The 57,671-nt window shown below is 71.4% G+C and carries 47 protein-coding genes (2 of these 47 only partly in view); 18 read left to right on the forward strand and 29 right to left on the reverse strand.

Features of this window, described 5'->3' with window-relative positions:
- On the forward strand, positions 1–530 hold the 3' end of the coding sequence (locus H295_RS0120225) for a S8 family serine peptidase (RefSeq protein WP_051135578.1). The gene continues 2,917 nt to the left of window position 1, outside the view; the window shows 530 of its 3,447 coding nt (coding positions 2,918–3,447); the start codon falls outside the window, past its left edge; its stop codon occupies positions 528–530.
- A gap of 189 nt (positions 531–719) precedes the next feature.
- A complete protein-coding gene (locus H295_RS0120230; RefSeq protein ID WP_020137167.1) occupies positions 720–1,535 on the forward strand; it encodes an SAM-dependent methyltransferase in 816 nt (271 codons plus the stop codon).
- Between the two features lie 28 nt (positions 1,536–1,563).
- On the opposite strand, the gene H295_RS0120235 is transcribed toward H295_RS0120230, so the two are convergent.
- Both H295_RS0120235 and H295_RS0120240 read right to left on the reverse strand, forming a co-directional pair.
- Positions 1,564–2,469: a DUF5753 domain-containing protein gene (locus tag H295_RS0120235; RefSeq protein WP_051135579.1), complete on the reverse strand. Its 906-nt coding sequence runs from the start codon at positions 2,467–2,469 to the stop codon at positions 1,564–1,566.
- A gap of 141 nt (positions 2,470–2,610) precedes the next feature.
- The gene (locus H295_RS0120240; protein ID WP_020137169.1) at positions 2,611–3,873 is read right to left on the reverse strand and encodes an MFS transporter; all 1,263 of its coding nucleotides are present in this window, start codon (positions 3,871–3,873) and stop codon (positions 2,611–2,613) included.
- 196 nt (positions 3,874–4,069) lie between these two features.
- Here H295_RS0120240 and H295_RS0120245 point away from each other — a divergent pair, with 196 nt between their 5' ends.
- A complete protein-coding gene (locus H295_RS0120245; protein ID WP_043217676.1) occupies positions 4,070–4,897 on the forward strand; it encodes a S1 family peptidase in 828 nt (275 codons plus the stop codon).
- Between the two features lie 14 nt (positions 4,898–4,911).
- Here the strand turns inward: H295_RS0120245 and H295_RS44765 are convergent, their stop codons facing one another.
- Entirely contained in the window at positions 4,912–6,351 is a 1,440-nt protein-coding gene (locus tag H295_RS44765) for a hypothetical protein (protein ID WP_051135580.1), read from the reverse strand.
- A 194-nt stretch (positions 6,352–6,545) separates the two neighbouring features.
- Between H295_RS44765 and H295_RS0120255 the strand changes: the two genes are divergently transcribed.
- Positions 6,546–9,479, forward strand: a complete 2,934-nt coding sequence (locus H295_RS0120255) for an AfsR/SARP family transcriptional regulator (protein ID WP_020137171.1) — start codon at positions 6,546–6,548, stop codon at positions 9,477–9,479.
- A gap of 19 nt (positions 9,480–9,498) precedes the next feature.
- Here H295_RS0120255 and H295_RS0120260 read toward each other — a convergent pair whose 3' ends face one another.
- From H295_RS0120260 to H295_RS0120275, 4 genes are all read right to left on the reverse strand, one after another.
- Positions 9,499–11,073 (reverse strand): glycosyl hydrolase, encoded by a 1,575-nt coding sequence (locus H295_RS0120260; protein ID WP_028809560.1) that lies wholly within the window; start codon positions 11,071–11,073, stop codon positions 9,499–9,501.
- A 115-nt stretch (positions 11,074–11,188) separates the two neighbouring features.
- Positions 11,189–12,055 (reverse strand): hypothetical protein, encoded by an 867-nt coding sequence (locus H295_RS0120265; RefSeq protein WP_158691055.1) that lies wholly within the window; start codon positions 12,053–12,055, stop codon positions 11,189–11,191.
- Between the two features lie 221 nt (positions 12,056–12,276).
- Complete coding sequence (locus tag H295_RS0120270) at positions 12,277–12,645, reverse strand: hypothetical protein (protein WP_158691056.1); 369 nt, start codon at positions 12,643–12,645, stop codon at positions 12,277–12,279.
- Between the two features lie 187 nt (positions 12,646–12,832).
- Complete coding sequence (locus H295_RS0120275; RefSeq protein WP_020137174.1) at positions 12,833–13,234, reverse strand: DUF4913 domain-containing protein; 402 nt, start codon at positions 13,232–13,234, stop codon at positions 12,833–12,835.
- Positions 13,235–13,389: 155 nt separating this feature from the next.
- Here H295_RS0120275 and H295_RS0120280 point away from each other — a divergent pair, with 155 nt between their 5' ends.
- The gene (locus tag H295_RS0120280) at positions 13,390–14,838 is read left to right on the forward strand and encodes a hypothetical protein (protein ID WP_020137175.1); all 1,449 of its coding nucleotides are present in this window, start codon (positions 13,390–13,392) and stop codon (positions 14,836–14,838) included.
- Positions 14,839–14,935: 97 nt separating this feature from the next.
- Here H295_RS0120280 and H295_RS0120285 read toward each other — a convergent pair whose 3' ends face one another.
- A complete protein-coding gene (locus H295_RS0120285; RefSeq protein ID WP_020137176.1) occupies positions 14,936–16,660 on the reverse strand; it encodes a hypothetical protein in 1,725 nt (574 codons plus the stop codon).
- A 189-nt stretch (positions 16,661–16,849) separates the two neighbouring features.
- On the opposite strand from H295_RS0120285, the gene H295_RS0120290 reads away from it, so the two are divergent.
- A complete protein-coding gene (locus H295_RS0120290) occupies positions 16,850–17,332 on the forward strand; it encodes a DUF4913 domain-containing protein (RefSeq protein WP_020137177.1) in 483 nt (160 codons plus the stop codon).
- 74 nt (positions 17,333–17,406) lie between these two features.
- On the opposite strand, the gene H295_RS0120295 is transcribed toward H295_RS0120290, so the two are convergent.
- On the reverse strand, positions 17,407–18,441 hold the full coding sequence (locus H295_RS0120295; protein WP_020137178.1) for a C40 family peptidase: 1,035 nt from the start codon (positions 18,439–18,441) through the stop codon (positions 17,407–17,409).
- A gap of 155 nt (positions 18,442–18,596) precedes the next feature.
- On the opposite strand from H295_RS0120295, the gene H295_RS0120300 reads away from it, so the two are divergent.
- Both H295_RS0120300 and H295_RS43415 read left to right on the forward strand, forming a co-directional pair.
- Positions 18,597–18,989, forward strand: coding sequence for a hypothetical protein (locus H295_RS0120300; protein WP_020137179.1), 393 nt, complete (start codon positions 18,597–18,599; stop codon positions 18,987–18,989).
- Positions 18,965–20,224 (forward strand): DUF418 domain-containing protein, encoded by a 1,260-nt coding sequence (locus H295_RS43415; protein ID WP_020137180.1) that lies wholly within the window; start codon positions 18,965–18,967, stop codon positions 20,222–20,224. Before H295_RS0120300 ends, H295_RS43415 begins: the two co-directional genes overlap by 25 nt.
- Here H295_RS43415 and H295_RS0120310 read toward each other — a convergent pair.
- The 8 genes from H295_RS0120310 to H295_RS47550 all read right to left on the reverse strand — a co-directional run bounded on the left by H295_RS0120310 (position 20,121) and on the right by H295_RS47550 (position 28,748).
- Positions 20,121–21,944 (reverse strand): TraM recognition domain-containing protein, encoded by a 1,824-nt coding sequence (locus H295_RS0120310; RefSeq protein WP_020137181.1) that lies wholly within the window; start codon positions 21,942–21,944, stop codon positions 20,121–20,123. The two genes, H295_RS43415 and H295_RS0120310, sit on opposite strands and share 104 nt — an antisense overlap.
- A complete protein-coding gene (locus H295_RS0120315) occupies positions 21,932–23,725 on the reverse strand; it encodes an ATP/GTP-binding protein (RefSeq protein ID WP_020137182.1) in 1,794 nt (597 codons plus the stop codon). The genes H295_RS0120310 and H295_RS0120315 overlap by 13 nt, the downstream gene beginning before the upstream one ends.
- Positions 23,722–25,215, reverse strand: a complete 1,494-nt coding sequence (locus H295_RS0120320; protein WP_020137183.1) for an SCO6880 family protein — start codon at positions 25,213–25,215, stop codon at positions 23,722–23,724. Before H295_RS0120320 ends, H295_RS0120315 begins: the two co-directional genes overlap by 4 nt.
- Before the next feature lie 170 nt (positions 25,216–25,385).
- Positions 25,386–26,621 (reverse strand): hypothetical protein, encoded by a 1,236-nt coding sequence (locus tag H295_RS0120325; RefSeq protein WP_020137184.1) that lies wholly within the window; start codon positions 26,619–26,621, stop codon positions 25,386–25,388.
- A gap of 1 nt (position 26,622) precedes the next feature.
- The gene (locus tag H295_RS0120330; protein WP_020137185.1) at positions 26,623–27,378 is read right to left on the reverse strand and encodes a hypothetical protein; all 756 of its coding nucleotides are present in this window, start codon (positions 27,376–27,378) and stop codon (positions 26,623–26,625) included.
- 13 nt (positions 27,379–27,391) lie between these two features.
- The gene (locus H295_RS0120335) at positions 27,392–27,706 is read right to left on the reverse strand and encodes a hypothetical protein (protein WP_020137186.1); all 315 of its coding nucleotides are present in this window, start codon (positions 27,704–27,706) and stop codon (positions 27,392–27,394) included.
- A gap of 80 nt (positions 27,707–27,786) precedes the next feature.
- Positions 27,787–28,071, reverse strand: a complete 285-nt coding sequence (locus H295_RS0120340; protein WP_020137187.1) for a hypothetical protein — start codon at positions 28,069–28,071, stop codon at positions 27,787–27,789.
- Positions 28,068–28,748, reverse strand: coding sequence for a hypothetical protein (locus tag H295_RS47550; protein ID WP_020137188.1), 681 nt, complete (start codon positions 28,746–28,748; stop codon positions 28,068–28,070). The genes H295_RS0120340 and H295_RS47550 overlap by 4 nt, the downstream gene beginning before the upstream one ends.
- Before the next feature lie 291 nt (positions 28,749–29,039).
- Here H295_RS47550 and H295_RS0120350 point away from each other — a divergent pair, with 291 nt between their 5' ends.
- From H295_RS0120350 to H295_RS0120360, 3 genes are all read left to right on the forward strand, one after another.
- Positions 29,040–29,870, forward strand: a complete 831-nt coding sequence (locus H295_RS0120350) for a lytic transglycosylase domain-containing protein (RefSeq protein WP_020137189.1) — start codon at positions 29,040–29,042, stop codon at positions 29,868–29,870.
- 28 nt (positions 29,871–29,898) lie between these two features.
- Positions 29,899–30,858, forward strand: coding sequence for a hypothetical protein (locus tag H295_RS44770; RefSeq protein WP_158691057.1), 960 nt, complete (start codon positions 29,899–29,901; stop codon positions 30,856–30,858).
- Between the two features lie 177 nt (positions 30,859–31,035).
- Positions 31,036–31,626, forward strand: a complete 591-nt coding sequence (locus tag H295_RS0120360) for a sigma-70 family RNA polymerase sigma factor (RefSeq protein ID WP_020137190.1) — start codon at positions 31,036–31,038, stop codon at positions 31,624–31,626.
- Positions 31,627–31,651: 25 nt separating this feature from the next.
- On the opposite strand, the gene H295_RS0120365 is transcribed toward H295_RS0120360, so the two are convergent.
- Entirely contained in the window at positions 31,652–34,585 is a 2,934-nt protein-coding gene (locus tag H295_RS0120365) for an AfsR/SARP family transcriptional regulator (RefSeq protein ID WP_043217655.1), read from the reverse strand.
- A 333-nt stretch (positions 34,586–34,918) separates the two neighbouring features.
- On the opposite strand from H295_RS0120365, the gene H295_RS0120375 reads away from it, so the two are divergent.
- Positions 34,919–36,103 (forward strand): polyketide synthase, encoded by a 1,185-nt coding sequence (locus H295_RS0120375; RefSeq protein WP_020137193.1) that lies wholly within the window; start codon positions 34,919–34,921, stop codon positions 36,101–36,103.
- 156 nt (positions 36,104–36,259) lie between these two features.
- On the opposite strand, the gene H295_RS0120380 is transcribed toward H295_RS0120375, so the two are convergent.
- The 7 genes from H295_RS0120380 to H295_RS0120410 form a co-directional block, all read right to left on the reverse strand.
- Complete coding sequence (locus tag H295_RS0120380) at positions 36,260–38,422, reverse strand: SpoIIE family protein phosphatase (protein ID WP_028809563.1); 2,163 nt, start codon at positions 38,420–38,422, stop codon at positions 36,260–36,262.
- A gap of 197 nt (positions 38,423–38,619) precedes the next feature.
- The gene (locus tag H295_RS0120385; protein ID WP_020137195.1) at positions 38,620–39,780 is read right to left on the reverse strand and encodes a substrate-binding domain-containing protein; all 1,161 of its coding nucleotides are present in this window, start codon (positions 39,778–39,780) and stop codon (positions 38,620–38,622) included.
- A 56-nt stretch (positions 39,781–39,836) separates the two neighbouring features.
- On the reverse strand, positions 39,837–40,943 hold the full coding sequence (locus H295_RS0120390) for an ABC transporter permease (RefSeq protein ID WP_020137196.1): 1,107 nt from the start codon (positions 40,941–40,943) through the stop codon (positions 39,837–39,839).
- Positions 40,940–42,487, reverse strand: coding sequence for a sugar ABC transporter ATP-binding protein (locus tag H295_RS0120395; protein WP_020137197.1), 1,548 nt, complete (start codon positions 42,485–42,487; stop codon positions 40,940–40,942). Before H295_RS0120395 ends, H295_RS0120390 begins: the two co-directional genes overlap by 4 nt.
- Positions 42,488–42,622: 135 nt before the next feature.
- Positions 42,623–45,535, reverse strand: coding sequence for a SpoIIE family protein phosphatase (locus tag H295_RS0120400; RefSeq protein ID WP_020137198.1), 2,913 nt, complete (start codon positions 45,533–45,535; stop codon positions 42,623–42,625).
- A gap of 157 nt (positions 45,536–45,692) precedes the next feature.
- Positions 45,693–46,661 (reverse strand): cyclase family protein, encoded by a 969-nt coding sequence (locus H295_RS0120405; RefSeq protein ID WP_028809564.1) that lies wholly within the window; start codon positions 46,659–46,661, stop codon positions 45,693–45,695.
- A 47-nt stretch (positions 46,662–46,708) separates the two neighbouring features.
- Entirely contained in the window at positions 46,709–47,137 is a 429-nt protein-coding gene (locus H295_RS0120410; protein ID WP_020137200.1) for a YjbQ family protein, read from the reverse strand.
- Between the two features lie 122 nt (positions 47,138–47,259).
- Between H295_RS0120410 and H295_RS48735 the strand changes: the two genes are divergently transcribed.
- From H295_RS48735 to H295_RS0120430, 5 genes are all read left to right on the forward strand, one after another.
- Positions 47,260–47,343, forward strand: a complete 84-nt coding sequence (locus H295_RS48735; protein ID WP_313884353.1) for a putative leader peptide — start codon at positions 47,260–47,262, stop codon at positions 47,341–47,343.
- A gap of 138 nt (positions 47,344–47,481) precedes the next feature.
- Positions 47,482–48,402 carry an ABC transporter permease gene (locus H295_RS0120415; RefSeq protein WP_020137201.1) on the forward strand — a complete coding sequence of 307 codons (921 nt, stop codon included), beginning with the start codon at positions 47,482–47,484 and terminating at the stop codon, positions 48,400–48,402.
- Positions 48,403–48,515: 113 nt separating this feature from the next.
- Complete coding sequence (locus H295_RS0120420) at positions 48,516–49,322, forward strand: ABC transporter ATP-binding protein (RefSeq protein ID WP_106960904.1); 807 nt, start codon at positions 48,516–48,518, stop codon at positions 49,320–49,322.
- Between the two features lie 42 nt (positions 49,323–49,364).
- Positions 49,365–50,390 (forward strand): ABC transporter substrate-binding protein, encoded by a 1,026-nt coding sequence (locus tag H295_RS0120425; RefSeq protein WP_020137203.1) that lies wholly within the window; start codon positions 49,365–49,367, stop codon positions 50,388–50,390.
- 100 nt (positions 50,391–50,490) lie between these two features.
- On the forward strand, positions 50,491–51,567 hold the full coding sequence (locus H295_RS0120430) for an NAD(P)-binding domain-containing protein (protein ID WP_020137204.1): 1,077 nt from the start codon (positions 50,491–50,493) through the stop codon (positions 51,565–51,567).
- Positions 51,568–51,634: 67 nt separating this feature from the next.
- On the opposite strand, the gene mltG is transcribed toward H295_RS0120430, so the two are convergent.
- Complete coding sequence (mltG, locus tag H295_RS0120435) at positions 51,635–52,486, reverse strand: endolytic transglycosylase MltG (RefSeq protein ID WP_020137205.1); 852 nt, start codon at positions 52,484–52,486, stop codon at positions 51,635–51,637.
- Between the two features lie 43 nt (positions 52,487–52,529).
- A complete protein-coding gene (locus H295_RS0120440; protein WP_020137206.1) occupies positions 52,530–54,341 on the reverse strand; it encodes an ABC transporter ATP-binding protein in 1,812 nt (603 codons plus the stop codon).
- A gap of 94 nt (positions 54,342–54,435) precedes the next feature.
- Here H295_RS0120440 and H295_RS0120445 point away from each other — a divergent pair, with 94 nt between their 5' ends.
- Complete coding sequence (locus H295_RS0120445; RefSeq protein WP_020137207.1) at positions 54,436–54,873, forward strand: MarR family winged helix-turn-helix transcriptional regulator; 438 nt, start codon at positions 54,436–54,438, stop codon at positions 54,871–54,873.
- 114 nt (positions 54,874–54,987) lie between these two features.
- On the opposite strand, the gene H295_RS0120450 is transcribed toward H295_RS0120445, so the two are convergent.
- Positions 54,988–56,361 carry a C4-dicarboxylate transporter DctA gene (locus H295_RS0120450; RefSeq protein WP_020137208.1) on the reverse strand — a complete coding sequence of 458 codons (1,374 nt, stop codon included), beginning with the start codon at positions 56,359–56,361 and terminating at the stop codon, positions 54,988–54,990.
- A gap of 168 nt (positions 56,362–56,529) precedes the next feature.
- A protein-coding gene (locus H295_RS0120455) for a peptide-N4-asparagine amidase (RefSeq protein WP_028809565.1) crosses the window boundary here: on the reverse strand, positions 56,530–57,671 show its 3' portion. The gene runs 535 nt beyond the window's last position; the window shows 1,142 of its 1,677 coding nt (coding positions 536–1,677); the start codon falls outside the window, past its right edge; the stop codon is at positions 56,530–56,532.

Consider the following 57,671-nt stretch of genomic DNA (forward strand, 5'->3'; position numbering starts at 1 on the left):
CGGTGACGTCCCGGCTGGAGGCGAACGGCAAGGAGATAGCCGACGACTACGGCATCCAGCCGACCACCGACCCGACGGAGTACACCCTTCCCGCCGGGGACACCGCGTACCGGCTGACCGTGGACAACTCCCGTGACCCGGCCGTGTATCCGGTCAGCACCCGCGTCCACGCCGAGTGGACCTTCCGCTCGGCGAGGACCCCCGAGGGCGACTTCGCCACGGTGCCGCTGTCCACGGTCCGCTTCAGCCCGAAGCTGACCCTGGCGAGCACGGCGAAGGCGGGCCGGCACTTCGCGGTGCCCTTCACCGTCGAGGGCGCGGCGGCCGGACAGCGCCCGGCCGCGCTCGCCTTCCAGGTGTCCTACGACGAGGGCAGGACGTGGCAGCCCGCCAAGTCCGTCGGCGGCACGCACCTGTCGCTGAAGCACCCGGCGAAGGCGGGTTCCGTGTCGCTGCGCGCGGAGCTGACCGACCGGGCGGGCAACACCGTGACCCAGACGATCGAAAGGGCCTACCTGATCACCGAGTGACCTGCGCACACGCCTGTGCCCGGGACGGCCGTACCGCCGTTCCGGGCACAGGCGTCTCTCAACCACCTTAAGAAGACGGTCTGTTGGGGCCAATGATTCACATGGGGTGACTCACGGGGACTAACGTGGAAGGCCCGAACGGTGTTCGGCCGTTCGGCGGTTCCCCCATCGCGCACACGAGGAGCGTCCATGGCTGATCAGGCGGAGAACGCGGCAGCGGAGGCACTGCCCAAGATCGACACCTCCGTCCCGCAGTCGGCCCGGATCTGGAACTACTGGCTGGGCGGGAAGGACAACTACGAGGTCGACCGGGTGGCCGGGGACGCCTTCCGCGAGATCTTCCCCGGGATCGAGACCGGCGCCCGCGCCGCCCGGTACTTCCTCGCCCGTGCCGTCCGCCATCTCGCCGGCGAGGAGGGCGTACGGCAGTTCCTGGACATCGGCACCGGGCTGCCCAACGTCGACAACACCCACCAGATCGCCCAACGGGTGGCCCCGGAGTCCCGGATCGTCTACGTCGACAACGACCCGCTGGTGCTGGCCCACGCCCGCGCCCTGCTCACCAGCACACCGGAAGGCGTCACCAACTACGTCGACGCCGATCTGCGCGACCCGGCCACGATCCTGCGGGAGGCCGCGCGGACCCTGGACTTCGACAAGCCCGTCGCCCTCATGCTGATGGGCATCCTCGGCCACATCGAGGACCACGACGAGGCGTGCTCCATCGTGCGGGAACTGGTGGCCGGGCTGCCCTCCGGCAGCTTCCTGGTGCAGTACGACAGCACGGACACCAGCAAGGCCTACCTCGAGGCCATCCAGCGGTACAACGAGGGCGGTTCGATCCCGTACATCCTGCGCAGCCCCGAGCAGATCGCGCGCTACTTCGACGGTCTCGAACTGCTCGAACCGGGGGTGGCGTCCTGCTCGCGCTGGCGCCCCGACACCGAAGCCCTGGGTCTGCCGGCCGAGGTCCACCAGTACGGCGGGGTCGCGCGCAAGAACTGAAACGGGCCCGGGGGTCGGAACCCAGGAGTCAGGTCTCCTGGAGGATGCGGTGCAGGATCGTGGGCGTCTCGTCCGGTGACTCGGCCTCCACCGCGAGGCTGTTCAGGGCGTCCCAGTAGGACTCGATGTCGGCGGCCCGGTCCGGGTAGAGCCCGATGGTGAGTTGTTCGAGGTAGACCAGGTCGGGCAACTCGCTGCCGGGCAGCCGCACGACGGTGATCGGGCCGCCCTCCGCGGAGTGGCCGCCACCGTCGAACGTCATGACCTGCACGGTCACCTGGGGAAGCCGGCACATCTCGACGAGGTGCCTCAACTGGGCGCGCATGGTGGCGACTCCGCCGACCGGGCGGCGCAGCGCCGCCTCGTCGAGCACGGCCCACAGCCGGGTCGCGGGCTGCCGGTGCAGGACCCGCTGCCGGGAGAGCAGTAAGGCCACGCGCCGCTCGATCTCCTCCGGGGACACGTCGGCGTGGGCCCGCCGCAGGGCGGCACGGGCGTAGTCCGGGGTCTGGAGCAGGGCGGGGACGCGCTGCACCTCGAAGCAGCGGACGAGGCTCGCCGCCTGTTCGGCCGCGAGATAGGTCTGGGCCCAGGCGGGCACGACGTCGTGGAACTCCTGCCACCAGGCGGGGGTGTTGGCCTCCTCGGCGAGCGTCAGCAGGGTGGCGCGCTCGGCCTCGTCCGTGACCTCGTAGAGGGTGAGCAGATCGGCCACGTCCCGCAGCTTGAAGCCGTGCCGGCCCGCCTCCATGCGGCTGATCTTGGACCGGGAACCGCGGATGACGTGTCCGGCGGTCTCACGGGAGATGTCCCGGCGTTCCCGCAGTGCGCGCAGCCGCGCTCCCAGCAGCAGCCGCGGCACCATGGGCCCGGCCGACGCGCCGCCCAGGAGTCCGTGATCGGTAGGTGTTCCTGCGGGCTCCGTGGCACCCATGGGCATGTCTCCCTGCGGTGGTACGCGACCGTGCTGATGTACAGGCACTGCGAGGAGCCATCGTAGGGGCTGAGGGCCGGGCGCGGACCGGGCCGGTGGCCGGAATAGGCCCTACGCGCTGTCGGCGGCTGCGGGGTCGCCCTACGCACTGTCGGCGGCTGCCGGGTCGGCGGTCCGTGCGGCCGGGCCGCCGAACCGGATGCCCTTGGCCTCCTTGCCGACGGCGCTCAGCAGGATGACCACGGCCAGGGCGGGCACGACGGTCCAGGTCATCGCCGCGGGATAGCCGTGCCGTTCGGCGAGGGCCTCCTGGATGGGCAGGTTGAGGGCGGCGATGAGATTGCCGAGCTGGTAGGTGACGCCGGGGTAGAAACCGCGGATCGCGTCCGGACTCATCTCGGTCAGGTGGGCGGGAATCACGCCCCAGGCCCCCTGGACGCACAGCTGCATCAGGAAGGAGGAGAGCATCAGCCAGCCTGTGGTCGTGGAGAGCACGAAGAAGGGCACCACGACCAGGCCGGCGGCCGCCGCGATCATGATCGTGCGGCGGCGGCCCAGCCCCTCCGAGAAGGCGCCGAGCAGCGCGCCGCCGATGATGGCGCCGATGTTGTAGACGACGGCGATCGCGATGGCGGTGTCCGGGGACAGGCCGAGGCCCTTCTTGACGAAGGTCGGGTAGACGTCCTGGGTGCCGTGGGACATCCAGTTGAAGGCCGTCATCAGGGCCACCAGGTACACGAAGCGCCTGAGCACCGCCGGGTTCCTGAACACCTGGTGGGCGGGCGTGCGGTTGAACTTGACGCTCTTCTCCCACACCTCGCTCTCCTCGACCCGGCTGCGCACCCACAGCGCGACCAGGGCGGGGACCAGGCTGAAGGCGAACAACCCGCGCCAGCCGAAGACGGGTTCGATGACGAAGAAGGCCACGGCGGCGAGCAGGTACCCCAGCGAGTAGCCGCTCTGGAGCAGCCCCGACCAGAATCCGCGCCGCTCGGCGGGGATCTTCTCCATGGCGAGGGCCGCGCCCAGTCCCCACTCGCCGCCCATGCCGATGCCGTACAGCAGGCGAAGCACCAGCAGGACGGCGTAGTTGGGCGCGAAGGCGCAGGCGAAGCCGACGATCGAGTAGAAGACGACGTCGACCATGAGGGGTACCCGGCGGCCCCGGCGGTCCGCCCACATCCCGAAGACGAAGGCGCCGACCGGCCGCATCACGAGGGTGGCGGTGGTGAGGAAGGCCATGTCGGTGAGGGAGACGTGGAAGTCGTCGGCTATCTCGCTGTAGACGAGGACCACCAGGAAGTAGTCGAACGCGTCCATCGCCCAGCCCAGGTAGGCGGCGAGGAACGCGTTGCGCTGGTCCTTGGTGAGACCTCGTGCCTGCTCTCCGACGGTCTTCAGCATGGCGGCCCTTCCCACGGTTCCGGCGGTCAGGCTAGGTCGGGGCAGCGAAGCACACAACGCAAACACCGGCAAAGCAAGAGCCACAATTGCCCCAAGAGGGCGCCCGATTCACCGTTCGCGCCGGGGAAGCACGACGGAAGGCGCCCTACCCGTGGCGAGCGGGGGCGGGGACACTGGGGCGGTGATCAGCGTGCTCATGGCCGCCGCGCTCGCGGTGTCCGACGCGGGCGCGGCGACAGCCGCGTCCGTCGCCCCCTCCGGTCCCTCGGTGACCGGCGCGGCTTCCGCCGTCGCGTCCCTCGGGATCCCCGGGACGAGCTGGGCGGTGGACGAACGCACCGGGAAACTGCGGGTGTTCGCCGTCTCCACGGTCACGGCCGCGGACCTGGCCGAGGTCCGCCGGACCACCGGCCGTTGGGCGGGTGCCGCGGGCCTCGAACGGCTGGACGGCCGGCTGCGCACCCTCCTGTCGGGCGGCGACGGCGTCCACACGACCGGGTGGCGCTGCTCGGCCGGGGTCAATGTGCAGAGCGGCTCCGCCTACTACTTCGTGACCGCGGGCCACTGCACGGACGGCGCGTCCACCTGGTACACCGGCTCCACCCCGACCACGACGGTCGGATCAACCGTCGCCACCAGCTTCCCGGGCGACGACTACGGCGTCGTCCGATACTCCAACCCGACCGTCCCGCACCCCGGCACGATCGGCTCCGTCGACGTGACCGGCATCGCGACGGCCCGCGTCGGCCAGAGCGTCTGCCGCCGCGCTTCCACCACGGGCGTCCGCTGCGGCGTGGTCACCTGCCTGAACGCCTCCGTCAACTACGGCGGCGGAGACGTCGTGTCCGGCCTGATCCAGACGAACATCTGCGCAGAGCCCGGCGACAGCGGCGGCCCCCTGTACGCAGGCGACAAGGTCATCGGCATCCTCTCCGGCGGCTCGGGCGACTGCACGACCGGTGGGACCACGTACTACCAGCCGATCCAGGAAGTACTGGATGCGTACGGGTTGTCGGTCTACTGAGCGTCCCTCGATGCTCACAACCAGAGCTTGACCGCCTGGAGCCAGCGGGTGTTCTCCAGGGCGCCTCCGAAGATGTAGCCGGGGCGGGGCTGGGTGCAGTCCGAGCTGCCCCAGTCGTAGCCGTGGACCTTGGCCGACCGGCAGAGTTGGCCGCTGCCGATGTTGATGGCGAAGCCCGTCATGTAGGGGGCGCCCGACTTCGTGCTGCCGATGTAGTTGTTCTTTCCGTCCCCGATGACGGCTGTCCACCGGGGTTTCCACTTGCCCCGGCCGTCGGTCGACTTCGCATCGTGGACGAAGGCGTTGGCGGCCGAGCCGGCCCCGCCGTACACCGCGATGTTGAGGGCCTTGATCGGATGCGTTCCGCTCGTCGTTCCGGCGAGGGTGCCGTCGCACACGGGCTTCTGCCAACCCTGCCCGGAGAGGTACGCGCGGTAGCAGATGTGCCGCCCGGACGGGTCGCTCCGGTGGAGCCGGTTCACCGCCGTGGCGGCCGTCTCCTGCTGGGGCTTCGCCGTCACGGTGGCCCGCGGTGGCCTCGCGGTCACGGTGACGGTGACCCCACCCACGCCTCCGGCTCCCCCCGCTTCTCCGCCCTTCTTCTTCGGGGCCTTAGCACTCTTGGAGGCTTTCGGCTTGGCGGACGGTGAGGCGGCTGTCGCGCTGGGCGATGTCGTCCTCACGGCCGAAGGGGTCGCCGACGGAGTGTCCTCGGCCAGAGGGGTCTTCGTCTCCGTGCTCGAACGGGCTGCCTCCTTCTGGCGCCCTCCGTCGTCCGGTGCGCTGCTGCCCAGGATCACCAGCGGAACGATGACCAGGGCGGCCACGCCGATGGCCACCGGTCCTACGACCAGGGGTTTGTGGAGCAGACCGGGCGACTTGTACTCGTCGTCCGACTGACGCGCTCCGCCCCTCGGGGCGACCTTCGGGGTGAGGCGAACGACGGACGGGGGTGGCGCGGGGGGTCGTTGCTGGTGCTGCTGGTGCTGCTGGCGCTGCTGCGTGTACGCGTCGACGTCGGAGCCTTCGTCCTCGTCCTCGTCGGCTTCGGCTTCTTTGACGTCGGCGTCGTCGGCTTCAGCTTCGGCAGGGTCGGGCACCGCTGCGGCCGTACCCACATCAGCTTGTGCGGGCTCGGGCGGCGCGTCATCCTGCTGCTCCTGCTGCTCCAGAAGGCTGCTCGACCCGTCCGGGGCGACCTCGACGAACGCCACGTAGCCCGCGGAGGGGTCGGAGATGGTCGCCGTCACGCCGGCGTTCAGGTCACGTGCGTATCCCTGGAGTCTGTCGAGGATCGCGGCGTCGACCGACTCCCCGTCCGCGACCTGTACGGGTTCTCCGTCGATGGTGGCCGAGCCGTCTCCGGAGATGACCACCGCGTGGCGCGGCCCCGGCACGGCGGGATCGCTCCCCGTGACCGGCTCGTCCGTCTCTTCCTCTTCACCCCGGCTCATGGCTCTTCCTTTCTGACGCGTCCCGGCCGAACGGCCCGACCGGGGACGGTATGGCGGTCCCCGGGTAGCGCAACGGGCGCTCGTGCGGGAATGGTTCAATCCCGCGGACCAGCAAATTGCGGCGATCCGACCAAGAGATGACATTCCGTCAGGGGGCGCCTGTGACGGGTTGGATGTTGAGTACAGTCCTGGGGATGAACGGCTACGAGACTTCCGTGCGTTTCGCCGTCCTGGGGCCGGTCCGGGCCTGGCGCGGCGAACAGGAACTGAACCTTGGTTCGCCACAGCAGCGGGCCGTCCTGGCAGCGCTGCTGTTGCGGCGGGGACGCGCTGTCGCACTCTCCGAACTCCTCGACGCGGTCTGGGGCGAGGAGCAGCCCGCGGCTGCGGTGTCGGTGCTGCGGACCTATGTGTCGCGCCTGCGCAAGGTGATCGATGCGGGGCGGGAGGTGACCGGGGCCGGGAGTGTGGTGGTGTCGGTCGGGGACGGGTACCTGATCCGTGTGCCAGAAGACGGCCTGGATCTCAGCGTGTTCGAGCAACGGGTCACGGAGGCGAGGAAGCTGCGCGCCGCCGGGGAGTTGTCCGCCGCCGCCGAACTGCTGCGCGCGGCGCTCGACGGTTGGCAGGGCGGGGCACTGGCCGGTCTTTCCGGCCCCCTTGCCGAGTCCGAGAGCTCCCGGCTGAACGAGGAGCGACTGGTCGCGCTGGAGACCTGGCTGGACATCGAGGTCGAACGCGGACGCCACAGCGACGTCGTCGCCGAACTGATCGCGCTGACCGGTCAGTATCCGCTGCGGGAGCAGCTGTGCCGCCTGCTCATGCTGGCGCTCTACCGGTCCGGGAGGCAGGCCGAGGCACTGGCGGCCTACCGCAGTACGCGGAGCACCCTGGTCACCGAGCTGGGCATCGAACCCGGTCCGCCGCTTCAGGACCTGCACGACCGCATACTGACGGCCGACGCGTCCCTGGACGCCGTTCCGCCGGGGCGTCCGGTGCCGTCGGCCCCTTCGGTGCCCGCCGCCTCACCCACCCCTCCGCCCCCCGTCTTACCCGCGGGCCGCCCGGCCCAACTGCCAGCCGATCTGCCGACGTTCGTCGGCCGGAACGCCGAACTCGACCGAGCGCGTGCTCTGTTGTCCGGCCAGGACGGACCTCCTGCCACCGTGGTGATCAGCGCGATCGGCGGTATGGCAGGCATCGGCAAGACCACCCTGGCCGTGCACTGGGCGCACGAGATGGCCGACCGCTTCCCCGACGGACAGCTCTACCTCAACCTGCGCGGTTTCGATCCGACCGGCTCCCTGGTGACGCCGGACGAGGCCATCCGTACTCTTCTCGGCGCGCTCGGCGTCCCGCCGATGCGGATTCCCGCCGGCCTCGACGCCCAGACGGCGCTCTACCGCAGCATGCTCGCCCAGCGGCGGATGCTGATCCTGCTGGACAACGCCCGTGACACGGACCAGGTCCGTCCACTGCTGCCCGGTTCCTCCCGCAGCCTGGTCATCGTCACCAGCCGCAACCAGCTCACCGGCCTGGTCGCCGGCGACGGGGCCCACCCGCTGCCGCTGGACCAGCTGAGCTCCGCCGAGGCACACGATCTCCTGGCCCGCCGGCTCGGCACCGACCGGCTGGCGGCGGAACCTCAGGCCACGGACGAGATCATCGACCGGTGCGCCCGGCTGCCGCTGGCGCTGGCCATCGTCGCCGCCCATGCCGTCGCCCACCCCGGCTTCCCGCTCAGCGCCATTGCCGGGGAACTGCGTGACAGCCACGGCAGCCTCGACGCCTTCGCCTCCGGCGACGACATCAGCACCGACGTGCGGGCCGTCTTCTCCTGGTCGTACAAAGCGGTGTCGGATCCCGCCGCGTGTCTGTTCCGCCTGCTGGGCCTGCACTCCGGACCCGACATCTCCGCACCTGCCGCCGCGGCCCTCGCCGGGCTCCCGCTGCGGGAGGTGCGTGCCCTGCTCGTCGAGCTCACCCGCGCCCACCTGCTCACCGAGCACTTCCCGGGCCGCTACACACTCCACGACCTGTTGCACGTCTACGCCACCGAACGGGTCCACGCCGAGGAGACGCCCCCGGAGCGGGAGCGGGCCCTGGGGCGGCTGCTCGCCTGGTATCTGCACACCGCGGACGCCGCCTACCCGCACATCACCCCGCACCGTCGACGGATCCCCCTCGAACCGCTGCCCGACCTGTGCACGCCCCTGGAGTTCACGACGCACGACCAGGCCCTGGACTGGTGCGAGACCGAGCGGGCCAACCTGGTCGCCGCGGTCCACCAGGCGGCGGAGTCCGGGCGGCCGGGTGTCGCGTGGCGACTGCCTGCCGTGCTGTGGGGGTTCTTCTACCTCCGCAGCCATACGCACGACTGGGTCGACACCGCGCGGACGGGCCTGGCCGCGGCCAGTGCCGCCGGCGACCGCCGGGGCCGGGCTCAGGGCTTCGCGGACCTGGCCGCCGCGCTGCGCGGCTCGGGCCGGTTCGACGAGGCCATCGCACACCTCCACCAGGCGATGGTCGCCTACCGGGACCTCGGGGACACGGACGGCAGGGCGTCGGCCGTGACCAATCTGGGCGACTGCTATCTCCAGTGCGGCCGACTCCGCGAGGCCGCGGAGTACATCCGCCGCGGCCTGGCCGTCGAGCGCGTCATCGGCAGCCCCTGGGGAGTGGGAATCTGCCTGACCAACCTGGGCGACGTCTACCAGCGGCAGGGCCGGTTCGACGAGGCCATCGGCTGTCTGGAGGAGGCGTTGACCGTGCTGCGCGCCAGCGTCAACCCGTGGGTCGAAGGCGTCGCCCTCGACATCCTCGGTACGGCCCATCGCCGCCTCCAGCGTTACGACGAGGCCGTCGACTACTACCACCAGGCCCTCAGGACGCACCGGGACGTGGGCAACAGGTGGGGAGAGGGCCACACCCTGGGCAACCTCGGTGACGCCCAACTGGCCTCCGGCGAGCCGGAGTCCGCCCGCGACAGCTGGCGGCAGGCTCTGGCGATCTTCGTGGAGTTCGACCATCAGGACGCCGCGAAGATCCGCGAGCGCCTCGGCAGTCCGGCGGACGCACCGCCGGACGCGGAGGCGACGGCCGCCGCAGCGCCGAAGCGCGCCGCCTGACATCACGGTTCAACTCCCCTCAGCTCGCGTCCTGGTACGCACGGCCGCCGGCATTGGCGGTCGTGCCGTCGTAGAGGCCGGTCGGGCTGGTCACCGTGGACAGGGTGAACCATGCGTAGCGCTCCACGAAGCCCAGGCTGTCCAGCATCCGTGTCGAGGACTTGATGAAGTCGGTCTGCTCCTGCTCGCCCGGATAGCGGGGGGTGTCCTGGGAGAAGTCGATCAGTCCGTACTCGGTCAGCCAGACCGGCTTGTGGTAGCGGTCCCACACGGCTTGCAGATAGCCGCGCAGCTGGTCGGGCGCGTCCGGGCCGAAGTCGGAGCCGTACCAGTGCAGAGGGATGAAGTCGACGCGCAGGTTGCGGTCGGCGGCTCCCTTCATGAAGCGGTCCAGCCAGCCGCCGTCCAGGTCGGCGCCGGCGGCGACCGCGGGTGCGCCGAGGCGCAGGCCGGTGGCTTCCAGCCGGGGCCACAGGTCGAGGGCCTGCTCGGGCGTCATGTTCGCCTGCTTGGGGTTGTCGGGTTCGTTGAATCCGAGCAGTTCCTTGGTGCCGCCCTGCGTCGCGGCGCTCAGTTCGGCGTCGGTGACGGAGCCGGGGCCCCAGATCATCGGGACGTAGTCGACGCCGTCCGGCTTGGTGACCGCGCCGGTGGAGGAGGCCCAGTTGAGGTACCAGGAGGCGCCCGAGGCGGCGAGCGCCTCGGAGGCCCCGTCGACGGGGTTGAGGCTGACGCCCTTGCGGGCCGGGGCGGCCGTGGGGACGGGGGCGGGCCGGGCGGTGGCGGGGTCGGCCGGGGCGGTGGCGCCGGTGCCGAAGGCGACGGTCAGACCGCTGCACCTGGTGCACTGGTACATGACCTTGTTCCCCGGCTCGGCGTCCTGCTTCGACCAGGCGTACGCCGTCGGGCACTTCTGGTTGACCATGTCGCTGTACGGGGTCTTCGCGTCCCGGTTCGGGTTGGTGCACACCAACGGTTGCCCTGCCGGGTCCTTCGTCAGGTTGTCGGCCGGGCAGGCGGACAGCAGATCCTCGGCACAGCCCGCGACCGCGCACTCGCCGCTCGCGGGAGGCGTCAGGTCGTTCGGCGTGATGGTGATGGGCGCGGCGACGGCGTCGACGTAGCTGACGTCGTACCAGGGTGCCGCGGAGTCGGCCGGGTCGAAGTTGAACTCTGCAAGCCCGGTGGGCTGTTGGCCGAGGGAACAGTGGTCGGCGTAGGGTCCGCAGTCGCCCACCGCGCAGTGGAACGTGCTCCCCTCGTCGCCACTGCATCCCTGGCGGGCGAAGAAGGTGCCGCGCCAGTGCCCGGCGCCCTCGTGCTCGGGAACCCTGATCGTGGCGGACTGGCCCGGGTCCAGCGCGGGCAGCCCGGTGATCGCGGTCGAGCCGTCCGCGTTGACCTCGCTGCCGACCCAGATACGGCTGCTGGTGCGGTTCTGCAGGGTGATGGTGTGGTCGGCCACGTCCGCGGCCGGTGTTCCGTCGATGTTCGTACCACTGCTGGACCGGTGGGTCTGGATGACTACGGCGGTGCCGGTGACTCCGACGATGACCAGGAGCAGGGCGAGGAGGAACGAGGTGCGTCTGCGCACAGGGCGGGCCTCTCCATTGGGGGTGGGGTTGTGCGGGGCGACCGATGATCGGTTCTCACCGCCGGTGGCACGACGGATGGGAGGTGGCGGACGGTTCATCCGGCCGCGGAAGTCTTCATCGCCGCGTGGTCGGAGGCGCCTTCTGAACAAGGGACGGAGTTCTGGGAGGAGTTGCCGGAGTCGCGCGCGGGGAGACGGGCGAGACGGGGGTGGGAGTACCGCGCAGGACGTCCCGTCCGGCTTCGTCGAGAACGTGCGGCCGGAACGGCCCGTCGGGGGACGTCGGAGTCATCGGGCTGACTCCCATGTCGTCCAGGGGGGCATCCATGAGGTGCGCCGACGCCTGCTGTGCGATGAGGGCGTTGCTGTCATGGGTGCTGGTGTCGCCGTGCGGGCCGGCGGTGGCGTTGCGGCGCTGCTCCGCCACTTCGAAGGCATGGCTGTCGACCGACTCGGCCTCCCACGGCTTGTCCTCCCGGTTCAACGGGAGCCGTATCGCCCCGCGTTCGGGGGCCGGGTCATCGAAGGCGTCCGCTTGGGGATTCCCTTCCAGCAGCTCCCGCACCTGCGCGTTGGCGGCGTACCGCGCGACGGTCCGGATGCGCTCCGGGTACTTCTCGTAGGCCTCCTTCCACCTCTCGTCGGACATGACCAGGCGCATGATCTCGTTCTCGAAGGCCTCGTGTTCGAGCGTCGGATTCGTCCAACCGGGTCCCCCGGTCAGCTCCGCGTGTGCCAGCTGCCCGCGGGCGCCCTCCTGGGCCAGGGTCAGCAGCGCCAACTCCTCCGGGGACAGCCTCTGTTGCGAGGCCTCGCTCGACCTCACCCGGCTCCGGTCCTGCGCCTTAGGATAGGGCTGCCCTTCCCCGCCGTACGCGTGCGCGGCCTGCTCGGGTGACAGACCGGGGCCCTCGTCGCCGGGCAACGCGGAGTAGTCCCCGCCCGACCCTGACGAGGGCCGGCCCAGGGCACGGTTCACCACGCGGCGCAGTGAGTTCCACAAGGCCCCGATGAGCCGCTCGACTTCGGCCGAGAGTCTCCGGCCGAGCGACGATTCCTGTGCCGGTCCGGGGGGATCCATCCTCACCTTGTTCGGCCGCCGGCCTGCCCCGCCGTCGAACGCCACGTCGTCTCTCCTTCACGTCGGAGGCGCCGCCCTGAGCCCGGACGGCGCCCGCACGGTCCGCTGCCGCGGCCCGTGGTTCACCGTTCGGCGGGCACCGCGTCGAGCAGGATCCGGGCCGGAGTCGTGACCGTGGAGTCGCAGGACGGCCGCACCGCCGCCGGCGACGCGGGTTCGAACCCTGCGGGCAGGAGCAGCAGCCGGGCCGGCAGCGGGACTTCGGGCGGCCTCGGTGCGTCGCCGACCGTGCGAGGCAGGTCCCGGCGGGGGTAGAGCTCCGCCGCGTCCGCGCCGGGCGGGCGCCGTCGCAGCAGCCCGCGCGGAGGTAACCGGCCGGCACCGGTGACGGGCCGGTCCTGGTGCTCGGTCACCCGGTCGAGGGCGGTGCCGGGCGCGTGGAGCGCGGGCACTTGGCCCGGAGGTGGTACCGCTGCGTTTCCTTCGGACATGTGCGTTCCTCCCCGATCCGCCGACCGGGCCCGGTCGGCTGCGCACCGACGCCGATGCACGATGCCCAACGGATCCGGCACGCCGAACGGTTCAACGGCGGTACGCTCATCCGGGCCCCGGTGGCAGGTCCCCACCGGAGCGGGGTGTCTCTCGGACCGGACCGGATCAGACCGGACCGGATACGGCTCAGCCGGGGTACTGGTCCATGCCCGGCGCCTCCTTGGCACGATGGGCGCCGGGCTTGCAGCCGGCGAACGGGCCCTGGGGATCCCGTAGCGCGGCCATGATGTGCGTGAGGTAGTCGCGGTGCCAGGTCGCGGGTCCGGTTCCGGCGGACTCCGGGCCGGTCAGCTCCTGCCAGGCCATCCACAGCCCGTACAGCTGCGCCACCGCTTCCTTGTGCTCCCACCAGCGGTTGCACCAGGGGGCGTTGGAGGTGACCTCTCTGCCGTACACGGGCAACAGCAGGTGACGCACCCACAAGACCAGGCGGTTGAGGCCGTCCTGGTACTCGGCACCGTCCATGTAGAGGATGAAGGCGGGCTGCTTCGGCTGCTCCTGCGTCGTCTCCGGCGCGAGGGTGGTCATGTCTGTGCTCCGTCCGCTCGATGGGCTCTGCGTCACCAGCACGACGGGGCGACGCGACTCCCGGTTCAGTCGAGGTGTTGAACCTCCTGACGTGCGCGGCCCGTTGTGCGGGGCAGCCGGTGGCACCGGGCCACCGGGGCAGGAAGGAACGGGACATGCCTCTTCAGGATCCGGCGAACGAGCCCGAGGCGGTCCAGATGATCTGGTTCGGCGAGGAGATGAGCCAGAGCGCGAAGACAGGCCTGCGGGAGCTGAGCCTCAGGTTCCCGAACTCGAAGAAGGAGCTCGTGGTGATGCCGCGGAGCCGGCCCGGGGAAGCCGGGCAGCAGCGGCGTGCGGAGCTGATGGCCGGATACCTCGCGGAGGCGGAGCAGCACGGCGTCGAGGTGGTGAACGTCCGTGGCCGGACCGCTCAGCTGGCCAAGGCCGTCGAGGGGAAGTACACCGCGGACACCATCAACGACATCTACACCATGGAGATGAGCAACCACGGCTACATCGCCGCGAAGGACCTGACCCAGTACCTGCTGCGCGGCACCGGCACCGGCCTCACCCTGGACCTGTCGCACCACCACATGACGGGCGAGGAGTGGGACGCGGTCCAGGCCGACCCCGACTTCTCCGAAGCCGTGGTGGCTCCCGTGGACTTCTCCACCGCGGAGCTGAAGATCGTCGACCTCTCGCACGGCCAGGACGCCAACTACCGGCATGTCCTGCACGCGGGTTACCAGGCGCTCTCGGAGCGGCACGACGAGGCCGGGATCGACTACCAGATGATGCCGCACCTCGATGTCTTCGCCATGTACACACGAGAGGGCACCCGGGGACAGCAGGTGGCGCAGGCCGCCGCGAGCCAGTACATCGGCTATCTGGCCCAGATGTCCCAGGACGAGGTGCGCAAGGGGAACGTCACCTTCCGGCCGAACGACACCAGCACGCGGTTCCGGCCCGAGACCATCAACCTCGCGGACAACAACCTGCTGGCCGCCAAGTACAACACCCAGGACCCGGGCCGCGCCGACATCATCGGCCGGATGGCGGTCAGCGCCCTCGCCGACGGCATCCACCTCGTCTACGGCGAAGCAGTGACGCCGCCCGGCCGGACCTCCGAGGACATGCCGGTCATCAACGTACGCCCCGAGGTGATGAGCGACATCAGCATGCAGGCGTTCCAGGTCGGCAACTCCCGTGTCCTGCCGCAGCTGAGCCTGGGCAAGACGAACCAGGGCGAGTGGCGTACGGACGCCACGAACGACCCGGGCGACCTGAGCCGGATCCGCGGCGAGCGGGTCACCCTCGTCCAGGCCGCCAACCTCGGGGTGCGGCAGGCGGCCGAGCTGGGCTTCGAAGGATTGAACAAGCCGTCGCGCATCACCTACGACGTGCACCGCCAGGCCCGTTCGGAAGGCGGCTCGCCGATCCGCACGCCGAGTCCGGCCTCCTCCGAAGGGGAGGGCATGAGCCAGATCGCGGCCGGCGTGGCCAATCTCCAGATGCCCCGGACTCCGTCCCCGGAAGGGCCGAACGCGACCGGCAAGGTCGCCGAGCAGCCGCGGCCCGCGGTGCACCGGGCGGCGACCACCGGGATGCCGGCCGGACGCTAGGGCCGAAACGAAGGGGGTGGGCGGCGAGACCTTGTCGGTCTCGCCGCCCACCCCCTTCGTCAGTTCCTGAACCGTGCCGGCCGGGAGGGGCGGGTGGTCAGCGGCGGGGTCCCTTCGACGCCCCCGCGAGCCACTTCAACGCGGCGGACGGCTCCCCCTGCTTCTTGCCACCCCCGCCACCCCGGCTCTTCTTCGGCTTGGAGGCCGATTCCGCCGGCGCCGGCGCCGGCTGCTCGACCTCCTTCGGCGGACTGGGAGTCCTGTTCCCCACCGATACCCCGCCCTCCGAGGACGAGTACCCCAGAGGGACGCCTCCCGAGGAGTCGGAGTAGGAGGAGGCACTCCCCAGAGGGACGCCTCCGGAGGAGTTGGAGGCGGCGTACCCCCTGTTGTCGTAGGTGCCGGCAGTGGGGTTGAACCTCTGGATGCCCTGGACCGGCGCCGTAGCACCGTAGGAGGCCATCAGGGTCGGATCGACGCCGTACCGGCTCGTCGGGAAGGGGGAAGGCGCCGTCGTCTGAGGGAAGTACCCGGTGCGGGGAACTGCCGTCCGCGGAGAGATGTCCCCGCTGGACGGACCGTAGGGGGACATCCTGGACATGTCCTGGGTCAGCTGCGCGGTGTTCCATGGCTCGGTGGCCGCACTCATCCGCCGCTGCTGCTGCGACTCGAAGTTCGCGATCTTCTCCCTCAGCGACTGCTTGCCCGCTTCCAGCGCGGCCATCTCGTTCAGGACGTTCACCCTGGTCAGGTCTTCTCCCGTGAGCCCCTCGGTGCTCAGCAGCACACCGCCACCGGATGACGCCCTGGACAGTTCTTCCGGACTCAGCGAGATGTCCGCCCCGGCGGCGTACGGGTCCGACATGCACACGACCGCGGTCGGATCGTCGAACACCTCGTGGAAGCTTTCGAGCAGTGCGCCGCCGGACGAGCTGCTCTGTCCTGAACTGCTCGGAGAACTGGACGCACTGCTGGCGTTCCGCGCCTTCTCCTTGCCACGCCACCGGTTCTGCTTGTCCGCGAAGTCCGAGTCCGGGGACGGGATCCGGTCGAACGTTCCCTGGGAGTGAACGTTGAAACTGTCCCTGGTCGTCAGCGACCAATTGGCCGAGTCCTCCGACTCGTTCCGCCACCCCATCAGCTTGACGTGCATGTGGGGAACCGTCCCCGCCTTGATCATCTTCTCCAGGTGCGGCCACTCGTACCGCGACAGCACGCTGCCCGCCACCCGCCCGCCGAGCATGATCGCCTTGACCGGTCCCGGTCCTTCGGCGCCGTCCACGTAGTGGTCGGACATCTGCGTCCAGAGCCGGGCCTGCACCGGAGCGTCCGACCAGGACCCGAAACCGAAGTTCTTCCCGTTGAGGATCTCTCCGGGCGGCGAGGTCTCCAGAATCATGCCACCGTCCTCCGCCGCCTTCTTCGCCGGATAGTACGGTTCCGTCTTGCTCCAGAGGTACTTGTGCTTCCTGGCCTCGTCTGCGATCTGTGTCAGCTTGTTGGTGAACGCACTGGTGAAACGCCCGGCCTTGCTGATGTTCTTCTTGTGGTCCCTGTACGCGTCCTTCCATTTCTGCGCCGGGACATGCAGCGCGTTCAGGCGGTCGAACTGGGCCATCAGGTCGTCGGCAGCGGTACCGGCCCAGTTTGCGTTGGGTGTGTGCCCTTGCTCGATCCAACGGCCGTTCTCGGACAGCTGGTGCATGTAGCCGTCGAACGCCGTCATGAACGTGGGGTCCTTGTGCAGCCCGTACTTCTCCAGCCGTTTCCTTACGGCTGTTTGATCCGCGTTGAATTGATCCCGATCGAACGTCGCCACCATGGCGAGGCCCTCCTCTTCGGAGATTCGGCTGATCCGATTCCGCCGCAAGGGCGGTCTCGGTGGTGCAACGGGCCCCCGCTGCCCCGCGGTTCAGGTCGTCACGGAATCCGGTGAACCGGGTGCCGGGCCGATGCGTTGCAGCCAGAAAAAGAGCCGCCCCTTCACCACCGCACGTCAGAGAGGACAGCCATGACGACGGTCCCCGCATCCGACGCGGGCCTCCGGACACACGCGCCGGAGGGACCCCGTACCGAGGCCCCTGAACAGCCCTCCACGCCGAAGTTCATCCTCTATTCGGAGGGGCTCGAATACGGCCGCTCGCTGCGCCAGTTGACCCTGTGGGTCCATCACGTGCTGCTGCCGGTCTACGGCCGCGAGGTCACCTCCCACGCCCCGTGGTGCTCCCGCTGGTGGGAACACCCGGAGGCGGTGGCCCAGTTGCACGGGCTGTGGCTCGCCTGGGCGGAGTTGAGCGACACCGCCTCGGACTCTGGCATGACCGGGCCCGCCGGCTGGCACCGCGACTATCTGAACCCGACCATGCAGATCCTGCGGGACCCGGCAGGCCCCTTCGCCGGTTGCAAGCCGGGTACGCACCGCTCGAAGCAGGCTCCGCCCGTCGACATGGTCGATCCGTTCGGACCGCCGCCTCAGCCACCCGGCAGGGACTGACGGACGCGGCCGGGTACGTGACGAGGAGGGGCGGACCCTGACGCGGGTCGCCCCTCCTCGTCGCGTACCCGGCGTCACGCGTCCGGCCGCACCACCCCCAGAATCTGCATCGAAGCCGCCGGCGACTCGTACACGTACCGTCCCGGCCGCGGCGCCGAGATGATGTTCCCGCCCCCGGCGTAGATCGCCACATGGCTCGCGTCGGAGAAGTAGATGATCAGGTCCCCGGGCCGCATCTCTTCGACAGGGACGTGCTTCAGCCGGGCCCACTGCATTTCCGACGTGCGGGGGATGGTGACGCCCGCCGCCAGCCATGCCTGGCTCGTCAGGCCGGAGCAGTCGTAGGAGTCGGGTCCCTCGGCGCCCCAGACGTAGGGCTTGCCGATCTGCTGGGCGGCGAAGGCGAGGGCCTTCCGGCCGGCGGCCGTCGCGTCGGTGCCGACCTTCTCGAGGATGCCCGTGCTCTCCCACTTCGCCTGGGCCCGCTCGGACTCCTTCTTCTCCAGTTCGGCGAGGCGGGCCCGCTCCTTCGCCGCCAGCGAGGACTCCAACGCCTTCGCCTCGGCAATGTGGCGCTCGATCGTCCTGCGCTGCGTCGCCATCGCGCGGAGGCTCGCCCGCAACCGCTCGAGTTCCGCCGCCGCCTCGTCCGATCGGGTGCTCAGCACCGACTTCGTCGTCTTCAGCTCGGTCAGCAGGTTCTGTGCGTTCTGCTGGGCCTGGAGCGCCAACCCCGCGTTGTCCAGAGCCCGGGAGGGGTCACTGGCCAACGCGAACTGGAGCTCGGCGGGCACGCCACCGGCGCGGTACTGGGCCCTGGCCGTGGCTCCGGCGGCGGAGTTGAGGCGGGCCAGCTTCGCCTCGGCCGTGCGGACCTGGGAGTCGAGCGCGCCGACCCGTCTCTTCTGTGCCTTCACCTTGCCGTCGGCCGCGTTGTACTTGTCGGTCGCCACCTCCGCCTGGTGGTACAGGCTCTCCAGTTCGTTCTGCACCTCGGTGAGGGTCCGAGGGTCGGCTCGGGCGCCCTGTTGGCTCGCCGCCGTCAGGGCGCAGGCCAGGGCGACGGCTGTCGCCGCCCGGTAGCCGTGTGTGCGCAGGGGCCGTCTCATCTGGGCCGAAGCTCCCTTGGTAGGCGTGGGTGAGGATGCGTACGCACAACGGGCGTCACCCGTAAGGCGGTTCAGCGACAGGGTCCCGGCATGAACCCGTGGCGCGCGGCAGACGTTGTGCGCGAAGACGTAGGACGGCCGGTGAAGGGGACCGTATGGACGCCAAGTTGCTGCTGCTCACCCTGTGCACGGGGGTGGGTGTCGGGTTTCTCCTTCTCGCCGTACGGCAGTTGTCGGCCGTGGCGCGGCTGTGGGTGCGGGGAGTGCTGGTGACGGGCACGGTGATCCCGCGTGTCGCGGGCGACCCGCGGCGGAGCGGGCTCGTGCTGTTCACCGACCACCTGGGGCGGCCCGTCGTCGTCGACGCGGGCGCGTACGGCCCGCTGCGCGGACTGCCCGAGGTCGGCGAAACGGTGCCCGTGTGCTACCCGCGCAACCGGCCCACGGCGGCTCGGCTCTGGACCCCCCGGTATCTGCTGTCGCCGGCGTTCGGGTGGTTCCTGACGTCGACCGTGGTGTTCGCGTGCGGCACCCGGCTGACCCGGTGAACGGGCGCGAGACCGCCGGTCCCCGGCGGGTCCAGGACGTCGATGTGCTGCGCGGATTCGCCCTGTTCGGCATCCTGCTCGTCAACGCCCAGCTGATGGCAGGTCCTTACACCGCGTTCGGCGGTGGTCCTGATGCCTCCGGCGTCGACCGGGGCGCCGCCTGGGCGGTGACCGCGACCACCACCCTCTACCAGCTGTTCTCGTTCCTCTTCGGCTACAGCTTCGTCCTCCAGGAACGTGCCGCCGGGCAGTCGGGCGGCGGGTCCGCCGGACGCCATCTCCGGCGTACGGCAGGCCTGTTCGGCCTCGGGCTCGTGCACGCGGTGCTGCTCTACAGCGGCGACATCCTGATGACGTACGCCGCCCTGGGGCTGGTCCTGTACGGCTTGCGCGGGCTGAGTCCGAGGGCGGCGCTGCGGGTCGCGGTCTGTCTGGTGGTGGGCCTGGCCCTGCTGCTGCTCGGGTACGGGATGCTGACCGTCGCCTTCACGCAGCCGGTCACCCCGGCGCAGTTCGCCCCCGAGGCCGCGCACAGTGTGGCCGCCTATCGCGGCGGCTTCCTGTCGGTGGTCGGGGCCCGTCTGCACGAGCTGCCGACGGGCGTCGGCGCGAACGTGCTGTACGCCCCCGACATCCTGGCCGCGTTCCTGGCCGGCCTCGCGGCGGCCAAGGTGGGCCTGGTGGAGCGGCGCGGCCGGGACCGGAAGTGGCTCAGGGCTGTCGTCGTCAGGTGGCTGCCGGTCGGTCTGGCCGGCGGTGTGGTCACCGCGTGCTGCGCGAACGGGCCGCTGGACAGCCGCTGGTTCCTGGTCGGACACGCGGTGTCGCTGCTGACCGCGCCCGCGCTCACGGCGTCGTACGCGTGCGGCCTGCTTCTGCTGCTGAGCGCCGTGCGCCCGGCGGCGGCGCGAGTGCTGGCCGCCTCCGGGCGCATGGCCCTCACGCAGTACCTCTCCCAGTCACTGGTCCTCGCGCTCGTCTTCACCGGTTACGGCTTCGGTCTCTACGACCGGGTCGGCACCGCAGTCGTCCTCGCCTGGTGTCCGGTGCTGTACGGCGTCCAACTCGCCCTGGGCGCGTGGCTCATGGGACGGGTGCGGTACGCGCCGGCCGAGCTGGTGCTGCGGACCGTCACGCTCGGGCGGCGTCCCGGTAGCTCTCCATCTCCACGACGTTCCCCTTCTGCAGGGTCGGGCCCGGACCCGGCAGCGGACGAGCCGCTGCGCGTTCCGTGATGGCCGCCGTCTCGGCCTTCGCGGCCGCCGAGATCTCCGCGGCACCGGGCTCCTTGTACCAGGGGCGCAGCCGGATGAGGGCGGGCTTGACGCCGGTGGCGAGGAGGAGGGCGGTGCCCTTGGGCAGGGCGCGGATCCGGTCGGGCGGCAGGACGGACTCCTGGCGGTAGGAGTAGGAGCGTGACGTGCCGTCCTTGCTGCGGGAGACGCTCGGGGTCTTCACGTCGTGCTGGCCGACCAGGGTGGAGATCTTCTGCACGAAGTCGGCGTCGTCCAATCCGGCGCCGAGGAGTTTGACGGTCGCCGCGCTCCACAGCGCGTCCATGCCGACGTCGCCCCACACGCGGGCGCCCTGGCGGTAACTCTGCAGCAGCGTCACGACGTTGATGCCGCGCGAGCCGAAGTGGGAGTACAGGTCGGGGAGATCGGAGATGCGGCACACGTTGGCCGCCTCGTCGAGGACCGCGGTCAGCGGCGGGTCGAGCCGGCCGCCCATCCGCTCGGCGGCCACGACCCCCGCCCGCATCGTCGCGTCGGCGAGACCCGCGATGACGCCGGCCGCGGAACCACCGCCGTCCTTGGAGAGCAGGTAGAGGGTGTCGGTGCCCAGGACGTGCTCGCTCGGGCGGAACTCCGGGAGCTCGGGATCGGGGGTGACCCAGGCGAGGATCTCGGGGTCGAGGAGGCAGGACGCGGTCTGGCGGGCGGTCTCGTAGATGCCGTCCCGGGTCTCCACCGCGCCGCGCACCGTGCCCTGCAACTGCTCGGCCATCGCTACCAGTCCGACCTCGCGGAGCAGGTCGACCGGAGTGCGGTCGGCGGGGTCGGCGAGCCAGGCCAGCAGCTCGGTCAGCGGGGCCCGGCCGCGGGCGGCGGCCAGGAAGAGCGCGGTCAGGGTGTTCTGGGCGGCCGAGATCCAGAAGTCCTTCTTGGCGGTGTCGTCGTTGACGGATGCCACGAAGTGACCGGCCATCCGGCGGGCGCCCTCGATGGTGTGGCACTCGCCGAGGATGTTCCACCACATGGCGCGCGGGGCGTGGGCGATGCCCTGCGGGTCGAACGTCCATACCCTGCCCGCTTTTTCGCGCTGGGCGCGGGTGACGGCGTACACGTCGGACTTGTTGGAGGTCAGCAGGACCGCGCCCTGGGCGCGCAGCACCCGGGGCACGGCGATGCCGGTGGACTTGCCGGCACGGGGCGCCATCAGGTCGAGTTCCACGTCCTCGTAACTGCTGCGCAGTTCGGGCCCCTTGGGGTCGAGGTCGCCGAGGAGGTTGCCGGTCTCGTCGGGGTGGAGTTCCTGGCGGCCCTTGAGGGTGGGGCGCAGTTCGCGGGCGCGGGCCTCGATGCCCGCGGGGCACATGGCGGCGAGTTCGCGCTTCCCGGCGAGGCCCTTGGGTGCCCTGCCGCGCTCCATGAAGAAGTTGATGGCGAGGGCCGAGGGCACGGCTATGAGCGCCAGCATGCCGAACATGCCCGCGTAGAGCACGCCGGCCGGGGCGCCCGGCCACAGGGCGGTCGGTCCGTGGGAGGTCAGGGTGGAGACGGTGGACATGGCGAACGGCGGGGCGTCCCAGCCGTAGCCGGAGAGGCCTGCGCCGCAGGTGCCGCCGGCCCACACGATGGTGAACGCGAGGATGCCGAAGGCGGCCAGGGCCGCGATGGCCCACTGCGTCTGGTCGCCGAGGTCGGTGCTGCGGGGTCCGCTCACGCCGTCCACCCCCTGGCCGACTCCTCCACGGCAGGGAAGCCCGGGTCACCCGGGAAGGCCAGGGGCAGCGGCCCGTCCTGGGAAAGCCGTGCGACCTCCTGGGCGGCGCGGGCGGCGGCCCGCTCGATGGCCGCCTCGTTGGTCGTCCAGCGGGTGTTGGTGTTGTGCAGCTCGCGCTCGGCGTCGGTGATGGCGACCTTGATCGGGATGCCGGGGCGGCCACCGACCTTGATGAGGAAGCGGCCCCGGCCCGGGGGTTCCTCGTCCTCGCCCCGCACGCCCCAGCCGGGCGGCGAGGACCAGGACGACACGAGTTCGATCTCGCGGCGGGAGAGTCCGACGACCTTGCCGAGGTCCTCCATCTCGGTCTTCGGCAGCCCGGCGCAGACGACCATGCCGGCGCGTTCGACGAAGCCGCGCGCCTTGGCGCGGTCGGCGTCGGTGCCGAGGGCCTCGGCGTCCTTGAGGGTGTGGGTGATCTTGGCGTCGCCGAGGCCGAGCGAGCGGTTGAGACGGGTGAGCGCGTCGATGCGGTCGACGATGCCGGAGGCGGCGCGCAGGGGGCGCCACAACTCGTCGAGCACGGTGAAGAACCAGCGCCGGGGCGCCAGTCCGGCGTCCGCGAGGGCGTGCGAGGCGGCGACCGTGCCGAGACCGTCGGACCAGGCGGCGAGCATCGCGGCGGCGGTCAGCTGGGTGTCGGCCTCCCCGATGCCGGAGATGTCGATGCACACGGCGGGTGCGTTCGCGTCGATCCGGGTGGACGTCTCGGAGGCGAAGGTGTCGCCGAGCGGGCCGTCGAGGATGCCGAGCAGGGAGCGGTGCAGCGGGTCCACGGCGTCCCGGTAGCGGGCGTCGTCGCCGCGGTCGAGGGTGACCGCGCGGACCCGGTCGGGCCCCTCGGTGAGGACCCGCAGCACGTCGGGCAGCAGCACCGTGCGGCCGGGCGGGGTGCGTTCGCGCAGGTGGTGCAGGACGGCGGAGAGCACGGACTGCTCGTGGTCGTCCATGGTCCGGCCGCGCACGATGGTGATGAGGGCGGCGACCATGTTCAGCACGCGGCCGTGGGCCTCCGCCTTGAGCACCTCGCCGGCCTCGCCGCCGATCTTCGCGGCGGCCTCCCCCATGGCGCCCGGGTCCAGGACGTTGATGCCGCCCCGGCCGCGCCCGATGGAGATGACCTGGCCGCCGAGCGCGCGGACGGTGTCGGCGTAGTCGGGCTTGAGGTCACCGAGGACCAGCGGGACGACACCGGTCGCGGCGAGCCCGATCAGCATCCGGTTGATGAGGGTCGACTTGCCCAGGCCCGGCATGCCGAGCATGAACAGGGAGGGGTTGGAGATGTAGCGGGCCCGGGTGAACCAGTTCAGCGGGTCGCCGCAGACCGTGGCGCCGGTGGACAGGTGCTGTCCGAGCGGCACCCCGGTCATGGGAGAGCCCGAACCTGCGGCGAACGGCCACATGCCGCAGGCCTGGACCGTGGTGGCGCGCCACATGGTGGGCGGGTCCATGTAGCCGACGCGGCCCCCGCCGGCCCCTTGCCAGCCGCGGGCCGGGACGTACAGCTCCCGGGGCTTGGCGGGCCCCTTCTGCTTGCCGCCGCGCTGGGCGTCGGACCGGGCGGCCTGCGCCTTCGCGGACTTCTTCGCCGGTTTGCTCCCGGCGGCCAGGGCGCCGAATCCGTCCAGGCCGACCAGGCCCGAGCCGCCCGCGGCCAGGTCCCGGAGCGCCTCCTCCTCGGCCAGCCGGTCCGCGCGCTCAGCGAGCTTCTCTTCGCTTCGGCGGCTCACAGCGCCTCCTGGAGTTCGTGCGGGACGAGGGTCTGTTCCCAGGGAAGGATTCCGGCGGGCAGGGTGCAGCTGAACGCGGCGGCCTGCATCCGGTCGGCGGGGCGCATCAGCACCCGGGACGCCGCGGTCAGGTTGCGTACGGTGACGCTGGCGTCGGCGAGTTCCTCCATGGTGTCGACGGTGACCGTCAGCATCAGGGAGAACTCCACGAGTCCGGCGCCGGACGCCTCCTCGGCGGCGGTCTGTTCGGCCGCCCGCACCTCGGAGGCCGCGCGCGCCTGGACCATGCCCTTGCCGGACGTGGCCATGAACTGGGCGCTGCGCCGGTCGGACTCGACGATACGGGCCGAGGTGGCGGGGTCGATGGCCCGGTAGACCAGGGCGACCCGCTTGCGCCGGGTGCCGGGGGCGGCCTCCAGCATGCCCCGCAGTACCGAGGAGCGGACGGTGCCGCGGGGTGCCAGGGTCAGCATCCAGGTGCGGGAGACACCCGAGTCGTGCTGGTAGGCGTTCACCGTCTCCACGGCGGCGGCGGGACCGGCGTCGTCCCACTCCAGGCCCGTTCCGCCTTCCAGGGCACGGGCGTTGAGGACGTCGGCGGCGACGGCGGGGTCATAGGCGACCCGGACGACCTCGGCGATCCGCTCGGCCGACAGCGGGTAGGCGGCCCCGCCGCCGGCCGCGACGAGCCCGCTGAGCAGGCCGGGGATGCGGATGGCCAGTTCGGTCATCACGTCCTCCTTCCTGCGCTTCTGGCCCGCCGGGTTGCCGTAGGTGAGGGTGACGTAGGTGTGCATCTCGGAGGAGGCGCTCGGGTAGCGGTCGACGACCTCCTCCATCACGGCGCGGGCCGCGGCCGGCGCGTCGGGGTGGATGCGGGGCAGCACCTCGTGGGCGAGCCGGGTGCCGGGGTCGGGGGCGGTCTCCACGATCACGGTGGCGCCCTTGAGGCCTGGTTCGTGGGAGAGCCGGGCCAGCCACTCGCCCCACAGCGCGACCCAGACGTCGACCTGGTCCGGATCGATCAGCGAACCGCCGTCGGGGTCGCAGCCCAGGACGATCGTGTACAGGTCGCGCTGCGGGTGGTGCAGGATCCCGAAGGGGCGGTCGTAGGCGTCACGGCCCTCGCTCGCGGTGACCTTGTTGAGCAGTCCCGGCGGGCGGAACCGGCCGCCGGGCCGCGCGGACAGCGGGCCGGAGACGTAGAGGTGCGCTCCCGCGGCCTTGCGGCGCCACCAGCCGACGCGCAGGGCGAAGAGCTGGTAGACGTTGCGGCCGTCCTGGGTGCGGATGGCGAGCGGGATGAGGAACAGGACGACCGGGACGAACACGATGATCGCCGCGTACAGCGAGATCAGGGAGGCCAGCAGGGTGGCGACGAGGCCGCCGAAGATCACGAAGGTGCCGACGAGTCCGAGCGGTCCGAGCCCCGCCCGCCTCGGCCTGCGCCAGTTCCCGTAGGTCGGATGGGAGACGGCTTCCGTGGACATGTGACCGGTTTCCTTTCGTGAAGTGATGGGGGTACGGCATGGGTCGAGGGCCGAGGGGAGACCGCCGGGCGCCCTGGGGGGAGGGCGTCCGGCGGCCGTCGGTCAGGGGAGGCGACAACACCGGGCCGCGGTACGGGCGTACGGCCCGGACGGCGTGGACTCCCCCGGACTCACTTGTTGTTGCCGAGGTCTCCGTCGCCGCCCTCGACGGCACCGGAGACGGTCGCACCCGCGGTCTGGGCCGCGGCCACGGCAGCGAGGACCGCGATACCGGCGGGGCCGCCCAGCGCCGCTCCGGCCTCCTTGCCCGCACCGCCCGCGGCCTTGCCCGCACCGCCGCCGCCCTTGCTCGCGCCGCTCGGACCGCCCGGGCCGGACGCGCCGCCCGCACCGCTTCCGCCGGACGCCCCGTCCGCACCGGAGCCACCGGACGCCCCACCGGTGCCGCTCGCTCCGCTCGGGCCCTTCTGCCCGCTCTCTCCGCCGGCCCCGCCGGACCCGCCGCTCATGGCACCCACCTGCACGGCACCGGTCGCCAGCTGGCTGCCCGCCTGGCCCATGGCGGCCATCGGGTCGCCGGTGCCCATGGCGGCGGTGGCGGGTACGACGAGCTTCAGCAGCGCGGGAAGTGCGATGGCGGAGAGCAGCATCACGCCGATGCCGGCGATACGGGTGTTCACGTTGGGGTTCGCACCGGTCTTGCCCTGGCTGATCATCGTCATGCCGGCGTTCAGTACGAGCGCGACCGCGGGCTTGTAGAGCAGCCAGGAGATCATCCAGCCGATGTGCTTCCGCCACCAGCCGGCGCCCCAGTCCGTCATCGACGCCGCGGCGGCCAGCGGCAGGGTGCCGAGCATGATCATCATGACGCCGAGCCGGATGTACATCAGGATCGTGTGCAGGATGCCGGCGAGCAGCAGCAGGAAGGCCAGGATCAGCAGCAGGAAGGACTGGATGTCGCTGTTGTCCCCGCAGGCGCCGATGTTGTCCAGCGCGTTCTGCACGGAGTCGTTGAACAGGTAGGTGGAGTAGCTGTCCGCGATCCTCGCCGCCGCCAGGCAGACGGTGGTGGCCGCGCCCGCGACGAGGACGACGCGCAGGATGCCCTTCAGCGCGGTGACACCGGCGGTGCCCCTGCGCTCGAGCGCCATCTTGCCGGCCGCGAACAGCAGCGAACCGACGGCCAGATAGACCACGATCCACGACGTCTTGTCACTGAGGTCGTTCGAGGTGGTCGTGTCGTCCAGAGTCGGGACGCTGTCGGCCAGCCCCGCGAACACCGCGATCGCGGCGGCGAGGATCGACTTCGCGATCAGGCCGATGACCGTCCCGACCGGGTCGCCGAGAAAGCTGAAGAATCCGGTGACCGCGTCCGCGAGCGGATTCCCGTTGCTGCACGCCGCCACGTCAGGCCCCCCAGAGTGTGTAGCCGACGGCACTCTGCTCGGTGGCCAGCTGCGAGTAGAGGCCTCCGCTTCCGTCGGGCTGGACCTTCCAGTCGCCGCCGCTCCAGCGCACCGAGACGCTGGTCGCGGCGTAGCCCTGCTCGTTCCTGATCAGCAGTCTCACGGTCGCCGCCTCACTGGTGTACGAGGTCACCCTGAACCCGGCGTAGGACGACGTGGCCGGGGCGCTGTTCGAGGCGTCCGTGTCCGGCACGGCGGTGCGCTGGAACACGAACAGGTCGCGTCCCTGCCCGGCGACCACCTGCTGGTCGGTGACGGTGCGCCAGCGCGTTCCGCTCATCTGGGTGGGGATGCCGGTGGCGGCCAGCGCGGCGCCCATGGGTGTGTGCGCGAAGCACCACCACACGGCGCCCTCGATTCTGGTCGGCCCCGCCGAGGCCGAGACCGGCACCCGCCCGATGCTGACCGGGTGCCAGCTGATGTCCTTCGGCACGGACGGGGGGATCGCGTCGCCCGCGCTGTCGTCGGTACGGCAGCCGCCGGGACGGCCGTCCTTCCGGGTGGCGGTGCCGGACAGCGGGCCTTTGGACACCGGCGCCTGGGCTTGGCCGCCGGAGCCCGAGCCCGACGTCACCGTGGTGATCACGCCCAGGACCACGACCAGCGCGAGGAACCCCGCCGATGCCTGCCAACTGCGCTGCTTCCAGTACGGCCCGGACTCCTCGGACCGCTGTCCTCCGCGCTTGAAGATGCCCACTGTCCCGCGCTCTCTAGTTGAAGACGAACTGGACGATCGGGCCGGCCGTGGCCACCAGGACACAGCCGCCGAGCACCATGCCGAGGCGGCTCATGTGCTCCGAGCTCTCACCCCGCTTGACGGAGATGGCCATCATCGCGCCGGTGACCAGCACGCCGCAGACACCGGCCGCGGTGCCGGCCCAGGCCAGGATGCCGAGGACGAGGTTGACCTTGGTGGTCAGCGGGCCGGGGGCGTTGCTGGTCGGCTGCGGGACGTTGGCGCCGCCCGACGGTGCGGGGACGGCGGCGGCGAGGTACTGGGAGGCTTCGTGGAGCAGTGCGGACATGAGGATTCTCCGAGGAGTCGGCGCCCGGCCCGAATGGCGGGCCGGGCGGTGAACTGGCTGTACTGGAAGGCCTGTTGGTCTCAGGGACCCAGAAGGGTCAGGTCGCCGAGGAACGTGACGAGCGGACCGGCCGTGGTGGCGATCACGCAGCCCAGGACGACGAAGAAGACCCCGCGGAAGTGCTCACCGCCCTCGCCCGGGTCGCCCCGGCGCAGCTGGAGCGCCATCTGCATGCCGACGATGATCAGTCCGGCGACGCCGCAGGCCGAGGCGCACCAGCAGAGGGTGTTGATGATCAGGTGGCCGTCGTCGCCCGGGTCGTACCCGTCGGCCAGGTACCGCGCGGCTGCTGGGAGTTGCCTCACGACCTGGCTCCCTCGCCGTAGACGTCGCTGCCCACCAGCCGGGAGAGCGTGACGAGTTGCCTGGGGACGTACTTCATCGTGCTGTCCGTGCGCCACGCCGGGATCCACGGCACACGGTGCACGTGGGCGACGGAGCGCAGCACCCGGATGCGGCGCAGCAGAGCGATCGGCAGCCGCCCGGGGGCGTCGGCGACCAGCACCACGGCCAGCAGTTCGAGCCCCTGCGGGGCGTTGCCGTCCTTGAGCGCGCCGAGCGCCCGGGACACGGACCGCAGACCGCTCGCGCTGGTCCGGCCGACCAGGACGATCCGGTACGGCTCGCCCCGCGCGGGCTCGGGCCAGCGCTCGCCCACGTCCACGCCGCCGAGGGCCTCGACCAGCGAGCTCGCGCCGGAGCCGCCGTGGGCCTTGACCCACCCGACCTCCTCGCGCGACCGGCCGCCCGCCGCCCTCCCGGCTCGTTTCGACCGACCCCGGCCCTGTTCCGCCGGGAGGCCCGAAGAGGCCTTGCGTGCCGGTGAGTTGGACGAGGACGAGGTGACCTGCCGTACCGCGGGTGCCCTGGTGGTGGTCTGCCGTGCGGCGGGCGCCGGGGGCCGGGAGACGGCCGGGGCGATCTGGCGCGGGGCGGACGGTACGGCGTTCCGCGTCCGCGGTGCCGGTGCCTCCTGCCGCACGGGGGCGGTGGTGCCGCCGTCCGTCTCCGGCTGTGCCGGCTGCGTGGACTGTGTGGGCTTTGGGCCCCGTACCCATGACTGCGGGATCGCTTGTGGTGCCGAAGGAGTGCCCACGATGTTCTTCCCGCCCCCCTCCTGGCTCGTGCTTCCGCTGCTCTGACTCATCCGGTTTCCGCTGTTCTGAACCTTTTTGCCACGGGCCCCGTTTCGGTCTGGCGGGTCCGTCGGACAGCACAACGGGCCATGTGGCCACAGCGGTTCAAGACGAGTCGAAGAAGGCGGAGGACACGGATGGGTGCCGGAGAGAGCGAGAACGGCGCAGGCTCGAACGCCGTCGTGTACGGCGTGGCGAGCGCCGGCGTGGGCGGCTGCGTGATGATCCCGCTCGCCGTGGCGGGCGCCGTTCCCCTGATCATCATCTTCGGCGGGCTGGGGGTCCTGCTCGCCCCGCTCATCGCGCTGATCCTGCTCTTCGGAGGAGGTGGCGGCAGCGCCGACGACTACAGCGGCGACACCGACACCGCGAACCAGATGGTGGCCGTCCTCCGGGGCGACGGGAAGGGCGAGCTGGACACCGCCACCGTCCCCTCGGACCTGGTGGACCCCATCAAGAAGGCCGGCGAGCAGTGCGACGCGATCGGCCCGATCGTCATCGCCTCCCAGTTGGAGAAGGCGTCCGGCTTCAACTCGGCGCTGGTCGGCCCGCACGGCGAGACGGGCATCGCACAGCTGACGCCGGACACCTTCAGCAAGTACGGCAAGGACGACGACGACAACGGCAAGACACAGGCGACGGACAACAAGGACTCGATCATGGCCCTGGCCCGCTCCATGTGCGATCTGGCGAGCCAGGGACAGGCCCTGCTCGACAACGGCACGGTCGTGAAGACCACCGACAAGGACGGCAACACCACCAACAGCGTCCTGGACCTCGCCCTGGCCGGCCATGCCGTGGGAATGGACGCCGTGAAGGCGGCCAAGGGCGTCCCGCAGTCGAACGACGCCCTGAGCTACGTCCTCGCCGTCCGCGCCCAGTTCGCCAAGTACCAGGGCATCGCGGCCCCGCCGTCGGGCGCCACCCCCGGGGTCACCCCCACCTCGACACCGACCGCCACGAACTGACGCTCCCCCACCCGACCGGACCCACCGCATGAGGAAGACAGCCATGGACCTGGACCACTTCAAGGTGTACGTCACCGACGAAGGCCTCGCCGAGATCAACGGCGACCCGCTCGTCCCCGCCCCCGGTCAGTCCGTGCACGAGGCCGTGCTCGACGCGTTGCACCGGTACGCCGAGGAGTCGGGCACGGCCGTGGACGCCACGGTCGGTGACGGCCCCGGCACGGCCCACTTCGTCCTGCGGGTGCTGCCGGACGGCTCCAGCCACGTCCTCGCGTCCGGATCCGGGGAAACACCGGAACCCGAACCACGGTCGGCCTCCGAGCCGGAACCCGGGCCGGCCTTCGAGCCGTCCGCCGACGCCGCGTCCTCGCCCACCGTGACCGCGGCGCCCGTCCCCCTGGACTCCGGCTCCGCCTCCGTCTCCACGTCCGCCATCGCCGGCGCGATCGCCCGCGCCCGCGCCACCGCCGTCACCGGTACGACCGTGCGCGGACCCGCCCCCGGTCCGACCGTGCGGGAACCCGTCCCCGGTATCGACGCGCCCCCCGCCGCGCTGTCCGAACAAATCGGCCGTATCAACGAGTTGGGGGTCGCCGGCCGGCTCGACGAGGCGTTCGTCAGGGCGACCGCGCTGCGCGAGCGCCTGACCGGTTCGGTGGGCGCCGAGCATCCGCACGCGCTGGAGGCGCGGGCCCTGGAGGCCTACCTCGCCCACCTGCGCGGCGACCACCGCGAGGCCGTCGTGCTGGCACTGGCCGTGGCCCGGATCCGGTGCCGGGACCGCGACGTGCGGGCCCCGATGGACGTGGCACGGGCGGCCGCGGCCTGGCAGCGGCTCGACGACTCCCGGGCCGCCGTCACCCACGGCCGCGAACTGCTGCACATGTGGGACATGTTGAGCCGTGAGGGCGCCCTGCCGCCCGGCCACACCGAGATCGCCGAACAGGTCCGCACCCACGTGGACACACTGGAGGGGGCGTACGTCTGACCCTTCGCGGGCGACCACGCGCAGTCCGGCGCCCGCCCCCTGACCGGCGCGTCAATCGCCTCGTACACCGGGCGTCAAACAGACGTGGACCGCCCCTCGGAACACTCCGTTCCCCAAGAGCACCGCCCTGGCCCGCAGCCGGCCGGGGCGGTCGACCCGAGGAACAGGAGCACTTCCATGAACGTGACGGCCATCGGTTCGGCCAGCGCCGTCTCGTCCGAGGAACGGGCACTGCGCGACCTCTACCTGGAACACGGCCCGGCCCTGTACTCGTACGTGCTGCGCATGCTGGACTGGGACACCCACCGTGCGGAGGACATCCTCCAGGAGACGCTGCTGCGCTGCTGGAGCAACGGGAACCTGGCCGACGCCGAGGGCATGGCCGTCCGCCCCTGGATGTTCCGGGTCGCCCGCAACCTCGTCATCGACGCGCACCGGACCCGGATGGCCCGCCCGTTGGAGATCAGCGACACCACCTGGCTGGGCGACATGCACTCCGAGGTGGACGACATAGAACGGATGCTGTCGTCCATCGTGCTGCACAAGGCCCTGGAGACGCTCACGCCCGCGCACCGCGAGGTGCTCCGGGCGACGTTCTTCGCGGACCGCACCACCCAGCAGGCCGCGGACGACCTGGGGATTCCGCGCGGCACCGTCAAGTCCCGCGTGTACTACGCGCTGCGCAGCCTGCGCCTCGCCCTGCGGGAGCACGGAGTCGTGGTGGAGGAGGCATGGCAGGAGAGGGCGGAGCCGGACATCGCCTGCTGAGCGAGCGGCCGAAGCCGTGAGGGCGTCAACGGCCCCTCGGCGCCCCGGGTTCACCGGTGTCCGGTTCACACAGGGCCGAGCCCACCTCCTCGGCCTCCGGGTGGCCCACCTCCTCCAGCAGCGCGAGGGCCGACCTCAGCGCCTCGCGGGCCCCGTCCCGGTCACCGGTGGCACGGCGGGCGTCGCTGAGATGACGCAGGACGTCGGCTTCGAGATAGCGGTCGCCGATCATGGCGAACAGGCTCACCGACCGCTCGAAATGCTCGATGGCGTCCGTGTACCGGCCGAGGTGGTGGAAGGCGTAGCCGAGGGTGTCCTGCGTCGAGGCCGCTCCGTAGGGGTCGTCCATCTCCTCGTGGAGGGCCAGACCCTCCCGGCAGCAGTCGAGGGCCTTCTCGTGGTCGCCGATCAGGATGTACGTCCAGGCGACCTCGTTGAGCACACCGGCCTCGCCGTTGCGGTCGCGCTCGGCCCGGAGGAGGGCGCGGGCCTGTGCGTAGTGGTCGAGGGCGGCCGGGCGCCGGTCGGTCCGGTTGGCCAGGTAGGCGAGGGCACGGTGGACGCGGGCCTGACCGAACGGGTCGCCGGCGTCACGGAACAGCTCCAGTGCGCGGGCGAGGCACCTCGACGCGGGCTCCGCGTGGTGAAGTTGCGAGTGGGCCACGCCCAGACCGCACAGGGAGTACGCCTGGCCGAGGGGATCGCCGAGTGTCCGTGCCGCCCCCAGCGCCACGCTGTTGATCTTCAGGAGGTCGTGCCAGAACCCGAGCCGGTTGAAGTAGACGTCCAGGGCCGCCGCGGTGCGCCAGGCGTGTTCGTCGTAACCGTGGGCGGCGGCGTGTTCGACGATCGCGCTCAGGACGTACCGCTCCGTGCGCAGCCAACCGGTCGCCTGTGCACGGTCGTTGAACCGAAGGGGCTCGCTGCCCGTTGTGCTCGGCGGCAGAGCGATGGGCTCGCGGAACGGACCGAGGACGGAGAAGGCGTTGTGGGCGGTCCGCAGGAAGTGGTCGTGCATCCGCAGCAGAGCCGCGCCGCGGGTGCTCTCGCCGTCCTCGGCCTCGGCGAGTTCGGCGGCGTAGGCGCGCAGCAGGTCGTGGAAGACGAACCGGCCCGGAGCGTGTTCGTTGAGCAGGCTCGACCCGGTGAGTTCGGTCAGCAGCGCGCGGACTTCACGCAGTGGTGCGCCGGTCAGTGCGGTGGCCGCGGCGGTGGTGATGTCGGGCCCCGGATGCAGGGCGAGCCGGCGGAAGAGTCCGGCCGCCTCGGGCGACAGGGCGTGGTACGACCAGGAGAACACGGCCCGGGCGTCGGTGCCGGCGTCGTCGCCGACGAACGCGTCGAGGCTGCCGTGGTGGTCCCGGAGTTCCTGGGCGACGTCGGCGAGCCGGAAGCCGGGACGGTGGGCCGTGCGGGCCGCCACGATGGCCAGGGCGAGCGGCAGCCGGGCGCACAGCTCGGTGATCGCGGCGACGGCCTCCGGTTCGGCGTCGACGCGTGCGCCGCCCAGCCGCCGGCACAGCAACTCGTGCGATTCCCCGGGGCTCAGCAGACCTGTCGTGAGCGGATGGGCACCGTGCCCGGCGACGAGACCGCCGAGCCGTCTGCGACTGGTGACGATGACGAGGCTGCCGGGTGTGCCGGGCAGCAGGGGCCGTACCTGTTCGGCGTCACGGGCGTTGTCCAGCACGATCAGGAAGCGCCGGTCGGCGAGGATGCTGCGGTAGAGGGCGGCCTGCGCGTCGAGTTCCTCCGGGACGGCCTGGGGGGCCATGCCGAGCGCCACGAGGAACATCTCGATCGCGGAGCCCGGAAGCATCCGGGAGCCCTGCGGGTCGTACCCGCGCAGGTTGACGTAGAGGCTGCCGTCGGGGAAGCGGTGGGCGACCCGGTGGGCCCAGTGCACGGCGAGGGTGGTCTTGCCGGTCCCCGCCATCCCGTCGATGACGCCGACGACCGCGGTGCCGGGCGGGCCGTCCCCCTCGGGCAGCAGGGCGGCGAGGGAGTCGAGTTCGGCGCGGCGACCGGTGAACAAGGGAAGATCGGCGGGGAGTTGGGCGGGGCTCACGGCTCCGGCCCGGCGGCCGGGCAAGGCGGCCTGCGACTCCGGAGCCGGCGCGGCACCGGGGCTGTCCGGGGTGTGGGTGTCGGCAGCCGGTCCGGCGAGGGTCGGCGCGGCGAGCGCGGGGTCTCCGGCGAGAAGCCGTACGTGTACGGCACGCAAGGACGGTCCCGGCTCGATGCCCAGTTCCTCGACCAGCAGGCGGCGGGTGCTCGCGTAGGCCTCCAGCGCCTCGGCCTGCCGGCCGCACCGGTACAGGGCGGTCAGCAGCAGCTCGACCACCGACTCCCGCAGCGGATGCGCAGTGCGTAACGCCAGCAGTTCCGGCACCGCCGCCTCGTGACGGCCCAGCTCCAGCTCCATGGACAGCCGCAACTCCATTGCGCCCAGGCGGCGTTCAGCCAGTTCGGTCCGCGCGGACTCGGCGTACGGACCGGGCACGCCGGCCAGTGGCGCACCGCCCCCGGCGGTCTGCACGGCACGCAGCAACCGCACCGCGCCGGTCGTGTCACCGACGGCCCGGCAGCGCTCGGCCTGCGTCAACGCCTCCTCGAACTCGGCCAGGTCACTGGAGATCAGGTCGCTGCGCAGGGCGTATCCGTCCCCGACGGAGACCAGCAGCCCGGACGGCCGCCCAGGCCTGCGCTCGGGCTCGAACAGCTTGCGGAGCCGTGAGACGTAGGTGCGCACCATCGCGACAGCACCTGGAGACGGCCGCGCGCCCCAGACCCCGTCCACGAGATCGGTCACCCCGACCGGCCGCCCCCGGCCGAGCAGCAGCGCCGCGAGCACCGCACGTTGCTGAGGGGACCCAAGCGCCAGTTCGACGGGCCCCCGCCAGGCACGCAGCGGGCCGAGCAGGGCGAACCGGAGGCTGGGCGGTGCGCTTTCCTCCACGGTCCAGCACAGTAGCGACCAAGACGCCGAACACGAATACGAATAGTTGTTTCCGGCCACACGTTGACCGGACCTGTGGCTCACCCCGGGAACCTCAGCCGCACCCCGCGCTCGGCGTCGCCGACGTCGGCGGTGTGCGCGGTCTCACGCATCGCGGCACCTCCCGAGTTGCCCACATCACAGCGCGAACACCCCTGCGACAGCCATGCTCGAAACGGACACTGAGCCCTGAAACGGTGCGCACCGTCGTCGAATTGGATGAATCACTTCCAAGTGGCCTATGACACAGCGCCCGTGGCAACCCCACCCGCTCCCTCCAGAAAGGCGCCCGTCATGGCCGCTTACCTGTGCCCGCCCGCCGTGATACACGGCCGGCACGCCGTCCGAACCAGCCAGATCGTGGACGAAGTGCGCGGTCGGCACCCGAACGCGGCGTGGGCGCCGCGGATCGACGGCATCGCGGCCAGCACGGGCATCGAAACCCGTGGCTGGATGCTGCCGTTGGAGGCCGCCGTCGCGCCCGGCAACGGAAGCGTCCTGACGGCCGCCGGCAGCGGGCCCGCCCGAGAGGCACTGGCGGGTGACGGGTTCACCGAACAGGAGGTGGATCGCGTGATCGCCGCCCTCGAGGCGGTACCCGCGCCGCAGACCGTCCAGGAGCGCACCGCGCCGGCCTGGTCGGCGGTGCAGTCCTACGGCGAGCGTGCGGCGCGCGGGGCCCTGCAGATCGCCGGGCTGGACGCCGCGGACGTCGACTGTCTGATCACCAGTCACTCCACCACCCCGGCACTGCCGGGGCTGGACGTCTCCCTCGCCAACAGACTCCCGCTCCGCCGCGACGTACTGCTGCTGCCGGCCACGCAGTGGGCGTGCATAGCCGGGACCCGCTCCCTGGCACTGGCGGCGGATCTCGTGGCCGCGGACCCCGACCGGGTGGTCCTGGTCGTGATCGCGGAGGCACTGAGCACGACCTACCAGCCCGCGGACGACACTCTGGAGTCCCTGATCGTCCGGCTGCTGTTCGCGGACACCGCGGTCGCCGCGGTGGTCACGGGCCGCCCGAGGCCCGAGTCGGTGCTGCGGCTGGACGCCGCATGGCACCACACGCTGCCCGGCACCCAGGACCTGCACCGCCTGGAGACACGGGAGGACGGCACCCACTTCGTGATGGACCGGCGCGGGCCGCGCGCCGTGCAGGAGACGGTCACCGCGATGTGGGAGTGGTTGCGCCTCCGATACCGGAACGCCCCCGGCTCCTGGCACCCCGACGTCCTGCTCGCCCACCCCGGCGGGACGCGTGTGCTGGAGTACATGGAGCAGACCATGCCCGACGGCTGGCCGTCGGGGCTCCTGCGCTACAGCCGGGAGGGCTACACCAGCGGCAATCGCGGAGGCGCCGCCGTGTTCGACATCATGCGCAGGGCCTACGACGCCGGGCAGAAGGCGGGCAGCCGTGCCGTCCTGTACGCGGCCGCCCCGGGCCTCACCGCCACCGCTCTGGAAGGCGAGTGGCTGTAGCGGGGACGGACTCGCGTCCCTCGTGACGCCCGTGCCGTCGCCCGACGAACAGCTCCCGCGCTGCCCGGTCGCCGCCCGGCCGAAGCCACGCCACCACCCGGCCAGAGCCTCGCCACCAGTTCACTGACGCCTCGTCACCGCCAGGCCGCCACCCCGTCACCGCTCGACCGAAGCCCACACCACCTTGCCGGTGTCCGTCCACCGCACCCCCCAGCGGGTGGTGAGCCCGTGCACCACGTGCAGGCCACGGCCGGCGTCGTCGAGGAGCCCGCCCGGCCCGATCCGTGGTCTGCCGTTGCCGGTGTCGCCTACCTCGCACCGCAGCCCGTGACCGGTCCTGATCAGCCGTACCGTGATGGGTCCGCCGGCGAAGCGGACCGCGTTGGCGACCAGTTCGTCGACCACCAGCAACACGCTGTCCCTGGTGTGCTCTCTGGTGCGCCACTGCCCCAGCAGCTCGGAGACCAGTGCGCGGGCCCGGGCGGCCGCGTCGCCGCGGGCGGGCAGACGCCATGTCGCGGTGTCCCCCTTGCGGTAACCGATCATGCGGGCGATCAGCAGAGTCACGTCGTCGCGCCGGCGCTTCGGCGCCACCGCCGAGACCACGCGCCGCGCGGCCTGGTCCAGGGCGTCCCAGGGATGCACCGAGGACACGGCCTCCGTCAGCCTGTCGATGCCCTCGTCGATCGACAGGGCGGGATCCTCCACCAGGCCGTCGGTGTAGAGGGCGAGCAGGGAGCCCGGGGGCGCGCAGAACGCGTGCACGTCGTACGGCTCCCGCAGCGCGAACTCGGCGCCCAGCCCGGGGTGGGGGTGTATCGCGACCGGGCCGGCGGGCCCCTCCGGGGGGACCAGGACCGGGGGGAGGTGGCCGGCGCTGGCCACCTCCACGTGGTGGCTGACCGGGTCGTACACGGCGATGCAGCACGTCGACCCGAGGGCGCTGTAACCGGCGGCCAGCCCGGACTCCGCGTCGTCCAGCAGCGACACGGTCTCGTCCAGGTGCTCCAGCACCTCGTCGGGCGCCAGCCCCGCCGACAGCAGCGCGCGGGCCTCCATGCTCAGCTGTCCCATGGTCGCCGCGGCGCCCAGCCCGTGCCCGACGACGTCTCCGACCACCAGCGCGGTGCGGCCGTCCGGCAGCGGAAAGCTGTTCACCCAGTCGCCGCCGACGCCCGCGCTGTCGGGGGTGGCGGGCTGGTAGACGCCGGCCGTCTGGATGGTGTCGCCGCCGGACCGTGGCAGCAGTCGGCGTTGCAGGGCCAGCACCTGTGTGTGCTCGCGCTGGTGCTGGCGGGCCAGGTCCACGTGGTGGGAGGTCCTGGCCACGAGCTCCTGCAGATCCAGCAGCTCGCTGTCCGCGAAGGGGCGGTCCGCCCGCCGCCAGACCTCAGCGACACCGAGGACGACGGGCGGCGTGCCGTCCAGGACCAGCGGTATGCACGCGACGGCCGCCGCCTGGTCGCCGGGCACCAGGGCACGCACCATCCGGGGAGTTTCGAGCACTCGTTCGATCGCTTCCCGGTCGGGTATGACGATGGCCTGCGCGGCGTCGTCACGCCGTATGGCCTGCGACAGCAGCCGACTCGCATCGCCGGGAAGATCGTCGCCCGGGGTCACGTAGCCGTCGGGCCACGCCCGGTCCGGCACCAGGGCCGCCCGCCGCAGCCGCAGGCGCCCCTGCGGCTGCTCGGTGACCGCCTCACCCGTCCAGACGGCGAAGTCGAGGTCGATGGCGGTCACGTCACCCCAGGCCAGCAGGGACTCCGCCAGCGACTGCGCGGTCTCGCCGATGTCCAACGAGGTACCGATCGCCGTCTCGGCGGCATACAGATGCAGCCTCCTGGCCATGGCGATCAGGGAGACGGTCAGGCCCTCCTGAGGCGCCGCGGCGGCCAGGATGCTCATCGAGACCACCAGCTCCGAACCGTCGCCGCGACGCAGGCGCTGGACCCGGGCCACGTGCGGTTCACCGGTCTCGAGGACCTGCCGCAGGCGCCGGGTGACCGTCGGTACGTCCGAGGGAGGCAGGAGATCGACGAAAGGGCTCCCGGCCCTGGCCTCCACTCCCGCGAAGACCGGGGCGTCCAGATTGCAGCGGGTGATTCTCAGGTCCCGGTCCAGATTGACCGCGCCGAGGATTTGCTCCTGACCGGCGGGGGCCGGGTCGTCGGACACGTCAGGGCGGGCGGCGTTGTCCCCCTGAGAGTCGGCGGAACCGGCGGCCGCTGCCGCTCCGTCGGCTGGCATGTACTGACCCAAAGCGCTGCTGACCATGTCGAACGGTGACGCAGACGAGGGGGGTGGGGTGGAGTCCATGCGACTCTCTCAGCTCGCTCGCCGACCCCGGCACCACGTCGGAGCCGTACCAGAACCCGGGCGACAGGGTCCCGGGATTCTTGACCGCAAACCTCATTCAATAACACCCGGGGCCGCTTCGCCCACACCAGCGGGCCCGACGGTGCACCCTCGGGGCCGCTGGACGAGCTGGACGACGGGCTGCTGCGGGGCGTCGGTCACGAGCCCCAGATCTTCCGGTACGCCTCCCGGTATCCCACCGGGTCCCAGGTCGTGGCGCCCTGGCTGTTGTCGGCCGTGCTGATGTGGACGGGAGCCACGTACCCGCTGGCCGGACGGCCGGAGAAGGCCCGGTTGAACTCGTCGATGATCTGCCAGCCCTGCAGGGACAGCGGCTCCGGCACGGTCGCCGCCTGGTACTGCTTGCTGTTGATGCGCTGGAAGGCGGAGGGGTCGCCGTCGCCGGCGCCGATGTTGAAGGGCGGGCCGGAACCCTTCTTGCCGGCCGCGCGGAACGCCGGGGCGGCATCGGCGAAGTACAGGTCGTTGATGGCGACGGAGTGGGTCCATCTCTCCTGGAAGCGGGAGAGCAGTGCGGAGATCTCCCGGGACGTGCGGCTGCCGGCATCCGGGATCGGGATGTTCTCGTACGCCAGCAGCTCCACCCCCGCGCAGGTGGCCAGCTCCTTGCCGATCAGGTCGGACTTGTACTTGGCGAAGGGGATCGAGGCATCGGTGAAGACCACGGCCCCGGCTGTGCCGCCGGAGCTCGAGATGACCCACTGCGCACTGGCACGGGCCACCTCCTCGACCTGGGTGGTGACGTTGGTGAAGAGCCTGGGGCGTCGGCTGGGGCCGGGGGAGGCGACTGCGTGCCAGCCGACGAGCGGGATGCCTGCCGCGTTCGCACGCGTCACCTGCTGCGAGGTCGAGCCCGGGTCGAAGCCCCCGACGACGATGCCCGAGGGTCTGACGTCCACGGCCTCGCTCATCGCCGCCTGGATGCCGGCGGGGGTGCCGCCGCCGTCGATCACCCGGACGTCCCAGCCGATGACGCGCGCGGCTTCGCGCACGCCGTCCGCGGCGCCCGCGACTCCGGGATTGGTCATGGTCTGAGCGACGTAGACAAGGGTCTTGCCGGACACCGCGGTGGGCCCGCTGGTCGGTCCGTTCCAGGGGATGTCGGTCCGCTCTGCCCGGCTGACGGCGGCCTGTGCCCTGGCCTGGACCGCGGGGCAGCCACTCGCACCCGAGGCCGGGTGCGCCGGGCCGCCCGACGAGCCGCGCTCACAGCCGGCCAGCACGAAGACCCCGACCACCAGGGCGGTGGCGGTGGACCTGGCGTTGCGGACGGTGGGGGTGTTGCGGTTGCGGTGCACGGAAGCTCCTTGCGGAGGATGCCGTCCGGGCACTCTGGCGGTGCCCACGGCGTGGGTCATGGAGGGCTGCCCTGCGTGCCTCCGTCCGAGGTCACGGCGGGCGGATCGCGGGTGACGGCCGCGCCGGTGCGCAGCCGGCGACGAGCGGACCAGCCGGCCAGCCCGACGGCGAGGAGCAGGGTGCCGCCGTAGAACAACGGGACCGTCCAGAAGTCGCCGCCCATCTGGGCGATGCCGGTGAGCCCGACGGCGAGGACGGCGACGGCGACGAGCGTGCCCAGGGCGTTGGGGCGGCCCGGTTTGATGGCCGTGGAGCCGAGCAGGGCGCCGACGAACGCGGGCAGCAGGTAGTCGAGGCCGACGCTGGGATTGCCGATCTGCTGCTGGGCCGCGAGCAGCACTCCGGCGAAGCCGACGATCAGCCCCGACGCGGCGAAGGCGTAGATGGTGTACCTGCGGGTCGGGATGCCGACCAGGTCGGCGGCGCGCGGGTTGGACCCGACGACGTACAGGTACCTGCCGAGCGGCAGCCGCTCCAGGACCACCCAGAGGGCGACCGCGAGCGCGAGCACGTAGAAGGCGGGAACCGGCAGGCCGAGGAACGACGAGTCGTAGAGGTCGGTGAAGGCGGCCGGGAGGCCTTGCGGGCCGGGGACGATCCGGCCGCCGCCGGTGACCCATCCGGTCACCGCGTACATCATGCTGCCGGTTCCGAGCGTGGCGATGAAGGAGTCGATCCGTCCGAATTCGACGACGACACCGTTGAGGACGCCCACGACACCCTCTCCGGCGATCACCGTGAGGCAGGCGAGCGGCCAGGGCCATCCCTCGACCACGACGAGCTGCATCACCATGACGTGCGCCAGGCCGAGGCCGTAGCCGATGGAGAGGTCGAAGGCGCCGGTCACGATGGGGACCATCGCGGCGAGTGCGAGGACGGCCGGGATCGACTGGTTCGACAGGATCGAGTCGACGGTGTCCCGGGTGGGGAAGGTGCGCGGCAGGGTGAGGGAGAAGATCAGGAGGAGCAGGGCGGTGAGGGCCAGGAGGCCGTAGGCGCCGACGAGTTGCCCGCCGCGGCCGTGCGGTCGGGCGAGTCGGCTCGGTGTGCCCGGGCGACGCCGTCGTGGCGGGGGCGCGGCCGGGGAGGGGGTGCCGGTCACGGGCTCGCCGCGGTTCCGGAGGAGGGCAGGGCCGAAGCGGCCCGGGTGAGCCCGGTGACCGTGAGGGCCGGCCCGGTCAGCTCGGCCGTCACGGAACCGCGGACGAAGACCAGGGCGCGTCGGCACACGCTCGCGACCTCCTCGAAGTCGCTGGAGACGAGCAGGACCGCGAGGCCCGCGGCCAGCGCCTCGTCGAGCAGGCGGTGGATCGCCGCTTTGGCACCGATGTCCACGCTCGCCGTCGGTTCCTCGAGGATCAGCAGGCGCAGGGACGGCCGCAGCCAACGGCCGATCATGACCTTCTGCTGGTTCCCCCCGGACAGGGTGGCGATGGTGGCCTCGCTGTCGCGTGGACGGACCGCGAACCGTTCGATCAGGGTGCCGGCCTCGGCGCGTTCGCGGCGGGGGCTGATCCAGCGCAGCGCCGACAGGCCTCCCGCACGGGGGTTCGCCAGCAGGTTCTCCCTCACCGTGAGCCCGATGAGGCAGCCCTCGCGCTGCCGGTCGCCGGGCACGAGGGCGACGCCGCGTCCGACGGCCTCCGCGACCGTACCGGGCCGGTACGGGCGAGCGCCGAGAAGGGCCCGTCCGCCGAGAAGGGGGCGGCTGCCCGCGAGGGCCCGGGCCAGCTCCATGTGCCCGGCGCCGGTGAGGCCCACCAGGCCGAGCACTTCCCCCTGTCCGAGCTCCAGAGCGACCGGTCCCGTGCCGGCGGTGCGCACCCCGTCCAGGGTCAGCACGGCCGGGCCGCCGGGCGGGGCGGTGAAGGGTCGGTGGCCGGTCGGTTCCTCGCCGGTGATGTCGCGCACCAGGCGGGCGGGGCCGTGGCTCGCCGGCGAGCCGTGGCTGACCACGCGTCCGTCGCGCAGCACGGCGAAGGCGTCGGCGACCTCGTACACCTCGTCCAGGCGATGGCTGACGTAGAGGATGCCGTGCCCCCGGTCGCGCAGGGTGTGCAGGACGCGGAACAGCCGGGCGCAGTCCGCGGCGGGCAGGCGGGCGGTCGGCTCGTCGAGGACGATGAGGTCCGCCCGCGCCGCCAGGGCTCGTGCGACGGCGACGAGCGAACGCTCGGCCGGGGCGAGGCCGGCGATCGGCGCGTCGGGGTCGAGATGTCCGGCGACGATCCGCAGGGCCTCGGTGCAGTGTTCTCGCGTTAGCCGCCACGAGATCAGCCCGGCGCGGCGCGGATAGCCTGCGCTCAGGGCGATGTTCTCGGCCACCGTCATCCACTCCACCAGGCCGAGATCCTGGTGGATAAAGGACATGCGCCGGGAAGCGGCGTGACTCCCGAGCGGGTGCCCGGCCACGGTGACCTGCCCCGAGTCGGCGTGGTGGACGCCGGCGAGCACCTTGATGAGCGTGGACTTCCCGGCCCCGTTGGGACCGAGGAGGGCGAGGACGCTGCCGGCGTGGACGTCGAGGTCGACCCCGGCGAGCGCGAGGGTTCCGCCGAACCGCTTGGTGAGTCCACGAACACGGACCAGAGGTTCCGCCCCGCAGGGCGGGACCGCATGCGCAGAGGTGGCGTGGGCCTCGTGCACGGATCTCTCCGGGGTTGGACCTGGTGTGTTCTTCCCGATGTGCATCAGCGATATTAGTCGCACATATCGCACATTTTCTGGTGTCTTGCCGCGGTCTGTTACCCCAACGGAGCAGTGGATCACCGGGGTGGGGCCTCAGGGTCCGTCGAGCCCGCATTCGGCCCAGATGACCTTGCCGTCGGGGGTGTAGCGCGTGCCCCAGCTCTGCGCCAGCTGCGCGACGAGGAACAGGCCGCGGCCGCCCTCGTCGGTGCCGGCCGCCTGGCGCAGGTGCGGGGCGGTGTTGCTGGTGTCGGAGACCTCGCAGATCAGGGTGCGGTCGTGGAGGAGGCGCACCCTGATGGGCCCCGCGCCGTGGCGGATGGCGTTCGTGACCAGCTCGCTGAGCACCAGTTCGGCGGCGAACGAGGCCTCGTCGAGCCCCCAGTCGGCCAGTTGCCGGGTGGCGCGGGCGCGGACCTCGCTGACCCGGGCCGGATCCGCGGGCAGGTCCCAGGTGGCGATCCGCCGGGGGTCCAGGGCGTGGGTGCGGGCGACGAGCAGGGCGATGTCGTCGCAGGGGTGGGCGGGGGCCACGGTGTCGAGTACCGCCTCGCAGGTCTCGTCGGGCGTGCCTCCGGCGCCGGTCAGGGCGGCGCTCAGCTCGTCGAGGACCACGTCGACGTCGCGGTGACGGTCCTCGATGAGGCCGTCCGTGTAGAGGACCACCTGGCTGTTCTCGGGGAGTTCGAACTCGATGGCCTCGAAGGGCAGACCGCCGAGGCCGAGCGGGGGTCCGGCGGGCAGGTCGGGGAACCACACGGTGCCGTCGGGGCGGACCAGAGCGGGCGGGGGATGGCCGGCGCGGGCCATGGTGCACCGCTGGGTGGTCGGGTCGTAGATGGCGTAGAGACAGGTCGCGCCGACGATGCCCGCGTCCACGGCGGCGGGGTCCTCGCGGTCCAGGCGTCCCACGAGCTTGTCGAGGTGGGTGAGGACCTCGTCCGGGGGGAAGTCGAGTTCGGCGAAACTGCGGGCGGCGGTGCGCAGCCGCCCCATGGTGGCGGCGGAGAGCATGCCGTGGCCGACCACGTCGCCGACGAAGAGCCCGATGCGGGTGCCGGACAGGGGTATGACGTCGTACCAGTCCCCTCCGACGTCGGATTCGGCGGGCAGGTAGCGGTGGGCGACCTCGACGGCGTCCTGGTCCGGTACGCCCTGCGGGAGCAGGCTGCGCTGCAGGGCCAGGACCATGGTGCGTTCGCGTGTGTAGCGCCGGGCGTTGTCGATGGACAGTGCGGCTCGGGTGGCCAGTTCCTGGGCCAGCGACCGGTCGTCGTCCCCGAACGGCGGCGAGTCCTGCGCACGGTAGAAGCCGGCCACGCCCAGGACGACGCCGCGGGCGACCAGGGGCACCGCGATGAGGGAGTTGACGTGGCTCAGCAGCTGTGCGGAGTGCTCAGGGTCCTGCCCGAACCAGCCCGCCGCGTCCTTCAGGTCGGGTTCCAGCACTGCCTGGCCGCTCGTCAGGCACCGCGACTGCGGCATCGTCGGTCCGTAGTCGATCCGCTTGCCTGCCGGGTGGAAGGGACAGTCGTCGTGGATGCCGTGGACCACCGTACGGCGCAGGTCACTGCCGGGATCGGCGGACTCCTCGCCGCGGAGCACGGCCTCCGGCAGGTCGATGGTGACGAAGTCGGCCAGGTGTGGCACCGCCGACTCGGCGAGCTCCCGGGCGGTCCTGCGCACATCCAGGGTGGTGCCGATGCGGACGCCGGCCTCGGACAACAGTTCAAGGCGGCGGCGCGCGGCCAGGGCGTAGGTCCCGACGTGCGGCTCCCCCACCATCACGAGCCCTCTCGCCGGGGGCCGGGAGTCGGACTGCTCGCCGGCCGTGCCGTCGCCGGCCGTGACGCGCTCGACGCCCACGGCGACAGGGCCGTGGTCCGTGCCGGGGGGACGCTCCGACGGCGGGTTGACGGGGAGCCGGCCCGGCGCCACGTCGGGGACGGCCCCGGAGAACGGGAGGGAGGTCGCGACGGCAAGCTCGGCGGGGAGGGCGAGCGGCTCGTGGACCTGACGCGGGAAGGTGCGGGACTCGCGCGGTGCGGGGCCCTCGCGGGGTGCGGGACCCTCGCGCGGTGCGGGACCGGGGACAACGGCCTCGATGGCGAAGCCCTCCACTCCGGAGGCACTCGTCATCGGCCGGCTCACGAGCGTGACCCGACGGCCGTCGGACAGGGGCACGTCGAGACAGGCCCGCTGTGCGCAGGCGATCAGCTCGGCGGCCTGCTCCATGAGGATCGCCCGGTCGCGGGGGCTCATCTCCACGGCCAGTTCCCGCACCCCTGTGCGGTGCCGGAAACCTGCGGCGGCCTCGGCTTCGCTGTCCAGGTACGCCCGCAGCAGGGCGCGCTCACGCGCGGAGCTCTGCGCCAGCAGCCGCCGCTCGATGGTCTCGGCCGCCTTGTGTATCACGCTGTCCAGCGCCGGGTCCTCGGCGCTGCGTGGATAGCCGAAGCACAGGACGCCCTCGATGCGGCCGCTGAGCGGGTCGCGGACGGGAAGGGCGCGGCAGGCACTGCCCTGGGAGCGCTCGGCGAAGTGCTCGGCACCGTAGACCCGGACGGGTTGGCGCTCGGCCAGGGCGAGACCGATGCCGTTGGTCCCTGCGACCTTCTCGGCGAACACGAACCCGGGAACACTCTGGATGGCCGGGAGAGCTCTGGCCAGCGACGCTTGTCCGAAACGGCGCAGGAGAACCGTCCCGCTCGCATCGGCGAGGGAGATGTTCATCGCGCTGCCGGCGAAGGTGGCCTCCAACCGGTCGAGCACCGGAGCGGCCGCGCGGACGATCCGCCCGTCCGGTTCGTAGTCCTCCCGGAAGGGAAGGTCGGACTGGTCCGGCGACAGGCCCAGGGTCCGGCAGCGTCGCCAGGAATCCAGGATCGGCGTGCGCACACCCGTCCCGACCGGCTCACCCTGCAGGAACCGCTCACGGAAACCGGCGGGCCCCGTGCCGCCTGGCGCACGCCCCGTCGGTATCGGATCTTCGCCGGCCCGGACCACGCTCCGCCTCACTCGCGCCTTCGCCAGTCAACCCTTCCGAAATGTCTGATATGGACGAGGATACGGGCATTGGGGGCGCGCGTCACCGTTCCCGAGGACCCTCACCCACGGTGACCGGGCCGGACCCGAACCGAACTCGGACTGAACCGGACCGGTGTCACAGGACCGCGACCGGGCTGACGGGCGAGCCCGTCCCGCCCGGGACGTTCAGCGGGGCCACGACGAGCATGAAGTCGTAGCGCCCCGCCGTCGCGGTCGCGGCGGACAGCGCTTCCAAGTCGAGGTTGTCCAGCAGCGGCACTCCCATCGCGGCGACAGCCAGGGCGTGGACCGGCGAGTGCACGCCGTCCACCGGTGAGGGCCGTACGTCACTGTCGCCGTCTCCGCCGAGCAGCGCGATGCCACGCTCGGCCAGCAGGGGCAGGGCGTCCACATGAAAGCCCGCGCTGGCCGTGTCGGGGTCCCACGCGCCGAGTTCCTCACGGCGCCGGACCTGTCCGGAGCGCAGCAGTACCGCGTCTCCCTCGCCGATCGTCACATCGAGCGCCTTCTCCGCGGCGACGATGTCCCTGGCGTGCACGGCTCGCCCCGGCTCCAACCAGTGGATGCCGAGGACGGCGGGCAGGTCGAGGAGGACTCCCCTCGTGACGAGGGACCCGAGCGTCGACACCGCGCCGAAGCGGGCGCCTGCGGCATCGACGACCTCGTGCGCCGCGCAGCCGTCGTAGAGCTGCCCCCGGTAGGCGATGTGGCACAGCGCGTCGAGATGGGTGATGCCCTTGCCGTGGTAGTCGGCGGCGATGAAGTCCTTGTGGGTGGAGGGTTCCGGCGTCTCCACGTCCCCGAGGTCGGTCATGCGGTGCAGGGCAGGCTTGCGGTTGCCGGGGCCGGGCCGGGTGTTCCACGGCAGCGCCAGCGGGACGACCGTCCCGGTCCGCACGCCCGATGCGGCCCGCCGCACATGGTCCGCGGTGACCCGGTTCCAGGCACCGCGGTCGGCCGGGGCCCAGCGACCCCACGTGCGCACCGCCTCGAAGAGTGCGTCGAACTCCCGACGGGAGACGGCGGGCCCGTTGCCGCCACCGGTCGGCGCGGGATGCGCGGCATCGGCGGAACTCGGACTCATCTGCACTCACCGCTTCCGGCGCTCTGTTAGGACCCTGCCAGGAAGGGCTAGGACCCTGCCAGGAAGGAGAAACGCACCTTGCGTTGCGGATTATCCCTGTTCGTGTCGACCAGGCACACCGACTGCCACGTCCCCAGCTCCAGGCGCCCGTTGAGGACCGGCAGCGTCGCGTGGGGCGGGACGAGGGCCGGGAGGACGTGGTCGCGGCCGTGGCCGGGGCTGCCGTGGCGGTGCTGCCAGCGGTCGTCGGCGGGGAGCAGGGTGTGGAGGGCGGCGAGGAGGTCGTCGTCGCTGCCGGCGCCCGTCTCGATGACGGCGACACCGGCCGTCGCGTGCGGCACGAAGATGTTGAGGAGGCCACCACGGCCGGCGGCCGCCTCCCTCAGGAAGGCCTCGCAGTCGCCGGTGAGGTCGACGATCCGCTCCGACGAACCGGAGGAGACGTTCAGGACTCGGGTGGTGAAAGCGTCTGACATGCTCCCATCCTCACCCCTCCGGCCGGATTCATTCGTCACCAACGGCCCATCCTGCGATACGGCAGGTCCACTCCGCGAGACACCATTGACCATGGTCGCGCGCACTGGCTAGCTTCTGCCGCATGTTGCGTTCAGCTCTGCTCACCACGCGCGGTCACATCGACCTGCTGCGGGTGGCCTCCGCCGCGTGTCGCCGCGGCCGCTGACGCCTTTTTTCTCTCACTACACCGTGCCTGGCCCGGTTCGCGCTGATCTCCGGTCGCTGAACGACCGTTGACGCGCGGCTGAACTCAGCGGCGCCCGGCCTTCTTTCACCACGCCGCTCTCCCCTCCGTGGAGCTCCCATGAGCATCAGCCATGCCCCGCCCGACTCCCAAGAACCCGATATTTACGCTATATCGGAACAGCCGAGCAGCCCCGGGGACGCCGTCGGCTCGGACGCCTACCCCGATGCCGGTCCCCTCGGCCTGGAACCCATCGTCCCCGCCTCCTCCCGCCGCACCCGTGTCCCCCGCTGGCTGCGCCGCACGACCGGCCCCGTGCTGCTGCTGGTCCTGTGGCAACTCCTGAGTGCCACCGGTGTGTTGACCCCGAACGTGCTCGCCTCCCCCGGCCGGATCGCCCAGGTCGCGGGGGACCTGATCGCCGACGGCTCGCTGGCCTCCGCGCTGACGACCTCGCTCCAGCGAGTCGCCGGCGGGCTACTGCTCGGCGTGATCATCGGCACCGGACTCGCCCTCGTCTCAGGCCTGTTCAGGGTCGGCGAGGACATCGTGGACGCCCCGGTCCAGATGCTGCGGACCGTGCCGTTCGTCGGTCTGATCCCGCTGTTCATCATCTGGTTCGGCATCGGCGAGGCCCCCAAGATCGCCATCATCACGCTGGGCGTGACCTTCCCGCTCTACCTCAACGTCTACGCCGGCATCCGGGGGGTGGACTCCCAGCTGATCGAGGCCGGGGAGTCCCTCGGGCTCTCCCGCTGGGGACTCGTACGGCATGTCGTCCTGCCGGGCGCGCTGCCCGGCGCCATGACGGGTCTGCGCTACTCCCTCGGCATCGCCTGGCTCGCGCTCGTCTTCGCCGAGCAGGTCAACGCGGACTCCGGTATCGGCTTCCTGATGGTGCAGGCGCGGGACTTCCTGCGCACCGACGTCATCGTGGTCTGCCTGATCGTCTACGCCTTCCTCGGCCTGCTGGCCGACTTCGTCGTCCGCGCTCTCGAAAGGCTGCTGCTGCAATGGCGACCCACGTTCACGGGCCGGTGAGCCCGCAGGCGTCCGAAGCGGCGCGGACATCCGGATCCGGATTCACAGGGGTCGACGGGGCTACCGACGTCGCCGCGGCCACAGAAGTCACCGGGACCGCCGAGGCCACCGTCATGGGAACCACCGAAGCCACTGTCACCGGAACCGCCGAGGCCGCCGGGACCGCCGGAGTCACCGCTTCTTCCGGCGCGGCCGCGGCGGCACCCCGCCCCGCGTACGCCGTCCGCGTCGATGGCCTCACCCGCTCCTTCGACGGCCGCCCGGTCATCGACGACCTCCGACTGGACGTCCGCCCCGGCGAGTTCGTGGCCCTCCTCGGCCGCAGCGGCTGCGGGAAGTCCACCCTGCTGCGCATACTCGCCGGGCTCGACCGGGACATCGAGGGCACCGTGCTGGTCCCGCGCCGCAAGGCGGTGGCCTTCCAGGCGCCCCGCCTCATGCCGTGGAAGAAGGTGTGGCGCAACGTCCTGCTCGGGCTGCCCGGAAAGCCCGCGCGCGCCGTCGCCGACCAGGCCCTGGAGGAGGTCGGACTCGGTCACCGCAGTGACGCCTGGCCCAAGACCCTCTCCGGCGGAGAGGCCCAACGCGCTTCCCTGGCAAGGGCGTTGGTGCGCGAGCCCGATCTCCTGCTGCTGGACGAGCCGTTCGGCGCGCTCGACGCCCTCACCCGCCTCAAGGCCCAGCGCCTGGTGGGTGAGTTGTGGCAGCGCCGCGGCTGCGCGGTGCTCCTGGTGACGCATGACGTCGAGGAGGCCGTCCTGCTCGCCGACCGGGTCCTCGTGATGGACGAGGGCGTCATCGCGCACGAGCAGGTGATCGACCTCGACCGGCCACGGGACATCGCCGACCCCCGGTTCGCGGAGATCCGCGGACAGCTCCTGGAGCGCCTCGGCGTCGACACCGCCGCCGAAGCCGCCTGAACTCCCCCACACCCGACCTCGGTTTCACAGAACGGACTCCCCATGCGACGCCGCCTCGCCCCCGCCGCACTGCTCCTCCCCTTCGCCCTCCTGCTCACCGCCTGCGGCGGAAACGCCACCGCCGGGACGGGCTCCGACACCGACGGCAAGGGCTCGCTGACGCTGAACGTCGGTGACCAGAAGGGCGGTTCGGAGGCCATCCTGCACGCCGCCGGAGAACTCAAGAACCTCGACTACAAGATCAAGTGGTCGACCTTCACCTCCGGCCCGCCGCTCCTGGAGGCCGTCAACGCCAAGGCCGTCGACATCGGCGGCGTCGGCAACACCCCGCCGGTCTTCGCGGCCGGCGCCGACTCGAAGATCACGGTGGTGGCGGCCTGGCACGGCACCTCCAAGGGCGACGCCCTCCTCGTACCGAACGGCTCGAAGCTGACCGATCCCGCGCAGCTCAAGGACAAGTCGGTGGCCGTGGCGCAGGGTTCCTCCGCCCACTACCAGCTGGTCGCCTCGCTGAAGGAGGCCGGGCTCGGCCTGAGCGACGTGAAGGTCAAGTACCTCCAGCCGGCCGACGCGCTGGCCGCGTTCACCTCCGGCAAGGTCGACGCGTGGGCGGTGTGGGACCCGTACACCTCGCAGATCCTTCAGGCCAAGCAGGGGCGGGTGCTGACCACCGGTGACGGGATCACCAACGGCCTGACCTTCCAGGTGGCTTCGCCGAGCGCACTGAAGGACCCGGAGAAGGTCGCCGCGATCAAGGACTACCTGGAGCGGCTGCGGCGCGCCTACAAGTGGGTCTACTCCCACGAGTCGGAGTGGGCGAAGGTCTGGGCGAAGGAGACGGGCCTGCCCGAGAACGTGGCACTCGCCGCGGTGAAGCGGACGTACACCACGCGGGTGGCCGTCGCGGTCGACCAGCAGCTGATCGCCTCGGAGCAGCGGATCGCCGACACCTTCACCCGGTTGAAGCTCATCCCGCGCAAGGTCGACTTCGGCGATTTCACGGACCCCCGGTTCAACAACGGCCTCCCGGCCTCCACCACCGCGCCGCGCCCCTCGGAGACGAACTGACGGGGGCAGCAGCGGATGCCGGCCCTGTATCCGGGGCGGGGCCGGCACGGCGATGATCCAGGTGGGGAAGATCCAGGACCCCGCAGCCGTTAGTAGAAACGTGAACAACGCGCGCGAGGTCGAGGTCGTCGTCATAGGTGCTGGTCAGGCGGGTCTGTCCAGCGCCTATCACCTGCGCCGCACCGGTTTCGAGCCGGAGCGCGACTTCGTGGTCCTGGACCACTCCCCCGCGCCCGGCGGCGCCTGGCAGTTCCGGTGGCCGTCGCTGACGTACGGCAAGGTGCACGGCATGCACGCGCTGCCGGGCATGGAGCTCACGGACGCCGATCCGGAGCGGCCGTCGTCGGCGGTGATCGCGGAGTACTTCGCCGCGTACGAGCGCGCCTTCGACCTCCGGGTACGACGCCCGGTCGACGTCCGTGCCGTGCGCGAGGGCGTCGACGGCAGGCTCCTCGTGGAGACCTCGGACGGCACCTGGTCGACCCGGGCGCTGATCAACGCGACCGGCACCTGGGACCGGCCGTTCTGGCCGCGCTATCCGGGCCAGGAGACCTTCCGCGGACGGCAGTTGCACACCGCGCAGTACCCGGGACCCGAGGCGTTCGCCGGGTTGCGGGTGGTCGTGGTGGGCGGCGGCGCGTCCGGTACCCAGCACCTGATGGAGCTCGCCCCCTACGCGGCGGCCACCACATGGGTCACCCGGAGCGAGCCGGTGTTCCGCGAAGGCCCCTTCACCGAGGACGTCGGCCGGGAGGCCGTGGCGCTCGTCGAGGAGCGGGTGCGGCAGGGGCTGCCGCCGAAGAGCGTGGTGTCGGTGACCGGGCTGCCGCTCAACGACGCGGTACGCCAGGCCCTCGCGGACGGCGTCCTGGACCGGCAGCCGATGTTCGAGCGGATCACGCCGGAGGGCGTGGAGTGGAAGGACGGACGGCGCGTCGACGCCGACGTCATCCTGTGGGCGACCGGTTTCCGGGCCGCCATCGAGCACCTGGCCCCGCTGAAGCTGCGCGAGCCGGGCGGCGGCATCCGGGTCGAGGGCACCCGCGCGGTCGCCGATCCCCGGGTCCATCTCGTCGGCTACGGCCCGTCGGCGAGCACCATCGGCGCCAACCGCGCGGGCCGCGCCGCCGTACGCGACATCAAGCGGCTGCTGGCAGAGGAGCCGGTGGCCGCTTGACGCTGCAACGCTTTCAGCTTCGGGTGACGCTGCGTCGCCTTCCGCTCGGGGTGACGTCTCGTCACTTTCAGTTCTGCTTGGCCGAGTTCTTCTGATTCTTGTTGAACTCGGCCACATTGCGCCGGTGTTCCTCGAAGTTGTCGGTGAAGCGGGTGTCGCCCGGCTTCACCGTCACGAAGTACAGCCAGTTGCCCGCGGCCGGGGCGATCGCCGCACGCATCGCCTCCTCACCGGGGTTGTCGATCGGCGTGGGCGGCAGGCCCATGCGCTGGTACGAGTTGTAGGGGCTGTCGATGCGGGTGTCGGCGCTCGTCGTCCGCAACGTGGAGCGGTTCAGGGCGTAGTTGACGGTGGAGTCCATCTGGAGCGGCATCCCTCGCTCCAGGCGGTTGAAGACGACCCGGGCGACCTTCGCCATGTCCGCCTTGGTCGCCGCCTCTGCCTGGACGATGCTCGCGATGGTGACGGCCTGGTAGACGTTCATGGCGTTGCGCTGGGCACCGGCCGCGATCGGGGCGCCGTTGAACCTCTTGTTGGCGGTGTCGACCATGAACGACAGCAGCGCCTCGGGCGTCGTCTTCCTGCCGTTCCGCTCCAGCGGGTACGTCGCCGGGAAGAGGTAGCCCTCCGGGTTGCCCTCCGCCTCGTTCGGCAGCTTGAGGTGCGCCCTGGCCAGGGACCTCTTGGCGGTCCCCGGCGGCTGGGCGAGAGCCTTGTCGACGGCGTCGTAGACCTGCCCCGCCCGCCAGCCCTCGGGGATGAGCAGGGTGGTGGGCTCCTTGGCGCCCTGGCCGCTGTCAAGCATCAGCAGCGGCACCGCCACGGCGGTGCCGGCCACGACGGCCCCGGTGGCGATGAGGACGAGACGCCCCCGGCGCGTCAGTCGGATCGTGCTCCGTGGCGGAGTGTTCTGGTACATGCGGGCACGGTAACCCGCATATCACCACAAACCCGGCATATTTTCAGCTTGTCGGTTCCAGTTGGGCATCTCGGCGTACGAGCGCCGCGTACCGCCCGTCCTGCTCCAGGAGCTCCTCGTGGGTGCCCCGCTCGGCCACCCGGCCGGAGTCGAGGACCACGATCTGGTCGGCATCGCGAATGGTGGACAGCCGGTGCGCGATGGTGAGCGTGGTGCGGTTGGCCGAGAGCGCGTCGATGGCCTCCTGCACGGCGTGCTCGGTACGCGTGTCCAGGGCGCTGGTCGCCTCGTCCAGGATGAGGACGGGCGGGTCCCGCAGAATGGTCCGCGCGATGGCGAGGCGCTGCTTCTCGCCTCCCGAGAAGCGATGACCGCGTTCGCCCACGACCGTGTCGTAGCCGTCGGGCAGGGACGCGATGTGGTCGTGGATCTGCGCCGCCCGCGCCGCCTGCTCGATCTCCTCGTCGGTCGCGTCCGGCTTCGCGAAGCGCAGGTTGTCGGCGACCGTGGCGTGGAAGAGGTACGTCTCCTGCGAGACGACCCCGATGGCCCGCGCGAGGGTGTCGAAGTCCAGGTCCCGGACATCGACCCCGTCTAGGGTGACCCGGCCGCCCGTCACGTCGTAGAGCCGCGGGACGAGATAGCCGAGGGTGGACTTGCCGGCGCCGGTCGAGCCGACGAGCGCGAGGCTGCTGCCCGCCGGGACCTCGATGTCGATGCCGGTGAGAACAGGGGCGCGCCCGCTGTCGTCGCCGTCGTACCGGAACTCGACGCCCTCCAGCCGGACCTCGCCCTTCACGCGGTCGAGGTGGACCGGGTCCTCCCGCTCGGTGATGTCGATCGGCAGGTCGAGGTACTCGAAGATGCGCTGGAAGAGCGCGAGCGAGGTCTGGATCTGGACGCCGGTCGACAGCAGGCTCACGGCCGGGCGGAACAGGCCCTGCTGGAGCGAGACGAAGGCGACGATGGTGCCGATGGAGATGTCCGGGCCGCCGGCCTGGAGGGCGATGCCCGCGGTCCAGTAGATGACGGCCGGCATCGCGGACATGACGATCCCGATCACGGCCATCCGCCAGCGCCCGGCCATGTTCGACCGCACTTCGAGGTCGACCAGGCTCTCGGACTCGTCGGCGAAGGAGCGGGTCAGCGAGTCGGAGCGGCCCATGGTGCGGCCGAGCAGGATGCCGCTGACGGAGAGCGACTCGGTGACGGTCGCGGCCATCGCGGCCATCTGCTTCTGGCGCTGGGTGGTGATCTTCTTGCGTTCGTTGCCGACCCGGCGGCTGATCCACACGAACACCGGGAGCAGCAGCAGCGAGACGACGGTCAGGCGCCAGTCGAGGGCGATCATCGCGACGATCGTGGCGACGACGCTGGTCAGGTTGGAGACGAGTGAGGTCGCGGTCGAGGTGACGGTGGCCTGCATGCCGCCGATGTCGTTGGCGATGCGGGACTGCACCTCGCCGGTGCGGGTGCGGGTGAAGAAGGCGAGCGACATGCGCTGGAGGCGGCCGTAGACCGCGGTGCGCAGGTCGTGCATGACGCGCTGTCCGACCGTGGTGGAGATCAGGGTCTGGGCGACGCCGAAGACGCCGGTGAGGACCGCGCTCAGGATCATGCCCAGCGCGAGCAGGCTGAGCAGTCCGGTGCGGCCCTGGGGGATCGCCACATCCAGCGTTTCCTTCAGCAGGAACGGGGTGGCGACGGTGACCAGGGATGAGGCGCCGACCAGCAGGCCGACGACGGCGAGCCGGGCGCGGTAGGGCTTGAAGAGCCGGAGGATGCGGCGCACCTGCCGGGGCTGGTCGGTCGAGGTGCCGGGCGTGGGGGTCCAGTCGATGTGATCGCGGGGCATGGTCTCCTGCGGAAGGTGAGGTGGTGAGGACCAACGGAGCTTAGCTCATTGTTACCTATACTCACAATGAACCAGGTCCTGATATTGTTCCCTCATGACCACGCCAGATTCCGACGGCCTGCTCGCCGAGCAGTTGCTCAGACTGACGCGCCGGGTGTTCCGCATCCAGAAGCGCCACCTGGGACAGCGCGGTCTCGGCGTCACCCCCGCGCAGTCCCGGCTGCTGCGCACCCTCGCACACTGCGACGCACCGCCGCGCATGGCCGACCTCGCCGAGCGGCTGGAGGTGGTCCCGCGGGCCGTGACCAGTCTCGTCGACGCGCTGGAGGACGGCGGCAAGGTGCGCCGGGTGCCGGATCCGACCAACCGCCGGGTGATCCGTATCGAGCTGACCGAGGACGGCGTCAAGACCCTGCGCGAGCTGCACGACGTACGCAGGACCGCCGCGGAGGAGATCCTCGCTCCGTTGTCGGACGAGCAACGCGCGGCACTCGCAGAGCTGCTGGACACGCTCGTGGACGGGCAGCACTGAGGAACGAGCGAGGCCACCACTCCGGTCGTAGGGAGCGGTGACCTCGGGGCGTCGCGGTCGCAGGGCGTCGCGGTCGCGGGGCGTCGCGGTCGCGGGGCGTCGCGGTCGCGGGCGTCAACTCACCTCGGCGGCAGGCTCCTTGACGACCGGCTCATTGACGACCGAAGCCGGGGCCGGCTCTTCCTCCGCCTCGGGTACGGCCTCGCCGTCCAGCACCTTCTTCGCCTTGTCGATGTCCAGGGCGCCCTCCCAGCGGGACACCGCGAAGACCGCGACGCAGTTGCCGAGGAGGTTGGTCACGACACGCATCGAGTCCATGATGCGGTCGACACCGAGGAGCAGGGCCACCGCGCCGGCCGGGATCGCGCCGAGCGAGGCGGCCGTGGCGGACAGGGCGAGGAACGCCGAGCCGGGGATGCCCGCCATGCCCTTGCTCGTCAGCATCAGCACCAGGACCACGGTGATCTGCTGACCGAGGCTGAGGTCGACGCCGACGGCCTGGGCGATGAACAGCGTGCCGATGGAGAGGTAGAGCGAGGCGCCGTCGAGGTTGAAGGAGTAGCCGGTCGGCAGCACCAGGCCCACCGCGTCGTCGCGCGCGCCGGCCTTGCGCAGCTTCTGCATCACGCGCGGCATGACGGACTCGGTGGACGCGGTGCCGAGCGCGAGCAGCATCTCCTCGCGGATGTAGCGCAGGAACTTCCACAGGCTGAGCCCGGTGAGCGCCTTGAGCGCGACGGCGAGCAGCGCGATGAAGAGCGCGGCGGCCACGTAGCACAGGACGATCAGCTTGGCGTAGGTCTCGATGACGCCGAGGCCGTACTGGCCGATCAGGACCGCCATCGCGCCGAACACCGCGATCGGCGCGAGACGCATCACGAAGCCGACGATCGCGAAGATGATCTCCTGGGCCTGCTCGATGGCAGGCAGCACCCGCGGGACCTTGGTGTGCCCGAGGTGCAGCAGCGCGGCACCCACCAGACAGGCCAGGATGAGCACCTGGAGCAGGGAGTTCTCGGCGAAGGCGCCGATGAAACTGGTGGGCAGCGCGTTGACGATGAACTCGGTCGTCGAGGGCAGGTGTCCGCCGGCCGTCTTGGCGTCCACGGCCGCGGAGTTGAGCGTCGCGGGGTCGACGTGCATCCCCGAGCCGGGCTGGACGACGTTGGCGGCGAGCAGTCCGATGACCAGCGCGAGGGTGCTCGCGACCTCGAACCAGATCAGCGCCTTGAGCCCGATCCGGCCGAACGCCTTGAGATCGCCCGCCTTGGCGATGCCGACGACGACCACGCAGAACACGAGCGGCGAGATGATCGTCTTGATGAGCCGGGTGAAGCCGTCGCCGAGCGGCTGGAGGTCCGAGGCGAAGCCGGGCCACAGCTTTCCGACGACGATGCCGAGGACCAGCGCCACGGCGACCTGGACGAAGAGAGAGGTACGCAGTATGTGTGCGACGCGTCGCGGCAGGGACGGGACGGACGGCGGCACGGGCACTCCTTGGGGGGACGGGGAGCCACAGAAGCCAGGGGAGACTTCTGCGATACGGAAAGCGGCTTCCGTGATGACTACTCTGGAGGGACCGTTGATCGCCTACGAGACCGCCGTGTTTCCGCCGCGTAAATCACGCACCCTGTGACGCACCGCACACAACTCGGCTCAGCAGCCGTCGCGTTCCTCGGTCAGCACTCCCTGCACGGTCACGAGTGACCGGTCGTGGCATCCGGCCGAACCCCGGAGCCGGTACCGCTCGCTCGTCGTGCCGACCGCGTGCCGCTGATCGCGCGGGACGTTGATCGTGTAGGTGGCGTCGCCCGAGTAGGTGTCGTCGAGCCGGGACCACGCCGTGCGACGGCCGCCTCGGCTCACCGTGGACTCGGCGCGGTCACCGAGGGTCAGCACGGTCCGGAGGCGGTCGCCCGCGCCGACGGTGGTCGTGCCGCCCATCGTGTACGTCCGGTGGATGCGGGTGGTGCGGGCCGGGCCACGGCCGTCCACGGTCACCGATTCGTCGTCCGTCCAGGTGGCCTTGAGCGCGTCGGGGTTCTCGCCGTCACCCCAGCGATGGGTGGACGTGTTCGCCAGTGAGCGGCGGACGGTGGTCGTCACCCGGCCGTGCGAGGTGTCCACGTACCCGGCGACGGTGAGCCGGTGGTCACCCTCGGTGTCCACGCGCTGCTCCGAACCGGGCGTCCAGACGGAGGAGTTGGCGAGGTCACCGCTGTCGTGCGCGGTGAGTCTCCCGGTGACATGCTCGCTCCTGGTGTCCTGCCAGACGAGGACGTTCACCGGCGTGCTCCACCCGGACTGCCCCGCGGCCACACCGGCCACCGAGACCTCCACGCGATGCGGGCGCCCGTCGTTGAGGATCCCGGCGAAAGGGGTCAGGTCGTATTCGATCGGCTTGACGTCGAAGGCGCGGGGGCCCGGAACGACGTACCAGAGAAAGGGGTTGGACCAGCCCCCGGTCCACACGGTCGGGAACGGGGCGGCGATGCCGGCGAGTTGGCCGTCGACCTTGATCTGAACCTCGCGGTAGGGGCCGCCGTCGGCCTGGCAGGAGTACGGCGCGTTCGACGGCACCGTCAGATACCAGTACTCCTCGCAGCCGCCGCCGGACCCGGTGGCGTACACCTCGGCGACGATGCGTTCGCTGTTGCGCGGGGCGGTGAGGGTCCCGTCGGCGAGGGTGAGCACGCGGCCGGGAGTGCTGCGGGCGTCCGGTGCGCCGGCGTAGAACGTCAGCGTCACCTTCACGTCGATGATGCCGGTGTACGTGTCGTCGACGACGTTCCCGATGA

It is taken from the genome of Streptomyces sp. 351MFTsu5.1, from assembly GCF_000383655.1.
Taxonomy (GTDB): Bacteria; Actinomycetota; Actinomycetes; order Streptomycetales; family Streptomycetaceae; genus Streptomyces; species Streptomyces griseorubiginosus.

Bases quoted from the DNA above. Each gene is read 5' to 3' on its own strand.
- H295_RS0120415 (WP_020137201.1), top strand. From the start codon at position 47,482: ATGAGCATCAGCCATGCCCCGCCCGACTCCCAAGAACCCGATATTTAC.
- H295_RS0120270 (WP_158691056.1), bottom strand. From the start codon at position 12,645: ATGTCCGAAGGAAACGCAGCGGTACCACCTCCGGGCCAAGTGCCCGCG.
- H295_RS0120350 (WP_020137189.1), top strand. From the start codon at position 29,040: ATGGGTGCCGGAGAGAGCGAGAACGGCGCAGGCTCGAACGCCGTCGTG.
- H295_RS0120300 (WP_020137179.1), top strand. From the start codon at position 18,597: ATGGACGCCAAGTTGCTGCTGCTCACCCTGTGCACGGGGGTGGGTGTC.
- H295_RS0120445 (WP_020137207.1), top strand. From the start codon at position 54,436: ATGACCACGCCAGATTCCGACGGCCTGCTCGCCGAGCAGTTGCTCAGA.
- H295_RS0120275 (WP_020137174.1), bottom strand. From the start codon at position 13,234: ATGACCACCCTCGCGCCGGAGACGACGCAGGAGCAGCCGAAGCAGCCC.
- H295_RS0120405 (WP_028809564.1), bottom strand. From the start codon at position 46,661: ATGAGTCCGAGTTCCGCCGATGCCGCGCATCCCGCGCCGACCGGTGGC.
- H295_RS44770 (WP_158691057.1), top strand. From the start codon at position 29,899: ATGAGGAAGACAGCCATGGACCTGGACCACTTCAAGGTGTACGTCACC.
- H295_RS0120380 (WP_028809563.1), bottom strand. From the start codon at position 38,422: ATGGACTCCACCCCACCCCCCTCGTCTGCGTCACCGTTCGACATGGTC.
- H295_RS0120230 (WP_020137167.1), top strand. From the start codon at position 720: ATGGCTGATCAGGCGGAGAACGCGGCAGCGGAGGCACTGCCCAAGATC.
- H295_RS0120375 (WP_020137193.1), top strand. From the start codon at position 34,919: ATGGCCGCTTACCTGTGCCCGCCCGCCGTGATACACGGCCGGCACGCC.
- H295_RS0120440 (WP_020137206.1), bottom strand. From the start codon at position 54,341: ATGCCCCGCGATCACATCGACTGGACCCCCACGCCCGGCACCTCGACC.
- H295_RS0120280 (WP_020137175.1), top strand. From the start codon at position 13,390: ATGCCTCTTCAGGATCCGGCGAACGAGCCCGAGGCGGTCCAGATGATC.
- H295_RS0120290 (WP_020137177.1), top strand. From the start codon at position 16,850: ATGACGACGGTCCCCGCATCCGACGCGGGCCTCCGGACACACGCGCCG.
- H295_RS0120245 (WP_043217676.1), top strand. From the start codon at position 4,070: ATGGCCGCCGCGCTCGCGGTGTCCGACGCGGGCGCGGCGACAGCCGCG.
- mltG (WP_020137205.1), bottom strand. From the start codon at position 52,486: ATGTACCAGAACACTCCGCCACGGAGCACGATCCGACTGACGCGCCGG.
- H295_RS0120360 (WP_020137190.1), top strand. From the start codon at position 31,036: ATGAACGTGACGGCCATCGGTTCGGCCAGCGCCGTCTCGTCCGAGGAA.
- H295_RS0120255 (WP_020137171.1), top strand. From the start codon at position 6,546: ATGAACGGCTACGAGACTTCCGTGCGTTTCGCCGTCCTGGGGCCGGTC.
- H295_RS0120410 (WP_020137200.1), bottom strand. From the start codon at position 47,137: ATGTCAGACGCTTTCACCACCCGAGTCCTGAACGTCTCCTCCGGTTCG.
- H295_RS0120425 (WP_020137203.1), top strand. From the start codon at position 49,365: ATGCGACGCCGCCTCGCCCCCGCCGCACTGCTCCTCCCCTTCGCCCTC.
- H295_RS44765 (WP_051135580.1), bottom strand. From the start codon at position 6,351: ATGAGCCGGGGTGAAGAGGAAGAGACGGACGAGCCGGTCACGGGGAGC.
- H295_RS0120335 (WP_020137186.1), bottom strand. From the start codon at position 27,706: ATGTCCGCACTGCTCCACGAAGCCTCCCAGTACCTCGCCGCCGCCGTC.
- H295_RS0120240 (WP_020137169.1), bottom strand. From the start codon at position 3,873: ATGCTGAAGACCGTCGGAGAGCAGGCACGAGGTCTCACCAAGGACCAG.
- H295_RS0120420 (WP_106960904.1), top strand. From the start codon at position 48,516: ATGGGAACCACCGAAGCCACTGTCACCGGAACCGCCGAGGCCGCCGGG.
- H295_RS48735 (WP_313884353.1), top strand. From the start codon at position 47,260: ATGTTGCGTTCAGCTCTGCTCACCACGCGCGGTCACATCGACCTGCTG.
- H295_RS0120285 (WP_020137176.1), bottom strand. From the start codon at position 16,660: ATGGTGGCGACGTTCGATCGGGATCAATTCAACGCGGATCAAACAGCC.
- H295_RS0120320 (WP_020137183.1), bottom strand. From the start codon at position 25,215: ATGTCCACGGAAGCCGTCTCCCATCCGACCTACGGGAACTGGCGCAGG.
- H295_RS0120295 (WP_020137178.1), bottom strand. From the start codon at position 18,441: ATGAGACGGCCCCTGCGCACACACGGCTACCGGGCGGCGACAGCCGTC.
- H295_RS0120235 (WP_051135579.1), bottom strand. From the start codon at position 2,469: ATGGGTGCCACGGAGCCCGCAGGAACACCTACCGATCACGGACTCCTG.